General features: G+C 57.2%; 52 protein-coding genes and 1 pseudogene (2 of these 53 cut by a window edge). 17 read left to right on the forward strand and 36 right to left on the reverse strand.

Translation table 11 applies throughout. From position 1 onward, the window contains the following. Positions 1–1,931 carry the 5' portion of a PEGA domain-containing protein gene (locus ROO76_23540; protein MDT8071141.1) on the reverse strand. Its footprint begins 274 nt before the window's first position, so only the first 1,931 of its 2,205 coding nucleotides appear in the window; its start codon is at positions 1,929–1,931; the stop codon falls past the left edge of the window. Between the two features lie 275 nt (positions 1,932–2,206). Between ROO76_23540 and ROO76_23545 the strand changes: the two genes are divergently transcribed. Then, positions 2,207–2,674 carry a DUF3225 domain-containing protein gene (locus ROO76_23545; protein ID MDT8071142.1) on the forward strand — a complete coding sequence of 156 codons (468 nt, stop codon included), beginning with the start codon at positions 2,207–2,209 and terminating at the stop codon, positions 2,672–2,674. Here the strand turns inward: ROO76_23545 and ROO76_23550 are convergent, their stop codons facing one another. The 6 genes and pseudogenes from ROO76_23550 to ROO76_23575 form a co-directional block, all read right to left on the reverse strand. Next, a complete protein-coding gene (locus ROO76_23550) occupies positions 2,675–4,552 on the reverse strand; it encodes an IPT/TIG domain-containing protein (protein ID MDT8071143.1) in 1,878 nt (625 codons plus the stop codon). 310 nt (positions 4,553–4,862) lie between these two features. After that, positions 4,863–5,165 carry a TusE/DsrC/DsvC family sulfur relay protein gene (locus tag ROO76_23555; GenBank protein ID MDT8071144.1) on the reverse strand — a complete coding sequence of 101 codons (303 nt, stop codon included), beginning with the start codon at positions 5,163–5,165 and terminating at the stop codon, positions 4,863–4,865. A 91-nt stretch (positions 5,166–5,256) separates the two neighbouring features. Continuing rightward, positions 5,257–6,465 carry an aminotransferase class V-fold PLP-dependent enzyme gene (locus ROO76_23560; protein ID MDT8071145.1) on the reverse strand — a complete coding sequence of 403 codons (1,209 nt, stop codon included), beginning with the start codon at positions 6,463–6,465 and terminating at the stop codon, positions 5,257–5,259. A 109-nt stretch (positions 6,466–6,574) separates the two neighbouring features. Further along, positions 6,575–7,099 carry an Lrp/AsnC family transcriptional regulator gene (locus tag ROO76_23565; GenBank protein MDT8071146.1) on the reverse strand — a complete coding sequence of 175 codons (525 nt, stop codon included), beginning with the start codon at positions 7,097–7,099 and terminating at the stop codon, positions 6,575–6,577. A 45-nt stretch (positions 7,100–7,144) separates the two neighbouring features. Beyond that, positions 7,145–7,438, reverse strand: a pseudogene (locus tag ROO76_23570) (prolyl oligopeptidase family serine peptidase). A 75-nt stretch (positions 7,439–7,513) separates the two neighbouring features. After that, on the reverse strand, positions 7,514–7,786 hold the full coding sequence (locus ROO76_23575; GenBank protein MDT8071147.1) for a hypothetical protein: 273 nt from the start codon (positions 7,784–7,786) through the stop codon (positions 7,514–7,516). Positions 7,787–7,835: 49 nt separating this feature from the next. Here ROO76_23575 and ROO76_23580 point away from each other — a divergent pair, with 49 nt between their 5' ends. The 3 genes from ROO76_23580 to ROO76_23590 are packed head-to-tail and all read left to right on the forward strand — an operon-like array spanning position 7,836 to position 11,207. Continuing rightward, the gene (locus ROO76_23580) at positions 7,836–8,876 is read left to right on the forward strand and encodes a C4-type zinc ribbon domain-containing protein (protein MDT8071148.1); all 1,041 of its coding nucleotides are present in this window, start codon (positions 7,836–7,838) and stop codon (positions 8,874–8,876) included. Positions 8,877–8,886: 10 nt separating this feature from the next. Beyond that, on the forward strand, positions 8,887–9,993 hold the full coding sequence (locus tag ROO76_23585) for a tetratricopeptide repeat protein (GenBank protein MDT8071149.1): 1,107 nt from the start codon (positions 8,887–8,889) through the stop codon (positions 9,991–9,993). A 29-nt stretch (positions 9,994–10,022) separates the two neighbouring features. Next, a complete protein-coding gene (locus tag ROO76_23590; GenBank protein MDT8071150.1) occupies positions 10,023–11,207 on the forward strand; it encodes a class I SAM-dependent rRNA methyltransferase in 1,185 nt (394 codons plus the stop codon). A 92-nt stretch (positions 11,208–11,299) separates the two neighbouring features. Here ROO76_23590 and ROO76_23595 read toward each other — a convergent pair whose 3' ends face one another. The 8 genes from ROO76_23595 to ROO76_23630 form a co-directional block, all read right to left on the reverse strand. Continuing rightward, a complete protein-coding gene (locus ROO76_23595; protein MDT8071151.1) occupies positions 11,300–12,268 on the reverse strand; it encodes a sigma-54 dependent transcriptional regulator in 969 nt (322 codons plus the stop codon). Between the two features lie 3 nt (positions 12,269–12,271). Next, positions 12,272–12,784, reverse strand: coding sequence for a ribosome silencing factor (gene rsfS, locus ROO76_23600; GenBank protein ID MDT8071152.1), 513 nt, complete (start codon positions 12,782–12,784; stop codon positions 12,272–12,274). Positions 12,785–12,864: 80 nt separating this feature from the next. After that, positions 12,865–13,653 (reverse strand): nicotinate-nucleotide adenylyltransferase, encoded by a 789-nt coding sequence (gene nadD, locus ROO76_23605; protein MDT8071153.1) that lies wholly within the window; start codon positions 13,651–13,653, stop codon positions 12,865–12,867. 49 nt (positions 13,654–13,702) lie between these two features. Next, on the reverse strand, positions 13,703–14,956 hold the full coding sequence (gene obgE, locus ROO76_23610; GenBank protein MDT8071154.1) for a GTPase ObgE: 1,254 nt from the start codon (positions 14,954–14,956) through the stop codon (positions 13,703–13,705). 179 nt (positions 14,957–15,135) lie between these two features. Further along, a complete protein-coding gene (gene rpmA, locus ROO76_23615) occupies positions 15,136–15,405 on the reverse strand; it encodes a 50S ribosomal protein L27 (GenBank protein ID MDT8071155.1) in 270 nt (89 codons plus the stop codon). Positions 15,406–15,499: 94 nt separating this feature from the next. Beyond that, on the reverse strand, positions 15,500–15,997 hold the full coding sequence (gene rplU / locus ROO76_23620) for a 50S ribosomal protein L21 (protein MDT8071156.1): 498 nt from the start codon (positions 15,995–15,997) through the stop codon (positions 15,500–15,502). Between the two features lie 476 nt (positions 15,998–16,473). Then, positions 16,474–17,031, reverse strand: a complete 558-nt coding sequence (locus tag ROO76_23625; GenBank protein ID MDT8071157.1) for a hypothetical protein — start codon at positions 17,029–17,031, stop codon at positions 16,474–16,476. Positions 17,032–17,146: 115 nt separating this feature from the next. Beyond that, positions 17,147–18,703 carry a glutamine synthetase family protein gene (locus ROO76_23630; protein ID MDT8071158.1) on the reverse strand — a complete coding sequence of 519 codons (1,557 nt, stop codon included), beginning with the start codon at positions 18,701–18,703 and terminating at the stop codon, positions 17,147–17,149. Between the two features lie 183 nt (positions 18,704–18,886). Here ROO76_23630 and ROO76_23635 point away from each other — a divergent pair, with 183 nt between their 5' ends. The 3 genes from ROO76_23635 to ROO76_23645 all read left to right on the forward strand — a co-directional run bounded on the left by ROO76_23635 (position 18,887) and on the right by ROO76_23645 (position 21,811). Continuing rightward, positions 18,887–20,437, forward strand: a complete 1,551-nt coding sequence (locus ROO76_23635; GenBank protein ID MDT8071159.1) for a M50 family metallopeptidase — start codon at positions 18,887–18,889, stop codon at positions 20,435–20,437. Between the two features lie 191 nt (positions 20,438–20,628). Continuing rightward, complete coding sequence (gene rpmE / locus ROO76_23640; protein ID MDT8071160.1) at positions 20,629–20,844, forward strand: 50S ribosomal protein L31; 216 nt, start codon at positions 20,629–20,631, stop codon at positions 20,842–20,844. Between the two features lie 559 nt (positions 20,845–21,403). Further along, positions 21,404–21,811, forward strand: a complete 408-nt coding sequence (locus tag ROO76_23645) for a hypothetical protein (protein ID MDT8071161.1) — start codon at positions 21,404–21,406, stop codon at positions 21,809–21,811. Here ROO76_23645 and ROO76_23650 read toward each other — a convergent pair. Both ROO76_23650 and ROO76_23655 read right to left on the reverse strand, forming a co-directional pair. Then, positions 21,808–22,584, reverse strand: a complete 777-nt coding sequence (locus ROO76_23650; protein ID MDT8071162.1) for a hypothetical protein — start codon at positions 22,582–22,584, stop codon at positions 21,808–21,810. The two genes, ROO76_23645 and ROO76_23650, sit on opposite strands and share 4 nt — an antisense overlap. Positions 22,585–22,742: 158 nt before the next feature. Then, a complete protein-coding gene (locus ROO76_23655; GenBank protein MDT8071163.1) occupies positions 22,743–23,663 on the reverse strand; it encodes a hypothetical protein in 921 nt (306 codons plus the stop codon). Between the two features lie 119 nt (positions 23,664–23,782). On the opposite strand from ROO76_23655, the gene ROO76_23660 reads away from it, so the two are divergent. Beyond that, positions 23,783–24,316 carry a polyhydroxyalkanoate synthesis regulator DNA-binding domain-containing protein gene (locus tag ROO76_23660; GenBank protein MDT8071164.1) on the forward strand — a complete coding sequence of 178 codons (534 nt, stop codon included), beginning with the start codon at positions 23,783–23,785 and terminating at the stop codon, positions 24,314–24,316. On the opposite strand, the gene ROO76_23665 is transcribed toward ROO76_23660, so the two are convergent. Genes ROO76_23665 through ROO76_23675 form a run of 3 tightly spaced genes read right to left on the reverse strand, consistent with a single transcriptional unit; the run spans position 24,306 to position 27,877 of the window. Further along, positions 24,306–25,088 carry a hypothetical protein gene (locus tag ROO76_23665; GenBank protein ID MDT8071165.1) on the reverse strand — a complete coding sequence of 261 codons (783 nt, stop codon included), beginning with the start codon at positions 25,086–25,088 and terminating at the stop codon, positions 24,306–24,308. The two genes, ROO76_23660 and ROO76_23665, sit on opposite strands and share 11 nt — an antisense overlap. A gap of 9 nt (positions 25,089–25,097) precedes the next feature. Then, a complete protein-coding gene (locus tag ROO76_23670; GenBank protein MDT8071166.1) occupies positions 25,098–26,675 on the reverse strand; it encodes a wax ester/triacylglycerol synthase family O-acyltransferase in 1,578 nt (525 codons plus the stop codon). An 8-nt stretch (positions 26,676–26,683) separates the two neighbouring features. After that, positions 26,684–27,877: a hydroxymethylglutaryl-CoA reductase gene (locus tag ROO76_23675; GenBank protein MDT8071167.1), complete on the reverse strand. Its 1,194-nt coding sequence runs from the start codon at positions 27,875–27,877 to the stop codon at positions 26,684–26,686. Positions 27,878–28,082: 205 nt separating this feature from the next. Here ROO76_23675 and ROO76_23680 point away from each other — a divergent pair, with 205 nt between their 5' ends. Continuing rightward, complete coding sequence (locus ROO76_23680) at positions 28,083–28,496, forward strand: hypothetical protein (protein MDT8071168.1); 414 nt, start codon at positions 28,083–28,085, stop codon at positions 28,494–28,496. A gap of 7 nt (positions 28,497–28,503) precedes the next feature. On the opposite strand, the gene ROO76_23685 is transcribed toward ROO76_23680, so the two are convergent. After that, the gene (locus ROO76_23685; protein MDT8071169.1) at positions 28,504–29,220 is read right to left on the reverse strand and encodes an acylneuraminate cytidylyltransferase family protein; all 717 of its coding nucleotides are present in this window, start codon (positions 29,218–29,220) and stop codon (positions 28,504–28,506) included. A gap of 92 nt (positions 29,221–29,312) precedes the next feature. On the opposite strand from ROO76_23685, the gene ROO76_23690 reads away from it, so the two are divergent. The 4 genes from ROO76_23690 to ROO76_23705 are packed head-to-tail and all read left to right on the forward strand — an operon-like array spanning position 29,313 to position 34,366. After that, entirely contained in the window at positions 29,313–30,365 is a 1,053-nt protein-coding gene (locus ROO76_23690) for an N-acetylneuraminate synthase family protein (protein MDT8071170.1), read from the forward strand. Next, positions 30,335–31,510 (forward strand): UDP-N-acetylglucosamine 2-epimerase, encoded by a 1,176-nt coding sequence (gene neuC / locus ROO76_23695; protein MDT8071171.1) that lies wholly within the window; start codon positions 30,335–30,337, stop codon positions 31,508–31,510. Before ROO76_23690 ends, neuC begins: the two co-directional genes overlap by 31 nt. Positions 31,511–31,520: 10 nt before the next feature. After that, a complete protein-coding gene (locus tag ROO76_23700; GenBank protein MDT8071172.1) occupies positions 31,521–33,263 on the forward strand; it encodes a hypothetical protein in 1,743 nt (580 codons plus the stop codon). Then, positions 33,260–34,366 carry a glycosyltransferase family 4 protein gene (locus ROO76_23705; protein ID MDT8071173.1) on the forward strand — a complete coding sequence of 369 codons (1,107 nt, stop codon included), beginning with the start codon at positions 33,260–33,262 and terminating at the stop codon, positions 34,364–34,366. The genes ROO76_23700 and ROO76_23705 overlap by 4 nt, the downstream gene beginning before the upstream one ends. A 63-nt stretch (positions 34,367–34,429) precedes the next feature. Here the strand turns inward: ROO76_23705 and ROO76_23710 are convergent, their stop codons facing one another. Genes ROO76_23710 through ROO76_23735 form a run of 6 tightly spaced genes read right to left on the reverse strand, consistent with a single transcriptional unit; the run spans position 34,430 to position 41,140 of the window. Continuing rightward, entirely contained in the window at positions 34,430–35,281 is an 852-nt protein-coding gene (locus ROO76_23710) for an ABC transporter permease subunit (GenBank protein ID MDT8071174.1), read from the reverse strand. After that, a complete protein-coding gene (locus ROO76_23715; protein ID MDT8071175.1) occupies positions 35,278–36,219 on the reverse strand; it encodes an ABC transporter ATP-binding protein in 942 nt (313 codons plus the stop codon). Before ROO76_23715 ends, ROO76_23710 begins: the two co-directional genes overlap by 4 nt. Then, complete coding sequence (locus tag ROO76_23720) at positions 36,216–37,103, reverse strand: hypothetical protein (GenBank protein ID MDT8071176.1); 888 nt, start codon at positions 37,101–37,103, stop codon at positions 36,216–36,218. Before ROO76_23720 ends, ROO76_23715 begins: the two co-directional genes overlap by 4 nt. Further along, complete coding sequence (locus ROO76_23725) at positions 37,090–38,028, reverse strand: ABC transporter ATP-binding protein (protein ID MDT8071177.1); 939 nt, start codon at positions 38,026–38,028, stop codon at positions 37,090–37,092. The genes ROO76_23720 and ROO76_23725 overlap by 14 nt, the downstream gene beginning before the upstream one ends. Positions 38,029–38,036: 8 nt before the next feature. After that, positions 38,037–40,589, reverse strand: a complete 2,553-nt coding sequence (locus ROO76_23730) for a FecR domain-containing protein (protein MDT8071178.1) — start codon at positions 40,587–40,589, stop codon at positions 38,037–38,039. Continuing rightward, the gene (locus ROO76_23735; protein ID MDT8071179.1) at positions 40,586–41,140 is read right to left on the reverse strand and encodes an RNA polymerase sigma factor; all 555 of its coding nucleotides are present in this window, start codon (positions 41,138–41,140) and stop codon (positions 40,586–40,588) included. The genes ROO76_23730 and ROO76_23735 overlap by 4 nt, the downstream gene beginning before the upstream one ends. Before the next feature lie 208 nt (positions 41,141–41,348). On the opposite strand from ROO76_23735, the gene ROO76_23740 reads away from it, so the two are divergent. Beyond that, positions 41,349–42,548 (forward strand): aminotransferase class V-fold PLP-dependent enzyme, encoded by a 1,200-nt coding sequence (locus ROO76_23740; protein ID MDT8071180.1) that lies wholly within the window; start codon positions 41,349–41,351, stop codon positions 42,546–42,548. Positions 42,549–42,628: 80 nt separating this feature from the next. On the opposite strand, the gene ROO76_23745 is transcribed toward ROO76_23740, so the two are convergent. Continuing rightward, the gene (locus ROO76_23745) at positions 42,629–43,975 is read right to left on the reverse strand and encodes an amidohydrolase family protein (protein ID MDT8071181.1); all 1,347 of its coding nucleotides are present in this window, start codon (positions 43,973–43,975) and stop codon (positions 42,629–42,631) included. Positions 43,976–44,144: 169 nt separating this feature from the next. On the opposite strand from ROO76_23745, the gene ROO76_23750 reads away from it, so the two are divergent. Next, positions 44,145–44,918 carry a PRC-barrel domain-containing protein gene (locus ROO76_23750; protein ID MDT8071182.1) on the forward strand — a complete coding sequence of 258 codons (774 nt, stop codon included), beginning with the start codon at positions 44,145–44,147 and terminating at the stop codon, positions 44,916–44,918. 142 nt (positions 44,919–45,060) lie between these two features. Here ROO76_23750 and ligA read toward each other — a convergent pair whose 3' ends face one another. The 6 genes from ligA to mnmE all read right to left on the reverse strand — a co-directional run bounded on the left by ligA (position 45,061) and on the right by mnmE (position 53,056). Then, the gene (gene ligA, locus ROO76_23755; protein MDT8071183.1) at positions 45,061–47,166 is read right to left on the reverse strand and encodes an NAD-dependent DNA ligase LigA; all 2,106 of its coding nucleotides are present in this window, start codon (positions 47,164–47,166) and stop codon (positions 45,061–45,063) included. A gap of 65 nt (positions 47,167–47,231) precedes the next feature. Next, positions 47,232–47,927: an amino acid racemase gene (locus ROO76_23760; protein MDT8071184.1), complete on the reverse strand. Its 696-nt coding sequence runs from the start codon at positions 47,925–47,927 to the stop codon at positions 47,232–47,234. A 78-nt stretch (positions 47,928–48,005) separates the two neighbouring features. Continuing rightward, positions 48,006–49,220 carry an aryl-sulfate sulfotransferase gene (locus ROO76_23765; protein ID MDT8071185.1) on the reverse strand — a complete coding sequence of 405 codons (1,215 nt, stop codon included), beginning with the start codon at positions 49,218–49,220 and terminating at the stop codon, positions 48,006–48,008. Between the two features lie 168 nt (positions 49,221–49,388). Further along, a complete protein-coding gene (locus ROO76_23770) occupies positions 49,389–49,994 on the reverse strand; it encodes a hypothetical protein (protein ID MDT8071186.1) in 606 nt (201 codons plus the stop codon). A gap of 118 nt (positions 49,995–50,112) precedes the next feature. Then, positions 50,113–51,348, reverse strand: a complete 1,236-nt coding sequence (locus tag ROO76_23775; GenBank protein ID MDT8071187.1) for a type II toxin-antitoxin system HipA family toxin — start codon at positions 51,346–51,348, stop codon at positions 50,113–50,115. Positions 51,349–51,655: 307 nt separating this feature from the next. Next, on the reverse strand, positions 51,656–53,056 hold the full coding sequence (gene mnmE, locus ROO76_23780; GenBank protein MDT8071188.1) for a tRNA uridine-5-carboxymethylaminomethyl(34) synthesis GTPase MnmE: 1,401 nt from the start codon (positions 53,054–53,056) through the stop codon (positions 51,656–51,658). 62 nt (positions 53,057–53,118) lie between these two features. Between mnmE and ROO76_23785 the strand changes: the two genes are divergently transcribed. Then, on the forward strand, positions 53,119–53,964 hold the full coding sequence (locus ROO76_23785; protein MDT8071189.1) for an MBL fold metallo-hydrolase: 846 nt from the start codon (positions 53,119–53,121) through the stop codon (positions 53,962–53,964). Between the two features lie 39 nt (positions 53,965–54,003). Here the strand turns inward: ROO76_23785 and ROO76_23790 are convergent, their stop codons facing one another. After that, positions 54,004–54,387 carry a PilZ domain-containing protein gene (locus ROO76_23790; protein ID MDT8071190.1) on the reverse strand — a complete coding sequence of 128 codons (384 nt, stop codon included), beginning with the start codon at positions 54,385–54,387 and terminating at the stop codon, positions 54,004–54,006. A 125-nt stretch (positions 54,388–54,512) separates the two neighbouring features. After that, on the reverse strand, positions 54,513–55,589 hold the full coding sequence (dusB, locus tag ROO76_23795; protein ID MDT8071191.1) for a tRNA dihydrouridine synthase DusB: 1,077 nt from the start codon (positions 55,587–55,589) through the stop codon (positions 54,513–54,515). A 1,333-nt stretch (positions 55,590–56,922) separates the two neighbouring features. On the opposite strand from dusB, the gene ROO76_23800 reads away from it, so the two are divergent. Further along, positions 56,923–57,671: the 5' end (the start) of a TonB-dependent receptor gene (locus tag ROO76_23800; protein ID MDT8071192.1), read on the forward strand. 2,818 nt of this gene lie beyond the right edge of the window; the window shows 749 of its 3,567 coding nt (coding positions 1–749); the start codon lies at positions 56,923–56,925; the stop codon falls past the right edge of the window.

Consider the following 57,671-nt stretch of genomic DNA (forward strand, 5'->3'; position numbering starts at 1 on the left):
GGCTGCGTCGGCTTTGCCGATGCAGGAGCAGCAGCCGTGGTGGCCGGAACGGCCTGCAATTTGCCAGTGATGTTCTGCGTCTGCCCAAGCGCTACAGTTATGTTTTCTGTGGCTTCCTGGAAACCATCTTTGTGCAACTTGATCACATGGTTGCCAGGGGGCAGGCTCAGGGTGGCTGGAGTCTTCTGGCCCGTGGCCTTGCCGTTGAGCGTGATGTCGGCGCCCGCCGGTGTACTGGCAATCTTCACCGTACCGACAGTAGTAGTGAGCTTCGCGTCGACGGTACCTTTCTTTCCTGCAGCGACATCAACCGTGCGCTTCTCGGTGCCGAAGTTCGGCATTGCATAGGTGACGGTGTGCTTGCCTGCCGGCAGCTTGTCCGCGAGGAAGGGTGTCACCCATTCTGGGCGCGTCTGCCCGTCGATATCGACGTGAGCCCCGGCCGGTTCGCTGATGACCTGAAGGTCGCCAGTGGTCAGTTTCGGTTTAATGGGGCGCTTGGGAGCCGCAGCAGCATTTCCTGTCTCAGGTGGGATAGGCGTTGCATTGGCGTCGGTCGGCGGCGGTTCCGGTGTAACATCGGCAGAAGTCGGCGGGGTCGCGTCTGCACTCGTTGACGGAGTCGCGCCCGGCGACAACTGCTCCGCTTGCTTGGCCATGTCAATTGCCTGCTGCGCCTGTTGCATGGCCTGCTGGAACTGCTGCTGTTGGTTCGCTGCGGCGCGTTTGCGCGCATTGTGTCTCGTAATGCCGACAACACCGGCGACGAGTACAAGAAAGGCAAGCGCGCCGATGAGCAGCTTGCCCGGGCCGCGCGATCCGGCGGCCGCGATCTTTGCGGAGGTGGTGGTCGGCTGTTTGGCCGGAGCGGCCGGAGGCACGGGAAGCGGCGCAACGGCTGGCGTTTTGACCGTGCTGCTCGCTGCGGCTGAGCCCGTCGCTTGCGGAACTGGCGTGGGGTGCATCGCGGACCGCTGTCCGGTGGCCTGGGCTTGGGCTGGCGCAGGCGCCGGCGCCCTGGCAATTGTTGGCGAGGGGCCAATCAACGTAGCGTCGCCTTGTTCGATAGCCTCACGATTGAATGCGCCGGTCGCTGCCACAATCGTCGAGTTCGCATCCGTTCCGTAAGATTTGTAATTCTCGAGGTCGCGAATCAGTTCTGCGCCGCTCTGGTAGCGCTCGTAGGGGTCTTTCGCCAGCGTGCGGGTGACAACGGCGCTGAGTCCGGGATGAATCGTGAGATCGAGATCGCGCGGCGGAATCGGGTTCTCGTTAACGATTTTATAGATGATCGTGGTGACGCCCTGGCCCATGAACGGCTTCTCGCCGGTGAGCATTTCGTAAAGCATTACGCCGAGCGAGAACAGGTCGGAGCGGCCATCCAACTGACGGCCCTTGACCTGTTCGGGCGACATGTAATTCGGCGTCCCGAGGACCTGTCCGGTAGAGGTCAGGCTGCCGCTGACCTTGGCAATGCCGAAGTCCATGATCTTCGCCATGCCCTCGGGCGTGATCATGATGTTAGCGGGCTTGATATCGCGATGGACGATGCCTTTATTGTGGGCGAAGTCGAGTCCTGCGCAGATGTTGCGCGTGATGCCTATCACCTGATCGACCGGCAGGACGCGGTGTTCCTGTAGAACCTCAGCGAGGGTTTTGCCCTCGATGAACTCCATCGCAATGTAGAAGAGCCCCTGGTCTTCGCCGGCGTCATAGATAGTGACGATGTTGGGATGATTGAGGACGCCGGCCGAGCGTGCTTCGTTCTTGAAGCGCCGCAGCATTTCTTCCTGCTCAATGCCATGCACATCGAGCCGCATGGTCTTCAAGGCAACGGACCGGCCGATGTTGGGGTCTGTGGCCTTATAGACGAGGCCCATCGCCCCTTTACCTAGTTCGGATTCGACTTGATAGCGCCCGATGTTCTGCAACAGGGACCTCCCGGCGTCCGCTCCCACGGCAGACACTGGTTATTACCGAATGGAATTGCTGGCGCTTGGAGCGGGTTCGCAGAACTATGCTCTCCGCCCAATTGGCGCTGTAGCAAAGTTGTTAGCAGCCCGGAGTGCACTCCGGAGTGTACTCGGCAAAGTACCTTATTGAGACAGGCGAGTCAACGGAACAAGGGCTAGTCGGTAATCCGAAAATTTGCAAAACGGTAACAGGGAAGTAACCGAACCTCAACCTCAGTGATAGTATGCCGACCATGCGAAAGCTGGCTCTTGCACTCATCCTAACCTTCAGTCTCCTTGCCTTTGCGCAGCAGAACCCCGCCGAAAGCTCAGCCTCGGATGCCCAGGACGGTGCTGCAGTCAAGGCCGTCCTCAATGCCCAGATGGAAGCCTGGAACCGCGGCGACCTGGAAGGCTACATGGCCGCCGGATACTGGAAATCGCCGGACCTGACCTTCATCGGCGGCGCCACGGAGATCCGCGGATACGAGGCAGCACTGGAGCGGTATCGTAAGGCCTACCAGGCACCCGGGAAGGAAATGGGTCACCTCGACTTCCCAGAGATACGTGTGGTCATGCTGGGCACTGATGCAGCCCTTGCAACCGGGAAATTCCACCTGAAGATGAAGGACGGGCGCGAGCCCGCAGGGCGCTTCACCGTGATCTTCAGGAAATTTCCTGAAGGATGGCGGATCATCCACGACCACTCGTGCGCACAGTGATTATCGCAACGTCAGCGACACCACGGTCGAACTGTTCAGGTTCCCGCTCACTCCCGTAACTGTGAGCTTGTAAGTGCCTCTGGGTGCCGATGGTGTTGTCGCCACGGTCATCTTCGTCGTGCCCGATGTCGTGATCGATGTCGGCGAGAAACTCGCGCTTGTACCGGAAGGCAGCCCGGAAACACCGAACGTGACTGTGCCCGTGAACCCGCCCTGCGGCGTGACGGCGATCGAGTAAGACGTACTGTTTCCTCGCTTGGTGTTCCTCGACGTCGGGGAGGCCGTTAACGTGAACGACGGTGCGGTGTAGGTGAACGCGCCGCTTGCAGTTGCTCTGGTGCCGTCCGGATTGGCAACTGCGACATCGACGGTTCCGGCCGCGTGCGCCGGCGTTATTGCCGACATGGAAGTCGCGGAAACAGCACTTACGGTTGCGGTGACACCGCCGAATGTTACGGTCGCGCCAGCCTCAAAGCCGCTACCCGAGATTGTGCCTGAGGTTCCCCCTGCGGTGGTTCCTGATGAGGGCGAGACGCCGGTGATGCTTACCGTCGGAGTGGGGGGATAAGCTACGCCATTCGATACCTTATTCAGAATGCCAGCCTTACCGATTGCCTCAACGTAGAACGTCTGTGAACCCGATGCCAGATTCATCGACGACAAGGGAATTGCGTGCGTGCCCGGCGGCACCGTGGCCAGCAATGTGAGGTTCTGGCCGTCCGTAGTGTCGAACACTACGTAATGGTCAATCGTATTCTCGCTGCCGGAACTCGCCGAGAATGTTGGGCTCCAACTAAGGGTCGTGCTGTCGACGGTTGCCGAGAGGCTTAGGCAATTGTCGATGCCCGTTTCCACCTCAGTACCCTCCTCGTAATCGTTCCACGTCACCACCTGCAGGAACGGAAGCTGGTTCACAATGCCGTAGTCGTTGTTGTGCGTCATCTCGGCGAAAGTTTGCAGCCACGTGTTTCCGCACTGCTGCGGCGTGATGCTGACGTTCGGCTTCCAAGGTGCGTTGGTGTTGTCGAATCCTTTCCAGGAAGCTCCCCAGGGTTGCAGTGTCGGATACTTGAGGGCGGTGTCGTAGAAATTATCAAGATAGACAAGGCCGTAGGGATCGTTGCTCCCGTAGTGATTGATCCAGGCGAACGATCCGTCGCTCTGCATATGACTAAAACCACCAGCATTCCGGAAGATGAACCACATGAGCGGACTGCCGCTTGTATAAGACTGGACGTGTGCGCGCAACTGGTTCCAGATGTATGGCCAGTTCGGCGACGGATTGGTGAAGCACTCTTCGCAGATGAAGAAGAACACCACAGGGCGTCCGCCCTGGGAAACCGACATGTTGGTTGCATCCACGCGCAGGTAGGCCGAACTTGGGAAGAAATTGGCATTCATGTAATCGAGGTCGCTATCCAGAACGCCAAGAATGCAGTTGGTCTGGTCGGTGCCGCCGCCATTCATTGGACACGAATGCGTAATGGAGCCCTGGTCTTCGGTGATAGCAAATGACAGTGGGCACGAGGTCCCGATGCAGCGGCTCTCCAAATCGCTTTTTACCAACAAAGTGGTTCCGTTCTCGATCTGCTTATTGGGACCGTACCAGTCGATGATCGGCCCCCGCAGGCCACGCGCCTGCATGTCGCTCATCTGGGCTTTCACCGTCGCCGCGTCGTCGGAGTTGTAGCCGACCTGGATGTGGCCATTGCAACTGGTGCCCGGGCCGGTTGCGGTCGATCCCGGCTGCATACAAAACCAAGGCATGAAGTGCACGTAGAGCGCTGTCGTCGCACTGCTGTATTCGAGAGTGTGCATATCGGCATGACTTACAGGGCCCGGAACAGCGTTATAGGTGCCGCTGGTCGAATCTGACATCCCGGTGAATGCTCCCTGGCAGTAACCGGAAGCGGCGGAGCACGCGGAAGTGTTATTCGAGGTTTCCCCAGTGAGAGTGGTTTGTGCCTGGGTGAGCGAAGAGAGGCAAATGGCGGCGAGAAACATCACTGTGAAACGAAAACGAGCGGACTGCATGGCGAGGGCTTTCTGGTGAGAGTTGCTGCGAGAGTAGTACGCATTGGTCCACGCAGCAACTTGGAGCCCTAGGGAAAATACACGTAGTACAGGTTAGGGCCCAGTTCGTGGAGCGGGCTTCTTTGGTAAAGCCGGGTGCTACCCTCAAATTGTTCTAGACGCAGCCTGACGGGTTGGGCAATCCAGCCACCTTGCAGGCACCCTTGGCGGGACCCGAGGGAAACATGTCGTAAATGTCGCTCAATTTGTAGCCGGTTTCTTTGCAGATGTGGCGAACCATCGGGGCAATTTCGTTTTCTTTCCAGTAGCCACGAATGTAGTCGATGATCTTCCAGTGGCCTTCGCTCAATTCCGTCAGCCCTTGCGCGTTCGCGAGATCGAGCGCAACAGCGCGATCCCAGATCTCCGGGCTCTGCAAAAATCCGTCCTTATCGACTTCGTACTTCCGATTGTTCACTTCGAACACCAGTAAGTCCTTTCTTCAGTTGATGACTGTCCTTCTCAGTCGATCGTTCCCCCCCGGACATGAGCACGGCGATCGTCTGAGTTTACGCGTGTACGGGGGTCGTTGCACGCTTCGCGTTGCGCTGCTTCGCCCACGCCGCAATCTGCCGCATGCCTTCTATCGCGGCGTCGATATCGGCATCGGTGTTGAATGCACCGATCGAGAATCGCACGGAACCGTGGACATCCAGGGTTCCGTGCTGCTGGTGAACCAGTGGTGCGCAGTGCAGGCCGGTGCGCGTCGCGACTTCATGATCGACGTCGAGCATGGTGCCGACGTCGCCTGCTTCGAGCCCCTCGACGTTGATGCTGATGGTCGAGAGGTGGTTTTCGAGGTTGTCGCAGCAGTAGAGCCTCACACCTTCGATTGTCTTGAGGTTCTCTACCAGTTTCCGCGCGAGTTTGATCTCGCGGGCATGAATGTTTTCGACGCCGTTCTGGTCGAGCCAGTCCTGCCCAGCCCAAAGAGCGGCGACGCCCACCATGTTCGGAGTCCCAAACTCCATGCGCCATGGATACTCTTCGAGGTGATATGGGTAAGCCGAGCGCACGCCCGTACCGCCGGCCCGCGTCTGGCCGATGTCGACGTGCTTGCGCACGCACATACCACCGATGCCTGTACAGCCCATCAGCGCCTTGTGCCCGGTGAACGACAGCACGTCGATGTTCATCGCCTGCATATCGATCGGAATCACGCCTGCTGTCTGCGCGGTATCGACAGCAAACGTGATGCCGCGCTCGCGGCAGATCTTACCGATCTCGGCGACCGGTTGCACGGTGCCGAGGACGTTTGACCCATGATTTACAACGACCAATTTCGTGTTTGGACGAATCGCTTTGGCTATTGCATCGGGCTCGACGAAGCCCGCGCCGTTGAACGGAACGAATGTCGCCTCGATCCCGCGGTCGCGGACAAGGTGGTTTACCGGGCGAATGACCGCATTGTGCTCCAAGTTCGTGGTGACAACGTGATCGCCTTCCGCAAGCGACCCGAAGATGATCAGATTCAGCGCGTCGGTGCCGTTGTAGCCGAAGCAAAGACGCTCGGGACAATCCTGATCGCCGTTGAAGAACTTTGTCAGCCGCTTGCGAAGCCGATCAAGCAGGGAGCCGGCTTCGATGGCCATATCGAAACCACTGCGCCCCGGGTTCACACCCGTCTCGCGGTAGAACTTCAGCATGTAGTCGTAAACGCACTCCGGCTTCGGCCAGGCGGTAGCGGCATTATCAAGATAATGAAGGTTGTTTTGCATCGGCGCCTCGCAAGAAATGGTACGAAGAAGCGTCCCCGCGAGTACATGCGAAGCAGAAGGTATTTTCATTAATGGGATTTAAGATTTGACGGAATTTTCGTGAAACGGCTTAACGATTTCTGGCGTGTGCCTTTCCACGCTTCTTCCGCGACTTTGCGGACGGCTCGGCAGGTTTCTCTTCACGCGGGCGCACCGGCCCCCAAACGATCGCCGACGAAAGGATCATCGAAGTCGTAGTCGCGACGTAGGGCATCAGCGAATCGATGGCCGACTCGAGATGGTTCATATCGGTGACGGCCATCTTCAGCACGAACGACTCCGCACCGGTAACCCGATGGCACTCGAGAACCTCAGGGCACGTCTTCGCCAGTTCGACAAAGTGCTGCAACTTATCGCCGGCAACATTCACGCGAATGAAGGCCGAGATGTTGTAGCCGCACGCCTTGGGATCGACCTCGGCCCGGTAGCCGCGAATGATCCCTGCATCTTCCATGTTGCGAACCCGTTCGGCGACCGCAGGCGTCGAAAGGCCAACCCTCCGGCCCAACTCGGCGAAAGGAAGACGCGCGTTCTCCTGTAACTCCTGGAGAATGTGCCACCCGATGTGGTCGAGCAAATGAGAGGCGGATCGCATACGCCTAGTTTGAGGGATGAGCTAACGGCAGGTCTAGTGCGGGAATCACAAATGGCAAGAACCACGGCCACGGAATACAATCTCATATGCGGCGACGTTTTCCTGCGGCAGGCCCATGTAGCGCTCGGTGTAGGTGGAGTCGTACAGGTGCCAGTCGGTGACGGGCGCGACGGAAACCCCGGCTTTGAATCGGTTACCGTGCGTCATGGCGTTCAAGGTCATGGTGCCGCCGAAACTCCATCCGCACCAGCCGAGTCGACTGGCGTCGAGTTGCGGAAACATTTGCAGCGCCTGGTCGAGCGACGTTAACTGGTCCTTCAATCCGATTTCGCCGAGATTGTGGAAGACGGCGAACTTTCGTCTGCGATTGCCTTGGTGGCAATGTACGGGTGGGGAGCAGGCGCGCCGAAAGTCTTATCTCTGCAGATACAGCAAATAGATTCGCGCCATCTGGGCCAATGCGATGAGGATGCCGAGCAGGAAGAAAATTGTGCGTGAGGTTTCGGCGGAGAAACCAGTAGGTAGGTTGACGCCGCCGCGACGTGCGAGCGCAGTGAGCAACCGGTCCTGTTCGAGGACGAAGTCGGCGACTGGGCGGTGAAGTGCCGCCAGTGTCAGCCCCATCATCAATTTTGCCAACTCAATCAGCACGGTTAAAAGGTAACTTTTCCTCCCGGGGAGACTCAATCCGGCGAATCTCCTAGCCCCAGCGTGTTAGAATTTTCATAGTCTCACCATGCATTCCGACCTTGCCCAACTCATGGATTTACAGCAGGTTGAGAACGAAATTGCGCGTCTCGCCGCTGAAGTGGCCGCCCTGCCAAAACATCTACACGCTATTGAAGCCAAGCTGAATTCCGCCAAGGACCGCGTCGAGAAGGCCAAAGCCGCCATAAAGGCGGACGAAATGGCCAAGCGCAAGTACGAATCGGAGATCCAGGGCCAGCACGAAAAAATTCGCAAGTTCCGCGAACAATCCTCTTCGGTCAAGACTAACGATCAATACCGCGCACTGATGAACGAGATTTCCTTTGCCGAACAGGAGATTCGCAGCCTGGAGGATAAGATCCTCGACTGCATGGAAGACGCGGAAAACAAGGAGCGCCAGGTCAAAACCGCGGAAACGGAGTTGAAGGCCGAAGCTGCCGAGATCGAGAGGGAAAAGGCCGAAGCCCGTGCCCTTACAGAAAAAGATGAAAAAAGGCTCTCCGAGTTGCGCGTGCAGCAGTCGTCAATTCGCGCAGCAGTCGGCGAAGACAGCTTGCGCCAGTACGACCGCGTCTCCAGGCACCGTGGCACCGGTATCGCCGAAGCTCGTGACCAGCGTTGTCTCGGATGTCAGATCATGCTGCGGCCCCAGGTCTTTGCCGAGGTTCGCAAGGGCGAGCGCGTCATCACGTGTGACTCCTGCAGTCGCCTGCTGTACTACATTCCTTCGGAAGAACCGGAGACGGCTTTCCGATCCAATGTCACCGTTGAGCGCACATGGATGTTCCTGCCGCACGTTGGCGAACGCGGCGTGTTTGCCGTGTTCGTGAACAACAAGGGCAACGCCTCCATGCGCACTTTTGACATCGAAACCGGGCGTTTCCTCGAAAAGCATTCTGAAAAAGGGAAGACCTACACCCAGGCTTTCGGCCACCAGATGGAGCACGGCCGGGAATTGTTCGTCGACGAGGCCGGACTCGAAGACGAAAAAGAGCAGCTTCCGCCGGAGGCGCTGCAAGACCTGCGCCGCCAGATTCCGCACTCGCAGTCCTCGCCGGCCGCAGAATAGGTGGCGCACCATGAAACGGCTCTGTCGTTTTTTTCCGTTGTTGTTGCTGTTCGCGCCTCTCGCATTCGCCCAAGGCTATCAGCAGACGGTTCAATTCAAGGTCATGCTGGTCTGGGCCAATGGGCATAATTTCAGCGACAAACAGGACGTAGAGGGAATGCCTGGAGTGCAAGGCAACAATCGCGATTCCGCTGGCCAGCCCATCAGAGGGAATGCCGTTTCCAACATGGCAATCCGCATCGCGGTGCTGAACGACATGGGGCAGACCATAGCGGAAACATCCCCCAGCAGCGAAGGCTACGCCACCTTCACCGTTGTTGGCTCCGTTCGGAACGCGCAGGGACTGACACAGGACGTGAGCTATCGGGTTCGTGTTTACGGCGCCAGTATTGAAGAAGAAAACGTTGAGAACGTAGTACCTGCCGAAGGCGACCGGATCTTGACGGTCCGGATCCATCGCAAGGGAGAGAACAACGCGAAGGCGCCCGGCGGGATCGTTTCGACGACATCCCTGAAGATTCCCAAAAAAGCTGAAAAGGAAGTAGACCGGGGCAGCAAGGACTTCGATGACAAGAAGTACCAGGAGGCGCGGGACCATTTCCAGAAGGCGATCGATATCTACCCCAGCTACGACGAGGCTTACAACGGTTTGGGCGCAACACTGGTCGAGATGGGAGATATCGGTGGTGCCCAGAAGGCTTTCGAAACATCGATCCAGGTGAATGACAAGTACGCGCCCGGCTATCGCAACCTCGCGCAGATCGCCGCGAGCAACAAAGATTTCGCCAAAGCGGCGAGCCTGCTCGAGCGATCGCTCGCCTTGGAACCGATGAATGTCGAGGCACTCTCACGCCTTGCGCAGTTCGATTACATCCTCGGAAAGGACACCGCGGTTCCCGAACTCGTTCGCAGGATGCACAGCCTTCCGCATCCCGGCCAGGCACTGGCGCACTTTGCCGCCGCCGCCTCGCTGGAGCGGATGATGAAGCCGGACGAAGCGATCGGCGAGTATACGCTTTTCATCAAAGAAGCTTCTCCGGAGAACACGCTGATATCGGCAGCCAAAGCCGCCATTGCGCGCTGCCGTGAGAAACTCAACGAACCGACCACCCAGTGACACGCAAGAGTGAAAATCCAATCGTAACCGTGAACGCACGCGGCGCCGCTCGCCTGCGGGGAGGCCACCCCTGGGTTTACCGCTCCGATGTCGCATCCGCCGACGGAATCCCACCGGGAAGTATCGTGACAGTAGTTGACTCGCGCTCACGCGCTCTCGCGACCGCGCTCTACAGCACCGCCTCGCAAATCGCAGTGCGCGCGATATCGCCTGAGGTCGTTTCGGCGCGCGAGTGGAATTCGCTACTTCGCAGGCGCATCTCGGAAGCCGCCGCGTTCCGCAGCAGGGTAGTACGCGACTCTGACGCCTACCGCGTCGTCTTCAGCGAGGCCGATTTTCTCCCCGGCCTCATGGTCGACAAATACGGCGACTATCTTTCGCTCCAGGTGCTGACCCAGGCAATGGACACGCGCGACGCCCGCAACACAATCGTCGGCACGCTGGTCTCGGAATTGTCGCCAATCGCTATCTTCGAACGTGTGGAGCCGCGTATTCGCGAACTCGAGCAGATGGAGCCACGAACGGATTCTTTGATCTGGTCGCGGCTCAGCGGGGAAGTTCCGCCGAAAACCACGTTCACGATGAACGGCCTGAAATTCCTGTTCGACACCGAGTCAGGACAAAAGACCGGCGCGTTCCTCGACCAGCGCGAGAACTACGTCGCCGCAGAACGTTACGCATCCGGCCGCGTGCTCGACTGCTTCACCTACCAGGGGGGATTCGCGCTGCATCTGAACCGTGCCTGCGAGCAGGTGACAGCCGTGGATATGTCGCGGGCGGCGCTGGAAGCGGCGGAACAGAATTGGAAGATGAACGAGGCGGCGTTCAGTGGGCGCGAGATCGAGTGGATCGAGGCCAATGCCTTCGATTTATTGCGCGATTATGCCGATCACGGCGAAAAATACGACATCATCGTTCTCGATCCGCCGGCGTTTGCGAAGGCGAAATCCGCCGCCGCGAAAGCCTTGGGCGGCTATAAGGAATTGAACCTCCGGGCACTCAAGATGCTCCGAGCAGGCGGCAAATTAGTCACTTGCTCGTGCTCGTATCACGTGAGTGAGGGTGATTTTCTCGAGATGCTGGCTTCGGCGGCCGCCGATGCGCGCCGATCGGTGCGAGTGCACGAAGTGCGCCGGCAGTCGCAGGACCACCCCGTCCTGCTCAACGTGCCCGAGACGCATTACTTGAAATGCGTGATCTGCGAGGCTCTATGAAGGTGCTGATCGTTCTGGGCTTGGTCGGCCTGGTGCTGATAGTCTGGCTGCGAATCAATCGGGACAAATGGAAGCCGGAAGAGTGACCACATTCAATCCAGCCTGTATTTCTTCCTCTTCTCCAGTAAAGTCTTTCGGGTAATCCCCAGAATCTCGGCTGCCTTCGACTTCTTGCCGCGGGCGTAATCGAGAATCTCCGCGATGTATGAGCGTTCGAGATCCTCGAGCGTGGGTTTTCGAGTGGATAACGAGGTTTGCCTCACGTGTGCGGGAAGATCTTCGAGCGCAATCTCTCGTGTTGTTCCGAGTACCACTGCGCGCTCGATGATGTTCCGCAACTCGCGTACGTTTCCCGGGTAGGAATAGGATTGCAGCGCCCGCCGCCCATCCGCGCTTATCGTCATCGTGCCCCGCCGGTGCACATCGCACAACTGCATTACGAACATTTGCGCCAGCGGAGTGATGTCGCGCGGCCGTTCACGCAGGGGCGAGACAACCAGCGGCACGACATTCAATCGGTAAAAGAGGTCTTCGCGGAACGAATGCTGCGCAACGGCACGTTCGAGATCTACATTCGTGAGCGCGATGATGCGAGCTTCGAGCTTCACCGGTTTCGTTCCGCCGAGCCGATCGAATGTACGTTCCTCGAGCACGCGCAGCAGTTTTGCCTGCATCGCGGGCGTGAGCGTGCCGATCTCGTCGAGGACGATTGTCCCGCGCCCGGCCAGTTCCATGCGTCCGCGCTTGCGATGAGCCGCCCCGGTAAACGCGCCGCGCTCGTAGCCGAACAGTTCGCTTTCCAGGAGTTCGTGCGGAAGGGAAGCACAATCGATCTTGACGAGGGGTTCGTCACGAGTCGCGCTCAGAAAATGGATTATGGAAGCAAGATGATCTTTTCCGCTGCCGCTTTCGCCACGAATCAGAACCGTTGAGGCTGTTTTAGCAACCTTGGTGGCTTGGTCAAGAAGGCGTTTAGAGGCAGGGTCTTCGGCGACGTAGCGGTCGAGCACGCTGGGATGGTGTTCCTGATCGCGCGCGGAACCTGTCGCCTCTTCTGCCATGGCCTATTTCTTCTTGCCGCGAGCTTTGATTGGTCGCCGCGCCACAGTCTTTCGCGCGCTCTTCCTGGCTGTTTTGCGAGCTGGCGTCTTCGTCACGCGTCGCGCCGGTTTCGTGGATGCCGTTCGCGCAGTTGCTCTCGCCGGCTTCTTCTTCCCGAACACCTCGGCCGACTCAAGCTTTTTCGCCGACTTCCACAGCCGCTCCAGATCGTAAAACTTTCGCGCGCTCTCGTTGAAAATGTGAACAACAAAATCCACGTAGTCGAGCAGGATCCAATCGCCGCGATCATAACCCTCACGATGGTTTGGCTCGAAGCCGGCTTTGGACAAGCGTTCATCCACCTCGTCGGCAATGGCCTGCACCTGTCGTGGGTTCGCTCCGCTGCACACCACGAAGAAATCGGTGAAAGCGCTGGACTCCTTCGGCAGTTCCAGCACGCTGATGTTTTCCGCTTTCTTCGCCTCGGCCGCTGCCAGCACCAACGCGACTTGCTCTCTGATCTCGTTCTTCTTCATCCGGTTCGTTCCTTGATCTTCAGGTTCTTCCCAATGTGCTTCGTGCCCCATATCTGCCGTTCTCAGCAGATGTGGGTCGCCTACTCCCGCCTTTTTCCACCCACGATCTGCAGTCCCGCGCGATGCTTCTTTGCCTCGCGCTCCTGCCTCGCCTTCTCTCTGTCGGAAACATCTGGCAGCGTCTCCGCGCCTTTCTTGTACAGCCCTTCCTTGCGAATGTACTCGGCGACGGCATCTCCAACCATCGACTCCAGTTTCTTTCCCGATTCCGCCGCCGCGCGAATCTTCGTCGCGGAAACCGGCTCGCTTACATCGTCCAACAGATGGATCGTCGTTTCCGGCAGCACCATCGATCCATGAGCGTTCGCCGAACGAAATATTCTCGTGACCTCATCCCGCGGACGCATCGAGTCCGGCAGCGCCTTCGCAACATCCGCCAGCGAATACCCAGGGCGGCTCGCCACGATGAACTCGCATTCGTGTAGCAACTCTACCGGGCTACGCCACTTGGCAATGTCGAGAAAGGCGTCGATTCCAATCAGGAAAAACAATTGGTCGCTCTTCTTTAGCGTCTGCTTAAATCGCTTCACTGTGTCGATCGAGTAGCTCGCCAGCTTGCCCTCCGCCTGGATGACCTCGGGCGCCTCCAGCAGCGACGGGATAAATCTCTTCTCTCCCGCTACCGCCAGCGCAATCATCGCCAGTCGGTGATAGTAGGGCGTGACCGCCGTCTTGGCCTTGAGCGGCTGAATATCGGCAGGCACGAAATAAATCTTGCCGAGCTTGAATCGCTCGGCAGCCGCGCGCGCCACCGCAAGATGTCCACGATGAATCGGGTCGAAGGTGCCGCCAAATAAAGCCAGGTTCATTCAGTTCTCAATCCCGGTTCTCAGTTTGCTCTACATCGAAGTGCGAGGTCTAGTCTCTTGCGCGTTTCGGCCGAGTCGTTTTCTTGGCTGCTTTCTTTGCCGGCTTCTGAGCGATTCTCTTGCTAGTAACCGCCCTCGATTTCGCCGCCTTGCCGCTTTTCGATTTTGCTTTTCTACCCAAAGACTCTGTGCCTCTGCGTCTCCGTGGTGAGTCGATCCTGTGCAATCGTTCGCGTTGTTTCTTTTCAACCCCGGGCAGTCGCAGATCTGCCTTTTCTCCACTGACCTCGGCTGCTCGAACCTGCTCGACATACCGCGCCATCGCCCACTGCAATTCCTTAATGCCCTGCCCAGTAACCGCGGAGATTTCAAAGAACGGCATCCGTTTCCGCGCGGCGTACTTTTTGACCTTCGCCAGTTTCTCCGGGTTGGCGACATCGGCCTTGCTGGCGACGACGATCATCGGTTTCAATTCGAGATCGGCGCCGAAGTTCGCCAACTCGCCCATAATGACCTCGAAATCCTTCACCGGGTCGAGCCGCCCGCTCGCATCCGAAACATCCACCAGGTGCGCCAGCAATCGCGTGCGCTCCACGTGGCGCAGGAACCGCGTTCCCAATCCCGCACCTTCGCTCGCCCCCTCAATCAATCCGGGGATATCGGCAACAACATAACTGACCACGTTCGGCAACTCACCGAGCGCAACTACGCCAAGATTCGGCTGCAATGTCGTAAATGGATAATCGGCAATCTTCGGCCGCGCCGCCGAAATCCGCGAAATCAGCGTGGATTTTCCAACATTCGGATACCCGACCAGTCCAACATCGGCGAGCAGCTTCAGCTCCAGCCGCAAATGGCGTTCTTCACCGGGTCGGCCCAACTCGTGCTCGCGAGGAGCCTGGTGTGTCGACGTCGCAAAATGCTGGTTCCCGCGTCCGCCCCGTCCGCCTCGCGCAATCACCAGACGATCATCGGCGGTCTGAAAGTCATGGACGAGATCGCCGGTGTCCTCGTCGTAAACCAGCGTCCCGACGGGAACCTTCAGAATCACATCTTCGCCTTCGGCTCCGGTTCGATTCGAGCCCTCCCCGTGACGTCCGCGCTGCGCCTTGTACTCGGGATTGAAACGGAAGTGCACCAGAGTGTTGTGCTTCTCGCTGGCTTCCATGATGACATCACCGCCGTGACCGCCATCACCGCCCGACGGGCCCCCGCGCGGAACGAACTTCTCCCGCCGAAAGGCCATGCAGCCATTGCCGCCATCACCGGCTACCACCCGAATTTTCGCTTCGTCAACGAACATGGGAGTCGAAGGTCTGAAGTCAAAAGTCGAAAGCTAAGAAGCCTCAGTCTTTCGACTGTCTGCAAAGCAAAAGGCCCCGCTCGCCACGAGGCCTGCTGTGAAGCCGTATCCCGCTCCTGGTGGAACCGCGCCCCACCCCGTCGTAGTTAACAGATGTAGGTCTTGCCGATCCGTGTCGCTTACGCCTTGGCGGTTTCGAGCGGCTCGATCACGACGAACTTGCCCATGCGTCCGCGATCGACAAACTTGATCTTGCCGTCGACCTTAGCGAATAAGGTGTCGTCTTTTCCGCGGCCAACGTTGAGGCCCGGCTTGATGCGCGTGCCGCGCTGCCGAACGATGATGCTGCCTCCGGGAACAACCTGTCCGCCGAACGCTTTTACGCCCAACCGCTGCGCATTCGAGTCGCGGCCGTTTTTCGATGAACCTAAACCTTTTTTATGTGCCATGACAAAATCCTCTAATTTCTTTACGAACCACTAACCACCGTCATCCCGAGCGGAGCCGCGCGTTGTCTGCGCGGCGTAGTCGAGGGACCCGCGGCTACTTCTTCTTGCTCGAACCCTTCTTCGCTGCAGCCTTCTTTGTGGGAGCCTTCTTCGCAGCAGTCTTCTTGGCAGCCGTCTTCTTCTTCGGCGCAGCCTGCTTAGTCTCGTGCTCTGCCTTGGGTTCAGCCTCTTCCGCCTTCTTGGCCTTCACCTTCTTTTCCGGCAACGCCGGAGCGTCAAAGGTCTGTCCGTCGAACGCAATCTGCGAGATGCGGACCTCGGCGAATCCCTGCCGATGCCCCTGCAGCTTCTTGTACTGCTTCTTGCGTTTGAACTTGAAGACCAGGATCTTGTCGGCGCGACCTTCGCCAATCACCTGTCCAACCACGCGCGCGTCCGACGGATTCGAAATCTGACCGTCGCCGCCGCTCACGGCCAGCACGTCAAAGCTGACGTCGCCACTTGCAATATGCGATTCCGAGCGCTCCACACGGACGACGTCTCCGGGGCTCACGCGATACTGTTTCCCACCGGCGCGGATGACCGCGTACATAGCAATGCCTCCAAACCTTCGCTCCCCAGACATACTACGGGCGAGGAGCCCTAAAGGAATTCAATCTGTGCGCTTGCACTTCCCCGGAAAACGGAACACACATTCACGCTGGGACCGACGGTCACCACAGGGGTTCCCTAGACGGGACGTAGCAGTACAGGCAAACCATTGAATTTTACGGGAAAAGTGGCAGGAAGGTCAAACCGCAGTCGATCAACGCCTGAATTGACCGAGCAGCACCGATAGCGCGAACCCGACGAGCATGACCCCGGCGACGCGGAGTATCGCGGTCATGATTTTGGTGTTCAGAGTCGCATTTCCGGAGTCGGCGGTGGATTGATGTTCGCATGTCGTTCACGGAGGCCCGTGGTCCAAGCGTTGTATCGAACTGAGAGGGGCCGAGCCCAAATGACGAGCACCAACCCCATCGCAGTACGGCTAGCGCGATGTCCAGTCTCAGTACCAAATCACCTCCTTTATCTGGGCCACAACCACCCAAATACACCCGCCGCGAGCAGCGAATAAATCAACCCGTCGATGACCTCTTTGATCGTCATTCCCCACGGCTGGCCCTTCCATATTCCGTTCGCTAGCGGTCCAATGCCGAGAGCCATGAACGCGGTCGCGCCGACTATGCGGAACACCACCAGGTATTGAACACCGGCCGACAAAGTATGCGCGGCGATATATGCAGCGAAGAACGCGACGATCAGGCAATACACGAACCATAGTCCCAGGTACTTCCCCATGTTGATCTTCCCGGGCTGGAAGATCGTCATGTGCCCGACTGGTCCCTGCTTATACTTCTCCACCATCTCAGGCTTGTTCATCTCCTGGTGTGTGCAGTGCGGAAAAATGTACAGCCCGCGCTTGAGATTCGCCGAGCGCAACACGGCCACCACCCTGTCCTCGTCGGGAAGCCTCGAGTAGTCGTTCTTGTGATACGGCAGCACCATGTGCAGGATCGAGCTGGCGATGAAGATCACCACCGCCGAAAGCAGTATCGGAAGCCAGAGCGCGGAAAGAGTGGCCATGGAGAGAGACTCCTTCGTGGATGTGAAAGCGAGTTGGGGGAGAGTAGCTTGGGGCGAGGCTTTGGTCAAGAGGAGGGTACTGGGTTCTGGGCGAGTCCCCAGTACCCAGCACCCATCAGTGCCGATGCAGATCCTTGTGCATGATCTTCCTCGTCTCGTGCAGGCGGTCGTCCGCAGGGAGATCGATCAGGTACCGGTTCATATCTTCATCACGCTCCTGCTTTAGCAGATTGCCGACGTAATCGATCATGCAATCCGGGAACACTCCCTCGCGGGTATAGAGATCTTTCTTCTGCGCCAGCACGCGGGCTGATTCCACGCAGCTCTTCGGCAGCGGCGGCAATGACGCGACCAGTCTTTGATCGTGGAAGATGTTGCCTTGCACGTAGAACTTGTCGGCGATTTCAAGCGCCTCGTCGTGCGACATTCCCCATTGTGCCGCCATTGCGATCCCAGCCAGCAGCAGGTGAACGATGGCTGATCCGTCGGGCGAGCGTAGTTCTACCGTCTGCCGCCCCTCGCGATCTTCGAAGATGGCCTTCTGCTGCGGGTTGAGCGTTCCGGCCAAATGTTTCAGGTCGCGCCAGCCCAGCGGCACGCGAATCATCGCCGAGCGGTTCATATCGCTCCAGCAGATCCGCGTCGGCGCCTCCTGGTTAGGCACCAGCCGCAGGTACGCCGAACTCACTGTATTGCCGAACGCCGTCAGGGTATCCGCATACGTGCAGAGCCCCCCGATAACGCGTTTCGCCGTCTCGCTCAACCGACCGGCATCGGTCATAAGGTTCTTGCCGTTCTTCCGCACGTCCATATGGACGTGGAACCCATTCCCGGCAACTCCCTCTTCGATCTTCGGTGCGAACGTCGCCACGCATCCGTGCTTGTAAGCCACGTTCCGAATTAGCCACCGCGCCAGCACCAGGTGATCGCCGGCATCTTCAATCGGCGTCGGCAGGAACTCGATCTCCAACTGCTCGGCGCTCTTGCCTTTGATCTCGTCGAGGTTCGAGCGGACGCTGTCGATGTAGCCGACCTCGGCGTGCGCGTACTTTACCGCCCCGGTGATCTGCGAGATGTAGCGCATCATCTCGTTCAGGATCAGGCCGCTCTTTATATAGGGCGACGCGGAGTGATATCCGCGCTGGCGGTCCGGCGGAAACAGCGCCGTCGGCCAGTCGCTCAGCAGGAAGAACTCCAGTTCGCCCAGCGCGAACAGGTCGCAGCCGATGGTCTTACGAAACAGCGCCGCGGCATTGTTCAGAATTGTGTCCGGCGCAAAAGGCGCAAGCTGGCCTTCTCGCGTGACGTAACGACAAGTCAAATCCAGCGACGCATCGTCGAACGGGTTCAGGAACGCCGTCTTATATAGAGGCACGACATAGAGATCGCTGAGCGCGGTCTCGACCATGCCCTGAAACAGCGACGACCCGTCCACGCGCTCGCCGTCGGCCAGCACGCGCTCGGCCTGGAAGCGATTCGCCACCGGGATCTTCAGTTCCTTGTACTTGCCGTCCAGCGCCGTGTAATGGAACGTGATGCGCTCGATCTGGCGCTCCTGGATGACGCGGATCAGGTCTTCGCGCGTGAACTCCTCGCGCGGCTTGTCGACAATAAGAGAAATAGGGTTGGTCAGCGCATAGGGCGCGGCAACCGCCTCGGCAACCGTGGACATAGTTCGAACTCCACTTTCCACGCTACCGAGACCCGCAACCGTCTGTCACGGTCATCCGTCACAACGCGGCAGGTACAAGGTGCAAGCCCCAAGGTGCGAGATCGAGGCGCCCTGCAAACAAATATGGACTCGGCTTTTCGACGGAACTAAACTTTGGCTCCCCGGGAAAGGTGCTCTGGCAGGATGCACGCACTGCGGAAGAATCTGTGCTGGCTGTTCGGATTTTCGTCGTTAGTCTGTCTGCAACTCGTCGTTGAAAACATTTGGCTTATCCTCCAGCCGCGCTCCTCTTCGCCGCTTCACGGCAACCTTGTTGTGGCGGTCTTGTACACTCCCGTCACAGCTGTGTTCGCTGTGGCGTGGTGGACTGTCTGGAGAGACAAGCCATCAGGGCGGCATTGGGGAATTACCGCGAGTTTGATTGTCGTTCTAATGTCGGTATGGCCGTTCATTTTCTTCTTGCGATCCTTCCCGCCCTCGGCGTTGCGTCTATTTGGGATTCTGTTGCTATTTGGAGTTGTTGGTCTCATCGCCTTCTGGCGGAGGTACGACCTGGTATCCAGTTCTGGTGCAAAGGCGAACCCGCCAGTTGCCGGGGATGGAACATCGAGGGCAATTTCTCTGCTTACCGAGCTCTTAGCAGTCTGCGCTGGCCTCGGAATCTTTTACTGGTGGGACAAGTGGCTCCACCTGAAAGGAGTTCCACCAAGCACAACATATGTTCCAGGTATCGTAATCTTCGCACTGATCCTCCTGGTAATTGTGGCTTTGCACGAACTGGGACACACCTTAGCGGGCATTGCGCTTGGCATGAAATTGCGCGCCTTTCTCGTCGGGCCTTTGCAATGGCGGATTCGCAATGGCAGATGGGCTTTTGATTTTAAACTCGCGGAACTTCTACCGACGGGCGGCGGAACCGGTATGGCCCCCGCGACGGCTGATTTCTCTGTAAGAGACAACCTGTTGATGATCACAGCAGGCCCCTTTGTCACATTGGTGACTGGATCCTTGGCGTTGTGGCTCGCGATCTCGGAACCGGGCGACTCTCCGCTCCAATTGCATGGAGTACTCGCACTTTTCGCGGGCTGGAGCCTCCTTCTGGCGGCAATAAACGTGATTCCTTTTCAAACAGTCGAGAGTTACTCCGACGGCGCAGCTATTTATCAGCTCCTTATAGGTGGCCCCATGGCGGATTATCACCGCACCATGGCAATCATCGGATCAAGCCTAGTCACGCCCATGCGAGCAAGAGACTTCGATATCGCAGCAATTCAGCGGGCGTCGAACTTGATTACGCAGGGAGTCCGCGGAATGCTTCTGCGGCTTTATGCGTATATGTATTTCCTCGATCAAGGAAAGAATGCCGAGGCTCTATCTGCATTACAAGATGCCGAAGCCGTGTACAACAACTGTGCGTCAGCAGTCTCCGGCGAATTGCACGCAGAGTTCGTGTTCGCAAATGCCTATCTTCGACGCGACCCAGTTGCAGCCCGCGAATGGTGGAACCGAATGGCGGCCAGGAAACCTACTCACTTCAAAGTGGATTACTGGAAAGCCTTCAGCGCCTTACGGTGGATTGAAGGCGACCTGAAGGAAGCCAACGAAGCGTGGGAGAAGTCAAACACGTATGCGCAAGAACTTCCGAACACTGGAGCTTACGAGTTTGATCGACACTGTTGCAGTCTGTTGCGCCGGGTCATCGATGAGGCCGCCGTCAAGAGTACATCGGCATAAGGAATTGGGGCTGTGGGCAAGAAATCCGCGTCCATCCGCCCACAATCCGCGACCGTTGGTTCGAAACTTCGAATCAGGCATCTAACCACGAGAAGATTTTCCAAAAATCAATCACACGAACCCCGGATTTTGCGGTTTTCCGGCCATTCCTGTTAGAATCAATGTTTTGCAACAGAGGATTTGAGACTGCTATGAAGGCTGCTATTCACCCAACTTACGACGAAGTACGCGTCCTGTGCGCGTGCGGACACTCTTTCACCACTCGTTCCACCCATAAGGGCGACATCCACGTGGAAATCTGCTCCAACTGCCACCCGTTCTTTACCGGCAAACAGAAAATGCTGGATACTGCGGGCCGCATCGAGCGCTTCCGCCGCAAATACGCCAAGAGCGACGCGAAGAAGTAACTCCGCACAATCCAAGATTGACGGTGCCCCATTCTGGCTTTTATGGCCAGGGTGGGGCTTTTCACGATTCGAGAACACGCGTTCGAATCTTTCCAACCCTCATCTATTCTTGTCTGGCCTCTTCAGGCACATTGGGAATTGAGAACTGATGGGGCCGTTGTCTTTGTCCAATCCCTGCCCAATCCCGGGACTGTCTTGAGCGGGCGCTCCGCAATCCAGTTGCAAGCGACATATCGCGCCTCGAAGCGGATTCGTGACTTGCGTCACGGCAACAACCCCAACTTCGCTGCAAACTTTCCAACATCAGGGGAGCGTTTCCAATTGTTGCCAGCCAGGTTCAAGGATCGGGAGCGAAATTACGGTGAGGCCGACAATGAAACAGCAACATTCAGTAAGAGCATTGCCAACTCACAAGCTTCTGATGACTTACATGTGAGTGAAATCGCTTCGCAAGAACGGTGCCGCCGTAGAAGCCATTCCTCAGCGAGGCCACAGCAATCTCCGGCAGAGAGCGTGCCTAATTCCGTCACCACGCCAGTATTGATTTGGAGGACACGATATGCCGCAGCGATGCGAAGACGCTTTTAGCAGTATCGAGGGTGCGCAGGAGTTTCTTGCACTGTTAGCGGAAGCAATTGCAGAAACCAGGCGCGATGTCGATGCGGACATTCAGGATCATGGAACCAACGGTTCAAGAAGAATCGATGTCCTGAAGATCGCTTCGTATGACCTGGAAGCTTTGGAACATCATATCTACCGCAGTAAGAGGCTCTTGAATGACCTCCGTATGGTCCGACGATTGCTCATGCAGGAACGGGGAGTCGCCGGTACTGAACTGCCTGACCCACCAGCCCCGATTCCGCTGGTTCGTATGGAACTGCCCATTCCACGGCCGCACGTGTTGGAGAAACGCCGAGCCCGACCGAGCGTGGGCGGACGAGAAAAGTCAGTTGCAGTTGCCAGTTAAGTGTTTTGCTGAGCTTTGGCGAGACGATCGCCTATCACCCCATATACGGACGCGTTGAACGCAAGACCGATATGTGTACCGGGGACCTCGACATCGATCTTGGGATCGCCGGTCACACAGCACTTCCAGTCCACCACCCCGTCATCCCGCGTATAGATCGCTGTCTGGCGCACCGACTTTGACAGGCGCGTGCGCAGTGAGCACACGAAATCGCACGTACACCTTGACGTGTAGCAGTCGGGAAGAACCGCCGTTCCATACTCTTCCAGGATTTGGCTCCGCACAAATCCGGCAGCGCGCAGGATCGAATGGTGGGCGACAGTGCCCCTGAAAGGAGAGGCAATGGTTGTCACAGAAGCTATGTCGCGGGGCCGTTGGCGAGCGACCGAACGCGCCATGATGCCTCCCAGGCTGTGCCCCACAAGGTGAACCTTGCCGTGGGTTTCCTTCAAAGCCTTGTCGATCGTTGCCCACAGCTTGTACTTGATCAACAGGTTGGGGCACTCGGCATTCAGCCCGATCCCCGATAGATAGGACCTGTAACCAATGCGTGTGAGCCAGCCGTTCAGGTGCTGGAGGTATTCGTCAGTTCCCAAAAACCCTGGTATGACGACGACCCCCGAGCCGTCACCCCGTGGAACTCCAAACCCGTAATAGGTCGGGGAGGCATGGAGCAGAAGGAGTTCAGCTCCAAAAAAAGCTTCTTTCCAGATGGAAATATTCGCAGGACCCGACTCCCGGATACTGACAGTCTGCGTTCGACTATGGGCCATAGATTATTGGCTACCAACTAGCTGTTGGATGAGATAACCCCTATTCCAGTTGTCGCAAAGTGTTGGAATGCTGCCATAGCGGCTCCTGTTTCCGCAACCAAGAAAAATGCCGCGGACTTAACATCCGCGGCGGGGTCATGATTGTCTGGGCGCCATCATCAGGCGGTCGCGGCCATTGACCTTGCTCGGCGTGGTTTTCGCCGGCCCACCTTCGCGCGATGAACTTCGACGACCTTCCCTCGGGGTTGCTTTGCTTTCATCATCGAATCGATAAGTGCCTTCTCGGCGTCGACGAAGCTCTTTACGCCTTCGCCTGTAAGCTTTGCGATCGGCAGGCGCATCGGTATAGCAACCTCAGTCGCATTCTTTGCTACTTTGAGGTTCGTCTTCATCTGCTGCGCGGCAACGTCGAGCAGCTTCTTTTGCGCCTCAACCAGCGTGTTTACAGATTCGCGTGCCAAGGTGCTGATTTCTGTCCTGGCAGCCGGTTTCATCGTGCGCTCACCCTTGCTTGATGCCTTCGTGGTTTCTTCTGAGATGACGTCGAGCAGCTTCTTCTGTGTGCGGACAAAGTTCTCCATGCCTTCGCGAGCCAACTCAATCAAACGACCACCGTCGTAACGTTTTCCGTTCTTGGCATCATTCAGGAATCCCTGCGTCTGCTTGCTGGCGATCGTAAGGAACTCCTGCTGCATGGTCACGAAGTTTTCGGTGCTGCGACGGACCACGTCCACCATGGCAACGGCCGCGCGTGAATTATGGACCCGCTCCCTGACGCCGTTCATGAACAGTTCGTTCTCTTTATCGGCGAGGTCGAGCAGGACTCTCTGCGCCTCGACGAAGTTTGCCGTCCCTTCCACTGCAAGCTCATTCAATATTGCGTTCGGCGAGTGCTCCGGATGAGATATGCTCTCGCGCATTGCCTTCATCGTGCTGGCGTTCTGCCGCATTGCTACATCGATCAGGATCCGCTGGGTTGCGAAGAAACTCTCCATCGCCTGCTGTACCCAGCCCGATAACAGAGATACAAAAGACGAGGGTCGCGGCTCCACCCCTTCCCGTTTCACTTCCGCTTTCATAAAAGCCTCCTCACTCTATGCTGCACCGCAGCAATCAAGAAAAGCATAGGCTTGATCAGAGTGATATGTCAACATAGGTAAGCGCAATATTGCGTCGCAGCATCCGGGGAGAATCGGGAATGTCAGCTCCACATATCATCAAGAAATACGAAAACCGCCGGCTTTATGACACGTCGCGAAGTCGCTACGTGAACTTGGAGGAAATCGCCACCCTCATTCGCAAGGGCTACGAGGTCCGTGTGGTGGACGCAAAAACCGGGGAAGACCTGACCCGTCCTACCCTGATGCAGATCATTGTCGAGGACAACAAAGAGGGATCGGCCGGACTCCCACTGGAACTGATGCGCCAGCTGATCGTCGCATCCGATCAGGTTGGACGGGATTTCCTGTCGTGGTATCTCAAGTCGGCCTTTGACGCCTACGGAAAAGTACAGCAGTCGTTCCGTAGCGGCCTCTCTGATCTGCAGGCGGCGGCGACATCCCCTATCGACTCCATCCGCCAGTTGCTCCGTATGCCGCAGGACGCAAAAGACGACAAAGGTGAAGTTTCTGAACTGAAGAAGAGGCTGGAGGAATTAGAGGCCCGCCTCCAAAAGCGAGCGCGACCTCGGTCAACCGGCGAGCGCACGAAGAAACGTAAAGCTAAGCGATAGCGCTCCTTTCGCGTCGTCCAGTAGAAGCGCTGGCGAGTCGTTCTGCGATAACACGGTAAACCGCCGGGTTGAACGCCAAGCCGCTGTGGGTTCCGGAAACCTCGACATCCACGCTTGGGTCTCCGGTTCTGCAACTCGTCCATTCCACCAGGCCGTCATCTCGAGTGTAGACAGCAGTCAGCGGTAGTTTCGATGGAAATGGCTGACGCAATGACTTCATGAATGCGCAGGGGCATTCCGCGGTGAGGCATTGTGGCCTCACACGCTCGGCCCGGTTGGCAATCAGGTACTTCCGGACAACTTCCGCGCTCTGAAAAATCCTTTTGCGAACGACTGTTTGCCGGACGGGAGATCCCAGCGTGATAACCGAAGCTATATCGTTTCGCTGCGTTGCGATCGAACGCGCGATCGCCCCGCCAAGACTGTGCCCGATCAGGTGGACTTTTCGCCCAGTCACTCTGGCAGCATCGGTAATGACCGGTTCCACGATCTCTGAAATCAGGAGATTGGGGCAGCTCGCATTGAAGCCGATTCCGGAATACGTCGGAGAATATCCCAACCGCTTCAGCCATGCATACATCACGATCAGGTACGTATCGCCGTGTAGAAATCCGGGTATCAGGACAACTGCCGATCCGTCTCCTGGCGGCACCCCTGCTCCGTAATACACGGGTGAACCCAGCAACAGCACCAGTTCTACCGCATACAGCGATTCATGCCACTCCGGGTTGAGGGCTTCGCCGCGGTAACTATTCTCCTTCTTTTGCGACATAGTAATCTCTTATGCCGCTGTTGACGTCACTCCCGCGGCTGCAGCTCTTGCCATCGGCTTTGGCTTCGAGCCAATCCGATCGGTCTGCGCTTCGAGCGGAGTGGCCGCGACACGCCGAGACTTTGTGTTGCGTGAGCGCTGCCTGCGGACTCCTGCTGCGCGGAGCAACTCCGCGACGCTCTCATCAACGAACTTCGGCAGCTTTTCCAGGTCCGGTGCGGCCTTTGCATCCCCGGTAAATCCGAAGTACACCATTCCGTTATACGAAAGCACTGCGCAGTTGATGCCCATCTCCCCGCCGATGGGAACATAGGGATAAGCCTTGAGCATTTCATGTCCGAGCAGATAAAGCGGCTGTCTCGGTCCGGGCACATTGGTACAAATCGTATTGCAGACACTGATGGGTAGCTCACTGATGATGGGCGCGAGCATAGCCTGCAGGACGGTCGGAATCGTACCGAGGAGCGTACCGGCAAACGACACGAACTCAGCTATGCGCGCTGTCTTTACGAATTCCATCCGCTGATGAATGGCGCTGAGCAGTTTCTTGGGAGTACGAATTCCCAGTGGAGCGGAAAATGGCGCGAATGTAATGTGATTTCCTAATCCGTCCGACTGATGTCTGCGCGTGCTCATCGGCACGACGATACGAATAGAGCGGCCGCGTGGATTCACCCCATGCAATTCGCTGTAACGCCGGAATGCCGCGGTGAGGACAGTGAGGATGGCATCGTTGACCGAGGCGCCGCACTTGCTGCGCAAAGCCTTTAAATATTCCAAACGAGTCTCGGTCCATTCGAAGCGCTGGGGCCCACGGCAGAGTACGTTGAAGGGCAACCGCTGAGGCACTTCCGCCAATTCGGCCGCAACGCGCACGATCTGGTCTTGCCCGGGCTTGCGTAAGTTGTTCGCAGCCTCAGCTTCGGCGGCGCCATTCTCTGAGATCCCCATGGCGCGCTGGAACATCGTGAGTACTCCGCTCCCGGCCTGCAGCAACCGCTCCAACGTCGAGAACCAGGACTGGATTGCGGAATTGACCGTATCCGTCCCATTGCCGTTAACGGCAGGGCGGGGCACACGAACTTTAGGGCGCGTAAAAACCGGTGCCGTTGGAGATGTATCCATCAAAACGTTGATCAGTCCCATGCCTGAAATGCCATCAGCCAGGCAGTGGTGTACACGTGCGATCATTGCCGTGCGGTTACCCTTAAGGCCGCGGATCAGGGTCAGGTCCCATAACGGATGCTTTCGGTCCATATTGGGGCTGAGCACATTCGCCGTAACGTCTTTGAGTTCCGCAACCGTCCCACGCCTCAGCCGAATCTCGTGGATGTGCCGCTCCAACCGGAAGTCAGTCGCAAACTCCCAATATGGCATGCCTACGTTCAGCGGCGGGACAACCACTCGTTGCATGTAGCGAGGGATCTGGCTGAGCTTCGAGGCGACCAGGTTGCGAAGATACGCGGCGGAGATTTCGCCGTCGAAAACTGCCAGCGAGGCAATATTAAGGGGAGCACCGTTGCGTTCGAGATAAAGAAACAGCGAGTCGCCAAACGATAAATATTCGCACTCGTGAGTCATGGGCATGTACCCTCTTACCTTCGGTTGCGCCCGAGTCGTTCGTGGGAGGAAACCCAGTCACCGTGAAGGATGGCAGCGACCAGCGAAATCTCGCCGGCGAGCACGACCGCGGCACAGATTTCCGCAAATTTGTTTACCTTGCCGTCACCGTAGCAACCCATCATCTCCAAACACTGTCTCTGGGTCGCCAATCCCGTGCCGCCGCCGAATGTGCCGACGATCAGCGAGGGAAGCGTAATAGACCAGTAAAAATCACCGTTTTCGAGAGCCTGCGTATACGTGAGCGATGAGTGTGATTCCGCTATGTTGGCGACGTCCTGGCCGGTCGCAATGAAAAGCGCAGCCAGTCCGTTTGCGGCGTGCGCACCAGTGCTGGATGATCCGGCTAAAAAAGCGCCCGAGATCTGAACCTCGCGAATCTTGCAGATCTCTTCGGTCTCGATGTGGAGGTACCGCCTGAGCAACTGTCCAGGAATAACGGCTTCCGCTACCACTCGTTTGCCACGCGTAAGCAGCATATTCAAATGCGAGTGCTTTTTGTCGGTGTCTATGTTTCCGCTGAGATAGTAAGAGGTGCGGAATGGACAGTTATCGCGAATCCATTCACAGGCCGCCTGCGTCGCCTTGCCTGTCATATTCTGACCAGCCGCATCTCCAGTCGTGTAATTGAAGCGCAGGTAGCGTACAGGCCCAACCGCGAACTGCTCGATCCTGATCAGTTTCCCGACTCGAGTCGTCGCTTCTGCCTCACGCTTGATATGCTCATAGTGCTCTTCGACCCATCGCCCGAAAGATCTTGCCAGGCGCGCGTTTCCAAGCAGGAAGGCGGGCGCGCGCTGCATCGCATCATCCACTACAGTCGTTCGGACACCCCCGGACTCGCTGAGCACCCGCATGCCGCGGTTGTAGCTTGAGACCACCGTGCCCTCGGTGGTCGCCAGGGGGATGAAGAACTCGCCTTCGGCATACTCACCGTGAATTTGAAGTGGCCCGGCTACTCCTATCGGCACTTGTGCTACACCAATGAAGTTTTCGATATTTCCAGGGAGAATTGCGGGATCGAAAGAGTAGTGCGCGAGGTGAGTGAGATCGACGCCAGTGCTTTCCAGGATGAATCCACGTCGCATCGCGGCCATTTCATGTGTGTAATCGTTGACCCGGGAGCGCGGAATAGTGATCCTCGGTTCGTCTTGGAGATCGGTGGCCATTGGGGAACCCTCCGAAGATGTGGTTCGCAACAAATCCATCGGCCCAGAGCAGCCTGTGGAGTCGCATGCGGGCACACAAGCTCCAAGAGCAGGGCCTGCCGAGAACAGAAGACAATCCGGTAAAAGCGTAGTACGTTTCACACGATGCGAAGCAGATTTATTTGCGTGATCTGCGTCACGTTTCGCATTTTGGCGCGAGGCCATGATGAAAAAACTTACACAGGTCGAACAGGCGCGTGCACTGATGGCCGAAGCTCTTGACTGGTCCGTCATGAGGTGGTTGAGCGAGAAGAAGCGAGTCCGGAAAGCCGCCGACCAAGCAAATGACTTGTTGAATGATGCCGAAGCGGAGATTCGCAAAAAGTGGAGTCCGGAATTCAGATCCATCTACGAAGAATCAGGATTCGCGTCTCCCGAAATGAAGCGCCTCGCCAGCAGAATTCGGCGCGAGCATGATGCCGCAACCCGGTTCAGAGTCGAGGCCGAAAAAACCTTCGATGCGGCAGAGAAGAGACTGAGCACGGCCATGGCCCGCGAAGGATGCCGGCAAGCCATCGAAGGGTGGGACCATCACCTCGAAGCCATTCGTCTGGCGGAAACCGCACTTGAAGCTGACTAGCAGTTGATCACGCTTGCGCAGGGTTGCGACTTGCGAGCAGTGTTTCTACTCTTTCCCACTGCTCCGTCGTATCCAGATCGCAGGATTCGTCTTGCGGAGATACGATTCCGGCCATCTTCTCCCCATACAACGAATTCGTCGTAAGCAATACCTGCGTGCTTACGACAAACACATTGCCATCGCGATGGAACGCTGTTGGAAGAAGTTGACGAGAGGTGATCGGCTCTCTTTCTCCGGTACTGATCTTCAGGAAATTCTGTTCATTCGGGAAATAGACCCAGTGCGGGTTGAACTCTGTGGGTACCGGGCGCACGGAGACGACACTGTCCGCGCCGGAGTCCCAGAGGGCCGCGACGCAACGACGAATTGTTTCCGCACTCCTCAGTGGGCTGGTCGGCTGCAGCAGGCATATGGCTTCGAACTCACGCCGCTCAGCTGCGAGCGTAATAACCGCATGCCGAACGACGTCGAGCATCGGCGTTTCGTCGCGAGCGAGTTCAACGGGGCGCATGAAGGGGACTTCCAGGCCGCACTTTCCGCCAATTTCAGCAATCTCCGAATCATCGGTACTGAGCACGAGACTCGTGAGGCACCCAGCCTCGCGAGCCGCTCTGGCGGTGTACTCGAGCAAGTACAGGGAACCGAGTTTGCGAGCATTCTTCCGCGGAATTCCCTTGGAACCACCGCGTGCGGGGACCAGCCCCAGTACTCGTCTGGATACCATTCAGGGAGAAGCTAACATATTCCCTATCCCTTGCAACAGATTCGCCGAAGTTCTGTGGTATACAAAGCGTGGGAAGTTACTCAAGACACACCATGATCAGCATACTTGGGCGAAAAATTGGGCCTACAGAACGCCCCTTTGTCATCGCGGAAATCGGTATCAATCACGAAGGCAGCGTCACAAAGGCCGAACAGACGGTTGACGCTGCTGCGCGGGCCGGATGCGAGTGTGTGAAGTTCCAGGCGCACGTGATCGAAGACGAAATGATCCCGAACGAAGTGATTCCGGGCAATGCAAAGGAGAGCATTTGGGAGATCATGAGGCGTTGCGCCCTCACGGAAGACGAGGACGCGAGATTGAAGAAGCGCGCCGAAGATGCGGGCATGATCTACCTCTCAACCCCGTTCTCCCGGGCCGCCGCCGACAGGCTGGAAAGATTGGGAGTCGCGGCTTACAAGATCGGCTCTGGCGAATGCAACAATTATCCCTTGATTAAGCACATCGCCGCGTTTGGGAAGCCGGTCATCCTCAGTACGGGCATGAATGACCTTGGCTCAATTGACCCGGCGGTGGCGCTCCTCCGGCAATACTCCATACCGTTTGCGCTCTTGCACTGTACCTCGATGTATCCGACGCCTTATAAGAAGATGCGGCTGGGAGCTTTGCACGATCTGAAGGAGAGATTTCCGGACGCGGTGCTGGGACTAAGCGATCACTCATTAGGTAATTACACTTGCTACGCAGCGGTTGCACTAGGGGCTTCCATCGTTGAGAAACATTTCACTGCCGACAAGAAGTGGCCTGGGCCCGACGTGCCGATTTCGATCGACGAAGAAGAACTTCGAGAATTAGTAGAAGGAACGGCGGCAGTTCATGCTGCACTCGGTGGCAAGAAGACGATCCTGCCAGAAGAGCAGCCGACCATCGATTTCGCCTATGCATGCGTTGTCACTCTAAGGGATATTGCTGCAGGAGAGGTCCTCTCGCCGGACAACATCTGGGTGAAGCGTCCCGGAACCGGGGAGATCAAGGCGAGAGACTATCAGTCGTTACTGGGAGTGCGAGTGAAGTCTTCGGTAAAAAAGAACAGCCAATTAAAGTGGAGCGATCTGGAATGCGGAGCTTCGGCAAAAGCCGAAAGATAACTTTCCTCACGGCGACCCGCGCCGATTTCGGCAAGCTAAAACCGCTGATTGCGAAGGTGGCCGGCACTTCTCGCTACGATTACGATATCTTCGCCACCGGCATGCACATGTTGTCGCGGTACGGATCTACTCTGGGGGAGATATATAAGAGCGGTTTTAAGAACGTTTACCCCTACACGAACCAGGATGGCTCGGTAACCTCGCAGATGGACCTTGTGTTAGCCAATACAGTTCACGGACTAGGGCTACACATACGGGAGCAGAGACCTGATCTGCTGGTGGTGCATGGTGATCGGGTCGAAGCCCTCGCAGGTGCGATCGTAGGTGTGCTGAACAATATCCACGTCGCCCATATAGAAGGTGGCGAACTTTCGGGAACGGTTGATGAGGTGCTCCGGCACGCCGTAACAAAGCTGTCACACGTTCATTTCGTTGCAAATCAACAGGCGGCGGCTCGTCTTCAGCAGTTAGGTGAGCGACCCTCCTCGATCTTCGTTATCGGATCGCCGGACATCGACGTAATGTTTTCCGAAAACCTGCCCAAGCTCGAAGACGTCAAGGAAAGATATGCGATTGGGTTCGACGAGTACGCCATTTTCATTTATCACCCCGTGACAACGGAGCATGACAGCTTACGAACCAATATCCGAGAAACGATTGCAGCGTTGCTCGAGAGCGGAAAGAACTTTGTCGTAATTCAGCCAAACAATGATTACGGGGCTGACATCATCCAGGAAGAGATCTCACCACTCGCAAGTAATCCGCGGTTCCGGTTGTTGCCATCAATGCGGTTTGAGTACTTTCTGTGCCTCTTGAAGCACTCGCGGTTCATGGCGGGGAATTCCAGCGCAGGAATAAGGGAAGCACCGGGGTATGGTGTTCCGACATTGAACATCGGCAGCAGGCAGTCGAATCGGTGGCATCATGTTTCCATCGTGAATGTTCCGGAGAACCGCACCGCCATTCTCGACGGATTGAAGCGGCTTCCCACGAAAGTCTCCCCTGTGGCCCACTTCGGCGACGGACGTTCGGCAGATCGCTTCCTCGCAATTCTTGACGAGCCATTGATCTGGGAAACTCCCACTCAGAAGTTGTTCCAGGATATGCCCGCTGCGGCGTTCTCCACGTCCGCTGAGAGAGCATAGGAGCCAGAGAGTGGATTTGTCTCGGATTGTCCTGTTGGGCCGTCGCGCCAAGGCAGAAACAATAGATACCAATTGTGGACTATTGTTTGAGGCCGCGGACGATAGCTCTCTCGTCCCAAAATGCGCCGGCGAAACGATTCCCTGCAAAGAACTCCTGGGATCGCGAGAATGGGCGGAGGACCGCTCGGCAGAACTGCTCTCGAAGTTGGTGGCCAATTCTCCTGAACATAAAAACATCAGGGTGCTCGAACTTTTCGAAGAGCAGATGATGCATGAACTTGTCGGCATCTTCCAGGCCCTTCGGATCGATTCTTTTCTCCGGGATTCCGGTGTCGTTTCCTGCGAACTGCGTGGCGAGAGGAACTGGTTTGATCGACTGTTAGCCGTGCGCGAGATCTCTGGCACGAAATATAGATTGGAATACAGAGACGGCGGCTCAGCGTCAGGTCGGACACTGAGACGGGAGTACGCTGGCTTCCGCCGGACGAACTGGCTTCAAATAGGAAAGCTCGCCGCGAGGCGCATCTCTCCGGTGTACGCGTCCTGGATTGAGGCACGCTTAAACAAGTCTGAACGCGTAGTTCCGGGTGGAATGTGGTTCTTCGGTGCGGCTTACAACACAACGGCCATCGGAGTGGCATACTCGAGTGCGCTGCCTGGTCTGCAACATGTGTATGCCGATCCGCAGGAAAGCGGGAGAAACTTAAGGGAATGCGGACTGCTCGGCGTGCCACTGTTCCGATTCGCCTCATGGAACAAGTTGCCCCGCAGGAGTGAACTTCGCGCGATTTCCGACTCGATCGTCTCCCGACTCAAAGCCGTCCCACTCTCTGGGCCTGGACAGCAGGTCAGGGACCTCTATCTTCGATCACCACGATTCAGCTACCTCTTGGATCGGCTACTTCCGTGGGGAGCGCTTCTCATCTGCGCCGGCGAACGGATGCTTGAAGAAGTTCGACCCGAACTCATTGTCGTCGGCAATGCCGCGTTCGAACGTGCCTTGCTTTTGCTCGCCCTTCAGCACGGGATTCCGACGGTGATGCTGCAGCACGGAGTGATCCATCCTTATTATCGAGTGCTCGACCAGCCGGTAGATCACTTCCTGGCACGGGGCGAGTTCTTTCGAGACTGCGTCGGTCCAATGCTCAAGGCGAAGACAGAAGTTCTGGATATTCCAGAGTCCAAAATTCCCAAGGAAGAGATTTCTACTGGCAAGGACTTGGTTTTCGTGACGAGTCCGGTTGAGGTGGAGGCCCGGTATGACGCCCGAGAAGTTCCTGAAATTCTCTTGATCCTATTAAAGGAAGCGTCTTCTTCGAAAAGGAAACTTGTCATTCGGGTCCATCCGACCGAAAACGTTTCCCTCTATGAGCGGATGGTCGAGGAACGACTCCCGAGTCTCGAGAATCGGCCGCAGGTTTCTTATTCACAGCGAAGTCCGATCGACGATGTGATAAAAGATGCAGCGGTTGTGGTCATGTTTCACTCGACATTGTTTATGAAGTGCCTCGCTGCTGGTGTACCAATGGTCTCTCCGGGGTGGCACGATTTTCCCTTCAAGACTCGATACGCTGAAGAAGGCGTGTTCAATTTTGCGGAAGACATGGAAGATCTTCGAAGCCTGGTGCAACAGGGTGTACAAGGAAAGCTGCAGTGTCCGAGGCAGAAGTTGGGGTGCTTTGTGCGTCCGACTCAGACAGACGAAGTCGCTCGATTTTTCAATTCTATTCGTGAGATCGGACGCACCCGGTGAACAAGATCAAGCGTGTGCTGGTGCCGCGGTTTACGGACGCCGTCAACGTCAATGCGCAGAATCTGAATGCGAAGTCACTATTGACGCGCTTCCGAGATGAGGCTGCACGTTGGTCGGCGGTGCATTATTACTCTCCACAAGAGGAGGTCGTGCGGGCTCCCCAGGTTGAGCTGACGCCATTGCTGCCGAAACAGTTGTGGAAGCCACATCTTGCGTCGTGGTACCAGCGCGGGGCAGACGCGATCTTCTATCCGGGACCAACCTGGGCCGATGAATGGGGACTGCGAATTCGCACGATGACAGGTCGGAAAGTACCGCTCATCTCAACGCTCGAAGGGCTTGTCGGGACACCCGAACGCGAACGCCAATTGCGCAAGTGGGCGGGGCATCCGGTTTATTGCCAGGCGGTCAGCGAATTTCAACTGCGTCGACTGGATTACATTTATCAGCTCTCGGACCACATCATCGCGATCAGTCCATTCCTTGCTCGCATGGGAAGCAAGCTCTACGGAGACAAGTTCTCAGTCCAGATGCTCGGAGTCGATGGAACAGTCTTCCGTCACGCGTCGCGAAGCAAGAGGGATCGCCCGCTCGTTATCAACGTGGCAAACTTGCGGTCGCACAAACGACCCGAGGCTTTTCTTGAACTTGCCTCTCGTTGTCCAGCAGCTGACTTCGTTTGGTATGGCGACGGCGATAAGCGTGCCGCTCTATTACAGCAGGCCGAGGCACGCCGACTCGCAAACCTCCGGTTTCCCGGAACGAGAACTCCTGTTGAACTAGCGGACGAATTTCGCTCGGCGACACTCTTAGCGATGCCTTCGCGGGCTGAAGGAGTTCCAAAGGTGACGCAGGAGGCGGCGGCGTGCGGACTTCCAATTGTGATCTTTGGCTATTATGAAAGCCCAACGGTCATTGATGGTCAGAACGGATTTGTTGTCTGGACCGATGAAGAGTTCTTTCAGCGTATAGAAACACTTCTTTCGGATCCCAAACTAGCCGCGAACATGGGAGCGCGCAGTGCGGAGATGGCACGCGCCTGGAACTGGGATACGCTGGCCCCCGAATGGGAAAGACAGATCCTACAGCAAATTTCCCACTGAATCGTTGTTTCTTATGCGACTCTCCGAACCGTCCTAAATCGTTCCTAGTTTGAAATTGCCAAGCTACTCCGCGGTGTAGCTGATCTCCAACGTCCTCACCCGCCAGCAGCAGAGCGCCAGCACGGCTGCGGTCAGCGACAGAACGCCAGCGGTGGAGATCCATGCCGGGACCGGCTCGACATTTACTGTGAGCAATGCGAACAGGCCCTCCCCGGGAATCGTCACCGGCAACATGGGCCGGAGATAGTAGGTAACGCTGAATTTCTGGAGAAATGCAGGCAGGATTGAACTGATGAATTCCCAGCCCATCAGCAGCAACGCCGCGGGCGTGGGATTCTTCATCAGCATGCTGAACAGCAGGAAGATCGCTCCATAGGCGAGGCAGGCAAGGACGGTGATTCCGAGATACGCGTAAATATACGTCTTTCCCGGTCCTTCAGAGATAAATGCTTCTCCCGCCGCACCGTGTGGCAGATAGATGAAGAAGAACGACAGCAGCACTGCGCTGCCGAATAAAAGAATGGATCGGATCGCGCCGGCAACGAATTTGCCGATCAACATTACTTCCCGGCGTACCGGCGACAGCAAGTAATAGTGCAGGCTTCGCTCGACCATCTCTCCGCGGATGAGCCGGGTGAAGATTCCGAGGCATCCGAAAAACATTGCGAGGCGCAGATAGTAGAACTGGAAGATAGCGGCCAGGACCTGTGTGTCCTCGTCCATCCTGGAATGCTTGTCCACGAGCGCGTGCAGCATAATGATCGCCGTCGGCCCGAAGGCCAGGAAATAGACCCAGAACGAGCGCCACGTGAACAGGTTGCGACGGCTCTCCAGAGCGACAACGCTGCGCACCTGCCGGAACCAGAGGCGCCACGGCAAACCGTAAAACCGCTGCGATATCGAACTTGTGCTCACGCCGTTCCTCCGTTCGAGCCAATCAGGTATTCGTAGATCGCGTTCGCGTCGTCATCGCTGGGAGAAATGGCGTCGATGCGAACCGCGCCTTCGCTCACGATCTTGTTGATGACCAGGTAGAAGTCGTCCACATCCGAAGTCCGAACGAGTACGCCACCGCCATCCGGATGCAGTTTCGCCTCGACGCAATGGTTCATCTCGAAGATGTGCGAAGCCAGCCGCGCCGGGTTATCGCAACGCACCAGTACCTGCATCGGCTTTTCGCGCACCTCTTGCCGGACCTCGTGGATATTTCCAACCGCGACGACGTAGCCGCCGGTCATCAGCACCACCCGGTCGGAGATACGATCCACCTCTTCGAGAATATGGCTTGAGATCACAACGTGCATTCCCTTGGAACCCAGTTCGCGGAACAGCGCCAGCGATTCTGCTCGCGCCATCGGGTCGAGTCCGTTCAACGGCTCGTCCAGCACGAGCACCGAAGGATGATGCGCGATCGATTGTGCCAGCCTGATCTTTTGCCGCATACCCTTGCTGTACCCGGCGATCTTTCGATGCGCCGCTTCGGTAAGGTTCACGCGGTCCAAGGCTTCTAAGGTGAGTTTCGCGGCCTGATCGCGGGTCATGCCGTGCAGTGTCAAGGCGTCAAAAATGAAGTTATAGCCGGTAATTCCACGCGGGAAGGAATCGAACTGTGTGCAGTAACCGACCGCGCGGAAAAAGTCAAAGGCATCGAGCGGATTCATTCCCATAACACCGATCGAACCGCGGGTTGGACGGATCAGACCGGTCATAAGGTTCATCAGGGTGGTCTTCCCGGAGCCGTTCGGCCCGACCAGGCTCGTGATTCCCGGCGGCAACGATAGCGAGATGCGGTTCACGCCCAGCACTTCGCCGTAAAATTTGGAGACGTCGTTGAATACGATCTGGTCGTTCATCCGCGCACCACTTCCCGCGCCCGAATACGGGCATTCAGCGCCATAACGCACAACCACATCATCACGGCAAGAGAGATTAACAGCGCGATACTCGGAAGCTCATTCCTTACAAAGAAGCTGGGAACCTGTACCGCCAGCAACCGCCTCCACAGGGTGCTCATCATCAGCGGAATGTTGATAGCGTTCCCCCAGTTCGTTCGCATCACGGCGTCAAAGACTGTGCCCATTCCCGCGGGAACGAAGATCGCGGCGAAGATCATCCCGGTCGCTACGATGCGCCACTTCACCCAGGATGCGACTGCCAGCGCCAGCAGTGCGAGAAAGCTGATCCAAAGAACGCACCCGGCGAACATCCCGAGCAGGATCCGAATGTGGCCGGCGCCCCAGGGGACAGCGGAAATATAGGACTGGAACAGGAAAAGCACGGTGGTCGGAATCACGGTCACTGCAGCAAGAAATGCCCACAATACGCTAACTTTAGCGAGCACGTATTCCACCCTGGAAATAGGATGGCTGAGGATGATCGGCAGTGCGTCATTCGCTAAATCGCCGGAGATGACCTTCGGGCCGATCCAGGCAGTGAGAACTAACGCCGGCCAGCACTGAGCCTGCAGGATTCCGTAAAAGAACCGCTCATTAATCGCGATTGGTGGCTGGGTGGGTCCGTGCCCGGCAGAGAGCAACATGCGTACCACATCATTATTCATGATGTAGATAATCGCCAGCGAGATGAACGCGGGGACGAAGCAGAGGAGGAATATCATGCTCGTGATTCGAGAACTCCACAACTCTGCCGTCGCGTAGCGAACCAGGGTTCCGAATCGCGTATTCCGATTGGTTAGCGGACCTTCGTATCTTCGATACGAGCGTTTAAACACCGACATGCGCCACCCCCAGCCTGCTTTCCATCGCGTTCAGGAAGATATCTTCGAGTGAGTCGCGCCGGTAATTCATGCGACGTATCTGCACACCCTGCTGCGCCGCAATGGTATAGAGATCGCGGATTTCGACGGTCTCCGGCATAACCAGCTTCCAGCGTCCACCGGGAAAGAACGCGCATTCGCAACCGAGCTGGCGGATCGCCGCACCGAAAGATTCGCTGGCGTGGACGGTTTCGAGTTCGATGAATCGCCGATTCGCCCGACGCTCCTCCTCAAGATTGCAGATGGAGGCCACGGCGCCATCCTTCAGAATCAGGACCTCGTCGCACGTCTCATCGATGTCGCGAAGCAGATGCGAGGAAATCAGCAGTTTCACCTCGCCGGCATCGCGAACATCTTGTATCAGGTGAATCATTCTTTGGCGAGCGACCGGATCGAGCCCATTTGTCGGCTCGTCTAGAATGACCAGCTTGGGACCATGAACGATCGCCTGCGCCAACTTCACCAGTTGCTTCATGCCCAGCGAATACGTGCTGATCTTGCGATAGCGAACTTCGCCAAGTCCCACATAGAACATCGCCTCATGCGCCCGTTCGAGCGCATGTGACGCCGGCACTCCGGCAAGCTCGGCCATGTAGCGAACGAAGTGGATGCCGCTGTAATTCCCGATGAAAGAGTCGTTCTCCGGCATATACCCTATGCCGGCGCGAATCTCGCGGCTCTGGGTTTTGACATTGAGGCCAAAGACGTGCGCCGTCCCAAAGGACGGCGCATGGAAGCCCAACAACGCATTGATGAGAGTCGACTTGCCGGAACCATTTGGCCCCAGGAGCCCTATTGATTTTCCGGCAAGATCGCCGTTCAGGCGTTTCAGAATGACCCTGCCGCCAAGCCGAACTTCGAGATTTCGCAGCTCAATAACTGCCATGCCTACTATTACGGCTTGGACCCATGCTTAGTTCCACGTTCCAACAGGCTTGCCATTGTAAGCCAGTCAAACCCAAGCAGCCGGCTGTTCGTAGAGGCTTCGATCTGGTTCTGCTCACCGCGGACGCAAATCACGCTCGGCTTTGAATCCGCCGCCAGTTCCTGCAGAGCCTTTGCTTGTTCTCCCGTGAGCCGCGAAAGCAGCGGCTGCAGGATAGGGCTGAGGTTCTGATAAGCAACAGCCGAGTAATTTGCGTTCTGGTCTTTCGGCAAAAGTCCTTTGAACTGAACCGAGCGGGCCAGAGATTCGCCAGAAGCCTGTGTACGTAGTGCGTTCATCAGAACAGCCCGATCCGGACCGAAGATCATGTAACCGGAGGCAAACGTGAAATACATCGGCTTCGCTCCAGTCTTCCGGCTCTGAACCGTGTAATAGAGTTGACCACCAACATTCTCGGACGTTAGCTCGATACCCGGTTTGCCCTTCTGCGTGGCCTCCTGGTTAATCGCCTTCACGACTTTGTCGATCGAAGTCATCAGACCGGTCGGATCATGCACTTCGACAATCAATTTCCACGACGGCGTGGGCAGTACCGGACCGTCGAGGGCGAAAGCGCCATCCCCGCCAAAGTGAGCCACCAGGTCTTCCTTGATCCGCAAGTTCAGTTTGGCCTGAGCTTCGGCCATTTCCGAATCCCTTTTCGCAGGATTGTCGGACGCCATGGCGAGAATGTCGTTCCACATGAGCGCGGGCTCTTTGATGAGGAATGACACAGCAATAGCGGCATTCGGGGATACGAAATCGAGAGAGCCCATCGGCCCCGGATTGGCCAGCCAGGACGCGATCCCCTTGCGCTCGCCGGCGAAATCCAACACCATGCGGTTATCGGGAACTCCGTTCAGCTCACGATGTTCGAGGATGAGATATCGCATGCCGGCGAACCCGGTGCGCTCGAAATCGCGATCCCTGCGATGCCTGCCTTTGTGCTGTTCATCCTGCAACATGATCTTGTGCAGGTCCGCCGCGAGCAAAAAGCCGGCTCCCCGGTCGTACGCCTTCTGGATCGTCTGCCCAAATTCAGTGCTTCCAAGGCCATCGTTTCCGGAATTGAGCTGGGCGTTGACCCGTTCCAGCGTGGCTCGATCCGCCCCAAAGATGACTTCATTCGGCCTGACGACAGCAATCAATGAATGGGCCTTCTCCGCCACGGAGTTTATCTGTTGCTCCGAAATGACCTGCACCTTCATGTCGTCGGAGGCAAACTGGGTGGAGAGGAACTGCGAGAGATCGCTCCGGTGCAGGGTCGCGACGGCGGCCACGCTGGTGTCCTTTCCGCCCAGCCCAACGATGTCGATTTCATCGCCCAGATAATTGCTCAACCCTCGGAGCTTCGAGATCAGCAGATCCATTTTGGCTTCCGAATTCGCGTCTCCATGAGTCCACCACTGTCGCAATTCCGGACTCTGCTGGATCTGCTCCTTCATGATCCGATGTGCATCCTCGAGCGCCTGCCCGGCATTCGGCAGACTGACGAAGAAGATCGCATCCGCAGGCATGCGCGCCGCAAGCGAGCTGTTGAAACGCGGAGCGGGCAGGGGTACTTCGGCCAGCCGTCGCTGCAACTTCGAGAACTGTGCCAGTAATTCAAGGTGTTTCTCGCGGTCTTTGCTCCAGGAGATATCCTCTGCCACGGGTATTGGAGACATGTTGTCTCCGGTAGAGACCTGGTCGCCCGCATGGAGAATGTTTTGTGACCCGTCGTGCGTTACATCAACCGTGCCCTCGATCACCGACACACGCGAGCCCTTCAGGCCGGAATCGACCGAGAATACAGTCCCCGTAACCGCAACCCGGCAATCTGGAGTTTTTACGTAGAGATGACCTGAACTGCGCTTGGCGGCCTGCACCAGCACTGAACCGCGGTCGAGATTGATGCTGGCGTCTTTTCCGCGAGCCGTAACGGAGAATTCACTGCGCTCGCGCACTTCGACGATGGAGTCGTCCGCCAGTCGAACAAATGCGTGCCCGCCCGCGGCGGTTCGCAGCAGACTTCCCTGGTAGAGTTGTGCTCCGGCGATTATCGGCCGGACGCCGTTTTCAGTCACGAGATACGCGGAGCCATCCACAGACTGAACCGTCGCTCGCGCTCCCGCGGGAACTGCGAAGTAGGCGTTATGAATAAAGAGAGCGGCAATCACCACAACGGCAGCCGCGGCTGCAACCCACAACCGATTCCACCGATGAGCCGGCACCGCTGCGGTTGTGGGGACCCAATTGGCAGCGGACGCGCGAGCGTCGATGCTCGACCTGCATTCCATGCATTCGCGCAGATGGGCTTCGACGACGAGCGCGCGGGCAGTAGGCAATTGGCCCGCCTTCAACGCCGGAAGCAGCCGACGCACATCTTCGCAACCTTTGATTATTTCCGGTTCATCCGTAACGTCTTCGTTGGTGAGCTTTTGGAACAGCCGCCCAGTAGCGCCGCGAAGCTCTTCCGGAGAGGGTTCGTCAGCCCTCATCGCCTTGACCGCTTCATCCAAATCCGTATCTCTGTGCGTCATCGTGTGCCTCGCATTTCTTTGCTGAGCCGGCTTCGTGCCTGATGGAGCGTAACAGCCACCACCGCTCTTGAGGTGCCAACCAGGGCAGCAATTTCCTGGTTGGTCAGGTCTTCAATGAATCGAAGCACGAAGATTTCAGCAGAACGAGGACTAAGGGAAGCCAGGGCCTTGCGAAGTTGATCGCGCAATTCACCGCGCGAGAGTTGCCGCTCCGGAGAGCTTTCCGGCTCGGAACTTGCGACGTGAATAGCGGATTCCAGGCTGACCTCGCGGCACCTTTGGCGGCTGCGAATGAGATCGAGCGCGCCGTTGATTGCAGCCCGGTAGAGATAACTCCCCGCTGCCTCAACATTGCACTCGCCGGATTTCAGCAACCGCGCAAATACCGACTGTGCCACATCTTCGGCGTCCGCCATGTTGCCTGTGATCCGGTACACGGCGCGAAGAATACGCTGGTGATGAGCCCAGAACATCTGCTCCAGCCGAAGTTGTGATTCATGCTCCAAGGTCGTATTGCCGATGGCGGCCATGCGGCTCCCTTTGTCTCTCATACCGATGACGCTTCCGGAAGGCAGAAATTAACGCGCACAACAGAAAATACGCCAACCCAATCGGAAACGTTCCAACTGGGAGAAAAAAGGTCAGAAGTTCGAGATAGGGGGTCTTGTTGGAGCCAACCATAACGAAATTGCTGTCAATGAGTTAGAGAAGCCGGATTTGTCTCTTCACAGCATCCCGGCGTAGCATCCAGATATGCCGATGCCAGCCTCCTCATCGCAGGAGCGGCGGCACCAGGAGCAGCGGATGATCACCTCGCCAACCACCGTCAACGCGGAGAAGCTTTCGATCAAGCCCCCAAAGCGATTCCTCTATGGCCCCGGACCGTCGCAGGTTCATCCGCGGGTCTACGAAGCACTCTCGAAGCAGATTGTCGGCCATATGGATCCTTATTTCTTTGAAGTTTCGCAGGGGATTCAGAGCATGCTGCGCAACGTGTTTGGGACGGCGAACGACATCACGCTAGCAATCTCGGCGACCGGCAGTGGCGGCATGGAGACCGCGGTTTCGAACTTTGTCGAGCCCGGGATGAAAGTCGGACTCTTCTCCGCCGGTTTTTTTGCCGACCGGATCGGCGAGATGGCGAAGCGGCATGGCGGCAATGTTGTACGTTTCGAGAAGCCTTGGGGCGAAATCGCCTCCGATGATGAGGCGCGCGACTTCATCCGGCGCGAGCGGCCCTCCGTCGTTGCTTTCGTGCAGGCGGAAACCTCCACCGGAGCCTTCCAACCCAGTCGCTCGATCTGCGAAGCCGCACACGAGGTCGCTGCCATCGTCATCGCCGACTGCGTTACATCGCTCGGCGCCATGCCGGTTGAGTTGGACAAGAACGGAATCGACGTCGCTTACAGTTGTACGCAAAAAGGTTTGAGCTGCCCGCCCGGACTATCACCGGTGAGCTTGTCCCCCCGGGCGGTCGAACGTATTAAAGCCCGAACGCAGCCGAATCGAAGCTGGTATTTCGATTTGGCGTTGCTGCTGGAGTACTACGAAGGCGCGCACCGTTATCATCACACCGCGTCCGCAACTCTCTTCTACGCATTGCACGAAGCGCTTTCGCTAATCGAGGAAGAAGGGGTGGAGAACCGATTTAGCCGCCATCACGCGGCCAATCGCGAGTTCGTAAAAGGCATCGAGAGTCTCGGCCTGCGGATGCACGTGCCCGAACAGCATCGCATTTGGAATCTCAGCACGCCGCGCGTACCTGCCGGGGTCGACGACGCGAAAGTACGCAGCTATCTGCTGTCAAAACACGGAATCGAAATCATGGGGGGCTTTGGTCCGCTCGCCGGCAAGGTCTTCCGCATCGGCATTATGGGACCGCTCGCCACGACCGAAGGCGTCAATTTCTTCCTAGGAGCTTTCGAGGAAGCACTCCACCAAGCCGAATATAAGCCGTAGATAGAAGCGGTAAGAGAGGGCTCCATGAGCAGGGAGCCCTCGGCCGAACCACTCGTTTTCAAGTTATATGTGGAGCGTGGTTATTTTTTGAACACCACGCCGCCTTTCATCACGAAGCTGATCTTCTGCATCACCGAAATATCGGTGAGCGGATTTCCCTGTACGGCGATGATATCGGCGTTCTTGCCCGGCTCAACAGTTCCGATGTCGTTCTGCATGTCCATCAATTCCGCACCTCTGATTGTTATCGTATGGAGCGCCTGTGCCGGCGTCATACCCCATTTCACCATGGTTACCAGTTGCCGGGCGGGACTCATGTCCCACTCGAATGCGCCGACATCGGTCCCGAACGCTATCTTCACGTTCGCCTGCAGCGCGCGCTTGAATGTGTCCTCCTCGATCTTTAGCCCCGGCGACTCCTGTGGCTGGGTACCCGCGCGCTCGGCTCGCCATTCGGCGTCATATTCGGCGACATAGGGCGTGGGCACGAACCATATCCCTTTCGCGACCATCGTCTTCATATCCTCAGGCGCAATGTAGTTGCCGTGCTCGATGGTATCGACGCCCGCTTCCACCGCATCATGCACGCCCATCAGTCCAGTGGCGTGCGCCGCGACCCGGTGATGCTCGCGGTGGGCCTCGTCGACGATCGCGCGCAATTCGTCCATCGTAAAAGTCGGGATCGTTTCCAGGACGTTGTCGTGAATCCTGCCGCTACGGTCGGCGTAGAGCTTGACCCAATCGGTGCCATGCGAGAGCTGTTCCCGCACTGCCTTGCGCGCTCCTTCCACTCCGTCCACAGTCTGAACGCCAATTGGCACCTTCACATCCCATGCGTAGGCAGGTTGCAGCGGATAAGAACCGGTTACGTCCATCGCGCGTCCCACCACTTGCATGCGCGGTCCCCAGATCAATCCGCGGTTGATCGCATTGCGCACGTCAACGTCAGCGTAGCCTGCACCCTCGGTTTCCAGGTCGCGAATCGTAGTGAATCCCCAATCCAGCGCAGCATGCGCTGCGGTTGTCGCCTCGATCGCACGGTATGCTATCGATTGCTTCAGCAGTTGTGCATCGTACTGGCCGGGCTTGCGGTCGCCCTGGAGGAAGACGTGGGTGTGTGACTCCACCATGCCAGGGAGACACGTCAGCTTTGTCAGGTCGATGACTTGTGCGCCTGCCGGGGGTGAAAACTTTCCGGCGCGCGTGATCCGATCGTGCTCCACAACGATGGTCATATTGGGCTCGAGTTGGTCAGACCTGCCGTCGAATAGCGCCCCGCAACGGATGTAGACCGGACCGGCCGACGGCGTCGGCACCAGCTTCACCGGTCGCGGAGCATTGGCCGCCTCGTCCGCAATGTTCTGGGTAAGCGCAACTCCGGACAACACCACCAGGAAACAAAGATGAATTACGAGCCGTTTCATCATGGCTGCAACTCCTGAAAAGTATTTGGCGGGAATTCTATCGTGCTCGGGTAAAAACCGATAATTCTTGCTCTAACGACAACGAGCGCGGGCGCCCGGCCGCTCTGCTTTCACGGGCGCTTTTCCACGCATCTCACCATTTTAGCCTTCACTTTCGACAAGGAGCAGCAACATGCCTCATCTCGGAACATTGCGCGAGTACAAATTCCAGGGAGACACCGACGACATTCGTGGCGCCAAAGTTCATGGCCCCGACAACGAAGTTCTCGGCGATATCGACGATGTCATCTTCGATCACGACACCGGACAGATTCGCTACGCGGTGATCGATACCGGCGGCTGGTTGACCAGCAAGAAATTCCTCGTGCCTGCCGATCGCATCCAGCAATTCAAGATCAACAGCGACGATTTTTACGTGGATCTCACGAAAGAACAGATCCGAACGTTCCCAGAATACGACGGAAGTCTGCACGACAGTCCGGACCAGTGGCGAGACTACGAAGATCGTTATCGAGATACTTGGACCACGGAAGGCGGCATCCTGCATCGCGAGATCGGCCCCAACACGATCACACCGAACCCCGACGAACTTCCGCCGGTCCGTGGCGATGTCAGCGGCGACTTCACGCCCGAGCGCCTCGCCTCGACGTTCTCAGACCCCGCGCCGCAAGCCGGCAAACTTCGAATGCGTCCGTCGGGAACCGCGTCCCGCGCCGAGGACACGCGCAAGCCGGGAACGTCGCAGGGAACCGAACGCGCCGGATGGGAAGAAGATAAGGCGATGGAGCGCGAGGTGAACCAGGAACTTGCCGAATCATCGAGCAATGATGTCGTAGCAGCGGAGAACCAGCGGTGGCGTGCTTTTGAAGATAATCTCCGGCGCAACCGTGTCGACATCACTGCCAGTTGCCGGTCTTGCGGCCCGGCCAAGGATCGCGCCGCATAAACGGCAATTGAAGGAGCAACGGTCCCCATCCTGGCTGTTGGCTGGGGTGGGGGTTGTTCTGTGGATCTGATGCTAATTTCGTGCACCCGTCCGCCGCGTCTGCTGGAGACGAGCGGTATATCCATGAGCCACCAACTGTCGATCACGGCTTCCCTAACATCTTCTCCATCTCCGACTCATCAATTACCTTCACGCCCAGTTCTTTCGCCTTGTCCAGCTTCGACCCCGCCTCTTCCCCGGCCACAACGTAGTTCGTCTTTTTACTCACTGACCCGCTGACCTTCGCGCCCGCATCTTCCAACAGCTTCTTCGCCTCATCCCGCGAATACTTGGCCAGAGTCCCCGTCAAGACGAAGGTCATTCCCGCCAATTTTGTTCCACGCTCTTTTTTCGTGCCCTTCATCTGCAGCCCGGCTTTTCTCAGACGCTCGATCAACTGCAAATTCTTAGGCTCATCAAAGAACTCCCGTATCGCCGCCGAAACGCGCGGCCCAACCTCTTCCACTTGCTGCAACTCCGCGATGCTCTCTTCTTCCGGCTTCGTCGCCACCTCAATCAACGCGTCCATCGATCCAAAGTGTTCCGCCAGGAACTGCGCCGTCCGCTCGCCGACGAACCGGATCCCCAGGCCATAAATCACCCGTTCCAGCGGCAACTTCTTCGAGTTCTCGATCTCGTCCAACACATTCTGTGCCGACTTCTTCCCCATGCGCTCCAGCGTAAGCAGCTTGGCTTCGTCGAGGTCGTAGATATCCGCAACCGTTTTCACCAGTCCTTTATCCGCAAGTTGATTCACAAGCACATCGCCGAGCCCTTCGATATTCATCACGCCGCGTGACGCAAAGTGCAGGACACTCTCGCGCAGCTTTGCCGGACAGTTCGCGTTCACGCACCGGTGATCCGCCTCGCCTTCGGCGCGCACGACGTGTCCGCCGCATACCGGACACCGCTTCGGCATCTCGAATTCCTTGTGCCCACGCGGCTTCGACTCGTCGACCTTCACTACCTTCGGGATCACGTCCCCACCGCGCTCCACCATCACCCAGTCGCCGATCTTCACTCCCAGTCGATCAATCTCGTCCTGGTTATGCAGCGTCGCGCGCGTCACCGTCGTCCCGCCGATACTCACCGGCGCAAGCCACGCCACGGGTGTCAGCTTGCCCGTGCGCCCCACCTGCGGCACGATGTCATCCACCCGCGTTACCGCCGACCGCGCCGCGTATTTGTACGCAATCGCCCATCGCGGAGCCTTCCCCGTGAATCCCAACCGTCGCCACAAGTCCGTCCGATTGACCTTCACCACAATCCCGTCAATCTCGTACGGCAGATTGTCCCGTTGCGCCTCAAACTTAGTGATGAACTCCCATACTTCGTCCACCGATTTCAGCAGCCGACGATTCGGATTGACCTTGAAGCCGACCTTCGCCATCGCCTCCAGCGAATCCCATTGCCGATCGAAAATCACTTTTCCATCCGCGAGCAGAAAATACGCATAGAAATCCAGCCTCCGCTGTGCGGTGATATTCGGCTCCAGCACACGTACCGCGCCCGCCGCCGCGTTCCGAGGGTTGGCGAACTTTGACTGACCGGCACGCTCGCGATCCTCATTCATGCGCTCGAACGACTTGGTCGGCATGATCACTTCGCCGCGTACCTCGAACTCCGCCGGCAACCCCACCTTCTCCCGCGCCTTTGCTCCAATTGATAGCGGAACACTCCGCACCGTCCGCAGGTTCAGCGTAACGTCCTCTCCCGTCGATCCATCTCCCCGCGTCACCGCCTGCACAAACCGGGTTCCGCCGTCCCTTCCGTGCCCCACGTCTGCCGCTTTTAGCAGACGTGGGTCTTTTCCCGACGTTGGATCTTCCGTGTACCTCAGCGCCATCGATAACCCATCCAGCTTCAACTCGCACACGAACTCGACGTTCTTCGTCCCGCTCAACTCCTCGACGCGCCTGGCCCAATCCCGCAATTCCTCATCGTTGTAAGCGTTATCCAGCGAGAGCATCGGCGACGAATGCGGCACCTTGACGAAGCCCTCGCGCGGCTTGCCACCCACGCGTTGCGTCGGAGAGTCCAGCGTAACCAGCGCCGGATGCGCCGCCTCGAGCGCCTTCAACTCGTTCACCAGTCGATCGTATTCGGCGTCCGAAACCTCCGGATCGTCGAGCACGTAATACCGGTGCTCGTGATACCGAATCTCATCTCTCAACTTCTCTATCTGTGCGGAAACGTCCTTCGCGGGCATGGGGAAAAGGGTACAAGGTGCAAGGCGCTGCTACAAGTTGGGGTCGGGTTAAAAACCCATGCGATCTAGGCAAGGATAGCTTCAACTGCGGCGCGAACATGGATCTGGGTTGTATCAAGCAGGGGTATACCCGACGCGGAATCCGCTCTTAGAATTAGAGGCAATTCAGTACCCGCCAGAACCACCGCCTCAACGTCGTCACGCCGCTTCAGCGTGGCAATGATTTCCAGCAACCACTCCCTGGTCTCCGGTAAGAACGTTCCGCGCAAAAGTTCGCCAAGATACTTCTCGTGAATGTAAGCCCGCTCCTCGGGCGACGGCGGCACAAGCCCAATGCCGCTGCGTTCGAATACTTCCGGGTAGAATCGCCCGCCCATAGTGAATCCGGTACCGAGCAGTCCGACCTTCTTCAGCCCGCGCCGTTGAACCTCACTACACGTTGCTTCAACGATGCTGATGATGGGAAGCGACGAGTGCTGTCGCACACCATCGAAAACAATGTGCGGAGTATTCGCGGCCATTAGTCCGAAATCCGCACCCGCTGCCGCCAGTCTCCGGAAGCCCTCGGCCAGGTATTCGGTGAGCCGCTTCCAATCCTCGGTTTCAACCAGGCGAATCCCCTCATCGACGTCGAGGCTGTCAATGATGATGTGCGGATAGCCGGCGTTATGGGTCCGCTCGCGAAAGAGCGTGATGATCGAGCGATAGTAATCAACCGTCGATTCGGGCCCGAGCCCGCCGACGATGCCGAGGGTGTTCATCTGGATTCGTTACAGATTGTAGTGCGCCACACGAAGCGGGCCAAGACCACTCGGGACAAAGTGCGGCAGTGTTCAACCCTACTGCAACCCCAGCACTGATCCCGGCACGTGTATCGCCCGATACACGATGTGGTTCACCTGCATCTCCAGCACCGTCTGTGGATTCGCATCCATTGTGACTTCCCGGATGATCGCTTTGTTATCGCTTACGCGCCCCGCATCGAACCAGACGTCGCCATTGTCCAGCACTTGCATATTGCCCACGGCAGAACTGAAGAATTCGAGTTTGTCACGCCATAGTACCGTCGCGGTGCGGTTCGCCTCATCAATCTGGAAGATCGGCACAGTGCTGTAGCACGCCGGCTGTCCGCTGTCGCCGCATCTTGCGCCATTGCTGTCCATGATTCGGCTGTTACCGTTGTCGAACATACCAAGCTGGAACACGCCCGTTGTATTCGAGCTGAGGAAAATCGGCGCATGCTGACCGTAGAACCAATCTACTGGGCCGCCATTCGTCAGCGTGAAATCGCCCTGGTAGCCGAGTTTCCACAGGATCGCACCATTGCCGGCTCCGTTCTCATAATCAATCTTGATAAGCCACGATTGCGCGCGCGAGGAGAAAATCAGGTTTCCGTCATCCTTGGAGTAAATCACCGCGTTCCCGTGAATCCAGTCCGGAAGCTTGAAATAAGGATGCCGGCTCGTATCCAGATGATCGAAAGTGTCCCAAACCCAAACCGGCTTATGGTTCTCATCGAGGTCGATGAGCACCGAGCCCTCCAGTTGCTGGCCGCCCACGTCCTTCACGTCGCTCGAGAGCACAATCACATGGCCGTTCGGCAATCCGATCGCGTCGTGACTCATTTGCCCAAGCTTTATGTTGTAGCCTGCGGCCGTCAGCTCATCCTCTAACTGCTGGTTCGTCAATTGCCAGATCAGTTTTCCGGAAACGTCGATTTCCGAGACGGTATTGAACTGCGCACAGTCAGAGCATGGAGCAATGCCGGGGCCGGTTGCCGACTCAATAATGAGATCGCCATTCGGCAAGGGCTGGATCGGAATCGGGTGGTAAGAATTCGAATGGGTGTCAAAGTTGTACTTCCACACGACTTTGCCGTTCAGGTCCGTCGCGATCGCCGGCGTCGAACCCTCGGCCGACATCAGCACATACCCACTAGCAGGGGTCAAAGTGCTGGATCTGGTGGTCGTGATTTGAATATCTGGATTCGCGCAACCGATGCAAACCACCGCCAACAACGCGGCGAGCGCAAATGACACCATATTTAATTTCATGCTCGATCCACTCTGGTCCTAAAGTTCGAGGTAAATTGCGACAAGCAGGTTTTCTGAAAAGAACAAAAAAGTAAGCCCTTTGTCAGTTTCGCGATCCCCGGTCATTGTAACTGTGATCGCGTCCTCTTCTGTGTAAAAGCCGTGAAGATTGGCGGAGATGAAAATTTGCTAATTGTACTTCAGGCGAGCGTTCCGCATCCTTTCGGGCAGGCTCTGAAAGAGAAGAATAATGGGGGACAAGACTAACCACGCAGCGATGCTCGGTGCCCACATCATTGCAGCAATCAGTGGGTGTCGAATTGTCCTGCTCCCCAGAGGTTTGTGCCATGGCATCTTTGAAGAAAATCCTGCTCGACGTCGCACGGCTGAGAGGGAGGTGAATGATGGAAATGGATAGGTTTCAGGAGCGGGATTACAAATGTTGCGCCGGCGATTCATCCAACTAATCGCCATTGATACCAGCCCGAACGGAATGAAGACTTCGAGCAGTTCAAGATTCAAGCCGACTCTTACCGACAGCCCTAGCACAAGGAGTAGGCAAATTCCAGGGAGAAACTGGCCGGTGTGCCACCGAAATTCATTTCGCCCCCCCCGTTCCAGTTCTGCATCCGATGACAGTAGCACCAAAACGCGATTGAAGTAGTTCCAAGTCTCTTTCGTTGCGACGACCTTGTGATCCTTTAGGTCGTCATAGCAGCCCCACAGGTCAGCCGCAATCAATTCCACTGTTTCGTCGTTCGGAAAGCGCCGAAAAGAATCGAGGCGCTCGTCCAACTGGAACGCTGTGACCTCCTCTTTCATATACGAACGCAGAATGCTCGCAAGTTGCTCTCGTGCTTCTCTGTCCACCATGTCTCATTCTGTCCGGGTTCGCGAAGCTGACTTGGGCATTCTAACTTTTTTCAAACCGCAATGACATTCGCCCCTGCTCCCACTGTGCCAGTATTCCATGTGCGACGGAGGCGAACTCTGGATGCTCCGTGCTGTGGTTCTCGACGTCTCTCGTGGTGTCTGACAGTGCCTGACCAACGCGTTCAAGGATTTCGACCAACGCACGTCTTGTTCCGAGTGATCGCCCTTCTCCGAAGCGGATGAGGTCTTTCGCAGTCGGCCATTGATTCGTGCCGTTCAAGGTCAAAGCCATGCGATCTTGCGGCAAATAGACAGACGTAGTTACGAGGTCATAGACAGGAGCTAGATGAGCCTCTCCCATGACATCGTCGTAAACGATTCCGAAATTCTTCAAGTGTGCGTCACCATTGCGAATGGCACAGTTCAATGCAATGAGTGTGAAGAGTTGGAGGCTCTCCTCCAATACCTTGGGTGAAATGGCAAATTGCTGGAACCTCTTCATCACGTTTGTTTCGTAACTGCCGCGATATTTCTCGTCCGTTCGACGAGCATTGAGCACGCAGAAATCTTCGAAGCCGCAATACGTTCCGTCCGGGCGCAAGTCGAAGCGCTCCATGACCAGCGCACTTCCGTCTTCAGCAAGCCTGTGTGATGGCACGGTTAAGCCGCAACGCTCCGCGGCTTTCAGGCAGAAGAATTCATTAGCCGCGAGTTGCGGAAACTCCGCTGGATCCCAGAATTTCACGATATGTGTCGCGCCTCTGAAGGACGGCGATAACGTCCGCTTCATGTCTTGATTCACGGCGAATGTTCCCTCATCGCGAACCAGAAACTTCGGCTGCACACCGCTGATTCCGGAATACGTCGCAAACTTTTCGAGCAGATAGCGATAAAGCTCACCACCCCTGCGGCTCGAAAGAATCTCATCGACCGACTGGAAAGGAACCCCCTCATCGAGTTGGTCATCCATTCCGGTAAAGCGTACGCGCCCAAGCTGAGAGCGACCGACAATACTCAGCAAGTCGAGATCATCGAATGTGCCTGTGGCTTTCGCGAACGCCAACCGCAAGCGCTCGCGCAACGCGCCTTCCGGCAAGTTCATTTCAAAAATCGGAGCCACGCCCAGTGGTGTATTCCAGGACTCCAGACGAACAGGCATGGTCACAGAGACAGCACGCTCCGAGTCTGCGCCTGGTTCATAGACGAATGTACTTCCGCGCTGTCCGTTTCGATCCAGGACGCCTGCTGTGCGATTTTCCGTCCACACTCTAATCATTCTCAGAGTCCTCTTTCAGAAGATCGTCGAGTGTGGGCCTTTGAGGCGAAACAGCCTGGAGCTGAAATTCCAACCCAAGAACAGAGAGAATCCGGGCAAGCCGTGAATACCCAATCTCCGCTGCGCGCCCGTTCTCGAGTAGATCAATGGTCGGTCGGCTGACGCCCGCTCTGGTAGCAAGCTCGAGCTGGGTGAGCCTGCTCTCTTTGCGGCCAGAGGCGATGCGCTTACCAATCTCTTTCAGCCCAATCATACATAACATATTATTCAAACATACATTTATAAGTCAAGTTAAATAATATATTAGTCATTTTCCAATGCAGAATGTGGAAAAAATTCGGTTCAAGATATCGTCTGCGGTAGTCGCTCCCGTGATCTCGTCCAGAGGCCGCAACGTATTGTAGAGATCGAGAAGGATCATTTCATGCGGTGTTTTTGCGGATACCGCCTTGCTCGCCGCGTCTAGTCCCGCCAGCGCCTTCTGAACAAGGTCCTGCTGGCGAACGTTCGTCAAGAAACCAGATTCGATCTGCGTGCCATCGCCACCAATCTTCTGCAGGATCAGTTCGCGTAGCCTCGGAATGCCTTCACCAGAAGTTGCCGATGTGCAGACTGCTGCCAGCGCACTGATCTCGCCGGAGCCAGCGGTCGCGAGGTCAATCTTGTTTCCAACCGCAATTGCCGGGCGCTGTCCGAGATCGCGCAAAAGCTCGCGATCCGTCTCCTCCAACGGCTGGGAAGCATCCAGCACGACCAGCACGAGATCGGCATCGGCAAGCGCCTCCATCGACTTCCGGATCCCGATGCTCTCGGCTTCGTCCAGCGCCTGCCGAATCCCCGCAGTATCGATCAGCCGTACCGGAAGTCCGCCGATCGCGACTGTTTCAGTAACCAGGTCACGCGTTGTGCCCGGCGTCGCCGTGACAATGGCACGTTCGCGCTCAACCAGTCGGTTGAACAGGCTGGACTTTCCAACATTTGGCCTACCGACAATTGCCAGCGTGAGCCCTTCGTGTACAACCTTGCCGTAATCGAAGCTCGCGAGCAGTTGTTCCAGCGGCTCACGGACTATGGCGATGCGCGCGAGGATCTGCTCTCCCGGAATCACCGAGACGTCGTCTTCGGCAAAATCGATTCCCGCTTCCATCACCGCGATTAGCTCGATCAGCTTGTCCTTCGTCGGTTGCAGGCGGTGCGATACCGCTCCCTCCAACTGTTGCGCCGCGACCTTCGCCTGGTACAGCGTTTGCGACTCGATCAGGTCGCGAACCGCTTCCGCCTGCGTGAGATCGATTCGGCCGTTGAGGAATGCTCTCATCGTGAACTCGCCGGGTTCGGCCAATCGCGCGCCGCGCTTCAATGCGAGCTCGACGACGTGGCGCAAAACGACCGGCGCTCCGTGGCAGGAGATCTCGACGATATCGTCGGTCGTATAGGAATGCGGCTTGGCAAAATACGTCGCGACTATTTCGTCAACGCGATCTCCGGTTTCCGGTTCTATCAACTCCCCGAAGTGTGCCCGCCCAGCCTCAAGTTGCTTGCCGCCGGCGAGACGCACCAGTCCCGAAGCCATCGCCTTCGACTCGGATCCGGCGATGCGCACCACTCCAATCCCTCCCCGTCCCGGCGGAGTGGCGATCGCGACGATGGTGTCGTCCAGTTGCACGCAGCCATTGTAAAGCGCGCGTCGGCGAAGGCGCTTGCGCATCTATAATCATTGGTTCTGCGAACGCTTTGCGATCTACGATTCACGATCCACAAACTACTCTTATGCTTCGAATTACTCTTGGCGACTTCGAACTCACTCTGATAAACGATGGCGGCTATTACCTCGACGGCGGCGCGATGTTCGGCGTCGTGCCGAAGGTGCTGTGGGAGAAGAAGTTCGCGCCCGACGAGATGAATCGCCTCCACATGGAGCTCAACACGCTCGTAGTTCGGACCGGCGAGCGAACGGTGCTGATCGAGACCGGAATCGGCAACAAGCTCAGCGAGAAGCTGCAGCGAATCTACGGCAATCGCGCCCAGATGCTGACCCAACTCGAAGAGGCGAAGATCGCGCCCGACGAAGTCGATATCGTCATCAATACGCATCTTCATTTCGATCACTGCGGCTGGAACACGTACTACAAAGATGGACGCGCGGTCGCGACCTTTCCGAGGGCGAAGTACTACGTACAGCGCGGCGAGTGGGAACACGCGCAGGAGCAGCACGAACGCGATCGCGTCAGCTATATCAGCGACAACTACAATCCACTGATCGAGTCCGGCCAGATGGAGTTGATCTCCGGCGATCGCGAGATCTGTCCGGGAATCTCTGTCCGCGTGCTTCCCGGACACACGCACCATCACCAGTCAGTCATCCTGCGCAGCGGTGGCAAGAGTGCATGCTACATCGGCGATCTGATTCCAACCGCATCGCATCTTCCTCCGACTTGGGTAATGGGATACGACCTTGATCCGATCGGGTGCATCGACAACCGCCACAAGTTCTACGACGAAGCGGTTCCGCAGCAGTGGCTCTGCATCTTCACCCACGAGCCGCGAACGCCGATGATCTATGTCACGCAGGACGAGAAGGGCGCATTCGTGGCGAATCCAACCCAGGGCTCGTAGAGCGATTCAGTTATCGTCCAAAGTCCACGCAATCCGCGGTCAGGCTCGGACCATCGCTTCGCACATCCGCGTGATTTCCTGCTTCTGCGCGTCGGTGAGGTCGAGGAACTCGAGACCGTAGCGATGTCCGTCGCTGTTGCGGACCACAGCGTGAAGGCGCAGCGGAAGGCGCGACTGCGGGAGTGTGAACTCGACTTCGAGGGGGTCGTCCTTGCGGAAGTCGAGGGGGACGAACATTGCCATTCCGCCTTCGCTCACGTCCTGTCCGCGTGCCAACGCCGACTGGTTCAGTCCGTTGCGGCGATAGATGACTTTCAATCGAAGGTCGAGTTTGTAGCGCGGAGTTCTGCGCTGATGCTCACCGGGAGTTTCCACCAGCATATCTTCGGCAATTCCGCCGAAATCCCGCGTGACGGAGATCACTTAAGTGCGTGCTGAAGGAAAGAGCCAATTCACCACAGAGACACAGAGGCACAAAGGTTTGAAATCCAAAGCCCAAAATATAGGCTTTTATGATTCACCTTCTCTGTGGCGCTGTGCCTCGGTGGTTAGAGGACTTTGGACACTACCACCGGCTCCGGTGCTGCACTTGCGAGGCGCTCTTCGAAGAAGCGCTCGACTTCGCTCAGGATGGTGTGCTCGTCCCTGGCGTCGTAGATGACCTTGCGCAGGTGGCTTCCGTTCTGGACGCCGTGGGTGAACCAGGAGGCGAACTGCTTCATCTTTCCTGGAGCGTCCTTGTAGCCTTCCTGGATCAGCATGGAGAAGTAGCGGCGGATCATGGCATAGCGGTCGGCCTCGGTTGGGACATCGTAGGTTCCGGTCGCGGTGTACTGCTCGATCTGGCGGAAGATCCAGGGATTCGAGGCTGCCATTCGGCCGATCATTACGGCATTGCAACCGGTGTGCGCGACCATCGCCGCGGCGTCCTCGGGTGAGCGGACGTCGCCGTTACCGACGACGGGGATCGAGACAGCCTGCCTGAGGTCGCGAATCCAGTCCCAGTTGGCGTTTCCGCTGTAACCTTGCTCGCGGGTGCGCGCGTGCATGGCGATGGCGTTCAGTCCGCAGCGCTCGGCGAGTTTCGCGAGTTCGATGTAGACGAGTTCCTTGTCGTTCCATCCGGCGCGGAACTTCACCGTGAAGGGAATCGTCACCGCGGCGCGAACGGTTTCGAAGATTTTTCCAATGAGCGGGAGATCTCGGAGCAGCCCGGAGCCCCCGTTGCACTTCACGACCTTCTTGGCGGGACAGCCGAGGTTGAGGTCAACCAGGTCGAAGCCGAGGTCCTGGATCATCGCGGCGGCGTCGCGCAGGGTGTCGGGGTTGGAGCCGAACAGTTGCGCGGCGATGGGGTGCTCGTCCTCGTAGAAGTGGAGGTAACGTTTGGCCTTCTTGTCCTTCGAGCGCAGGACGCCGTCGGCGGAGGTGAACTCGGTCATCATGAGTCCGCAGCCACCCATCTCGCGGATGAAGCGGCGGAAGACGGTGTCGGTGACTCCGGCCATTGGGGCGAGCACGGTAGCGGGACGGATGGTCAGGCCGCCAACGGTGTAGCCGGCGGGGACGCGCGCGCCTTCCGGCGCGGTACGTTCCATCGGATTGTCCCAGTGCTTATGACCCATAACTCATCGTGCGATCGAGCCATCGTGTCATCGGACTGCAACGGCTGCAATGACTCAATCGGAGCAAATACCTCACGTGCAAACCGCTGATTCCAGGGATAATCCGGTGGAATATCCCCCACCCCCCATTTTGGCGAATATCTGTTTTCAAACACTTACGGAAATTTTCGTCGTAAAACTGTGAAAACAAAGGGCGAAATACCGATAAATAGGTGCCGGGTACCAGGTGCCGGGTGCCGGGCCGCGGTCACCGGGGAAGTAGCAGTCGCAAATCGAAAGTCGAAAGTTAGAGACCACGACAGAAACGCCTGCACCAGAGTCTCGACCTCGGTCGCGCACCTCCCGCCAGCGAAGGCTCCCAACTTCCTCCCTATTTTCAGAATAGCAAATTGGGGTGGGGTGGTGTGACATCGGGGGCGAGACTTTATTACGAACGGAATCAGGAATTTGCGGCGGAATCCAGATTTGCGGGGGCTTGACAAGAATTTTCTCAAAGCGAGAAAGGCGGGGGCCTAACGCGGATGATGCTGAGGACGCGGAGGTAAGCATCTCTACGGGCGCGAACTCGACGGAAGAACCTATGATGATGCGCCATCGCTGAGCCCCAACCCGATCCCGATTGATTCGAAGCGATTGCACCTGATCGATGCCGCGGAAGCAGAAGCCGCGAGTTTCGTCTCAGTTTCGGCCCTTGCGGGAGATTAGGGCAAGCGAGAATCCTCCTCAGAAAAATGAGGCGAGCTTTCGCTCGCCGTGCCAAGCGATCACCTCCGGAACAGAGTTCGTGGGGACCCGGACTGAGGGCGGCTGGGCCTGCATCGAGGGGCACGTGCTCGGTTGCAGAAAAAGTCCTACCTGGCAAAATGCGCAATCGGGGCACGATGGGGGAGCGATCCAGAGTCGCTGATTATGAAATAGTAAATACGAACCCAGTCATAACGTAAATCTAATATTCAGAGTGACAGCGGTTTTGCAGCCCCGGTTCTCGTCTTCTACTAACATTTGTAAACATCTGTAAACGTAAGCACTTAGGTTGTACACCTTACGTCGCGAAAGCGGGCCGAACGGGCACGTATTGGCGCGCCTCTTCGGTGGCGGTCCTACGACTTTTCGGATACCACTCCAGAGTTGCACGATAGTGTTACTCTTAAGTAACTAGTTTTCAAGAAGTTGTCGACGAGTTCTTTGGCCAACTTCGTGCCATTCTTCACCCCAAGAATTGGCAGTGTGGGGATCAAGACCGGGCAGCCACACTCCCTTCTCTCCGTTCGCGTCGGCTGTCCGCGCAGCTCTCGTTGCGATCACATCACGGCCTGAAACCTGGAGGAAAGGAATGACCTCTAGACACTCCCTCGTGTTTAGGCGCTTTTCACTCTTTGCGTGCCTGCTTGTTACCGTTTTCCTGCTCGTTCCAAGTTCTTTGTTCGGACAGGCGACGATCCAGGCGGGCTCAATCTCAGGAACCATTACAGATCCTTCCGGCGCGGTAGTACCGAGCGCCACAGTCACCATCACGAACGTTGATACGGGCCAGAAGAAGACGCTGACCACGACATCTTCGGGCGCGTATAACTCAGGTCCGCTGTCTCCAGGCAACTACAAGGTGCGCGCGGAGAAGTCGGGTTTCGCGACGTCGGAGCTGAACACGGTCGTTTCCATCGGAAACATTGCCTCCGGAAATCTGAAAATGGGGGTTGCCGGATCGAACCAGACGGTGGAAGTACAAGCCGGCGTGGCGCAGGTGAACACGGAACAGGCTACGGTGCAGGGAGTGCTCACGAGCCGGCAGATCGAAAACCTGCCGATGAATGGACGCAACTTCCTGGCATCCGCGCAGCTTGAACCGGGGGTGCAGATACAGGACGCCAGCAACTTCGACCCCACGAAAACCGGTTACTTGGGCGTTTCGGTAGGTGGACGACAGGGGCGCACGACACGCATCGAGGTCGACGGACTCGATATCAGCGATGAGACGGTGGGCAGCACGACTTATAACCCGCCGGCGGAATCGGTACAGGAATTCCAGATCAGCCAGTCGTCGCTGGACTTTTCGACGGAGCTGACATCTTCGGGCGCGGTGAA

The sequence above is a fragment of the Terriglobia bacterium genome, assembly GCA_032252755.1.
GTDB lineage: Bacteria > Acidobacteriota > Terriglobia > Terriglobales > Acidobacteriaceae > JAVUPY01.

Bases quoted from the DNA above. Each gene is read 5' to 3' on its own strand.
- ROO76_23720 (MDT8071176.1), bottom strand. From the start codon at position 37,103: ATGTCGGTGTTTAAACGCTCGTATCGAAGATACGAAGGTCCGCTAACC.
- ROO76_23775 (MDT8071187.1), bottom strand. From the start codon at position 51,348: ATGATTAGAGTGTGGACGGAAAATCGCACAGCAGGCGTCCTGGATCGA.
- ROO76_23680 (MDT8071168.1), top strand. From the start codon at position 28,083: ATGAAAAAACTTACACAGGTCGAACAGGCGCGTGCACTGATGGCCGAA.
- ligA (MDT8071183.1), bottom strand. From the start codon at position 47,166: ATGCCCGCGAAGGACGTTTCCGCACAGATAGAGAAGTTGAGAGATGAG.
- ROO76_23735 (MDT8071179.1), bottom strand. From the start codon at position 41,140: ATGAGAGACAAAGGGAGCCGCATGGCCGCCATCGGCAATACGACCTTG.
- ROO76_23665 (MDT8071165.1), bottom strand. From the start codon at position 25,088: ATGTCGCAAAAGAAGGAGAATAGTTACCGCGGCGAAGCCCTCAACCCG.
- neuC (MDT8071171.1), top strand. From the start codon at position 30,335: ATGCGGAGCTTCGGCAAAAGCCGAAAGATAACTTTCCTCACGGCGACC.
- rpmE (MDT8071160.1), top strand. From the start codon at position 20,629: ATGAAGGCTGCTATTCACCCAACTTACGACGAAGTACGCGTCCTGTGC.
- ROO76_23690 (MDT8071170.1), top strand. From the start codon at position 29,313: ATGATCAGCATACTTGGGCGAAAAATTGGGCCTACAGAACGCCCCTTT.
- ROO76_23730 (MDT8071178.1), bottom strand. From the start codon at position 40,589: ATGACGCACAGAGATACGGATTTGGATGAAGCGGTCAAGGCGATGAGG.
- ROO76_23785 (MDT8071189.1), top strand. From the start codon at position 53,119: ATGCTTCGAATTACTCTTGGCGACTTCGAACTCACTCTGATAAACGAT.
- ROO76_23685 (MDT8071169.1), bottom strand. From the start codon at position 29,220: ATGGTATCCAGACGAGTACTGGGGCTGGTCCCCGCACGCGGTGGTTCC.
- ROO76_23765 (MDT8071185.1), bottom strand. From the start codon at position 49,220: ATGAAATTAAATATGGTGTCATTTGCGCTCGCCGCGTTGTTGGCGGTG.
- ROO76_23550 (MDT8071143.1), bottom strand. From the start codon at position 4,552: ATGTCAGATTCGACCAGCGGCACCTATAACGCTGTTCCGGGCCCTGTA.
- obgE (MDT8071154.1), bottom strand. From the start codon at position 14,956: ATGTTCGTTGACGAAGCGAAAATTCGGGTGGTAGCCGGTGATGGCGGC.
- rpmA (MDT8071155.1), bottom strand. From the start codon at position 15,405: ATGGCACATAAAAAAGGTTTAGGTTCATCGAAAAACGGCCGCGACTCG.
- nadD (MDT8071153.1), bottom strand. From the start codon at position 13,653: ATGAACCTGGCTTTATTTGGCGGCACCTTCGACCCGATTCATCGTGGA.
- rsfS (MDT8071152.1), bottom strand. From the start codon at position 12,784: ATGAAGAAGAACGAGATCAGAGAGCAAGTCGCGTTGGTGCTGGCAGCG.
- ROO76_23750 (MDT8071182.1), top strand. From the start codon at position 44,145: ATGCCTCATCTCGGAACATTGCGCGAGTACAAATTCCAGGGAGACACC.
- ROO76_23545 (MDT8071142.1), top strand. From the start codon at position 2,207: ATGCGAAAGCTGGCTCTTGCACTCATCCTAACCTTCAGTCTCCTTGCC.
- ROO76_23745 (MDT8071181.1), bottom strand. From the start codon at position 43,975: ATGATGAAACGGCTCGTAATTCATCTTTGTTTCCTGGTGGTGTTGTCC.
- ROO76_23645 (MDT8071161.1), top strand. From the start codon at position 21,404: ATGCCGCAGCGATGCGAAGACGCTTTTAGCAGTATCGAGGGTGCGCAG.
- ROO76_23585 (MDT8071149.1), top strand. From the start codon at position 8,887: ATGAAACGGCTCTGTCGTTTTTTTCCGTTGTTGTTGCTGTTCGCGCCT.
- ROO76_23760 (MDT8071184.1), bottom strand. From the start codon at position 47,927: ATGAACACCCTCGGCATCGTCGGCGGGCTCGGGCCCGAATCGACGGTT.
- ROO76_23670 (MDT8071166.1), bottom strand. From the start codon at position 26,675: ATGCCCATGACTCACGAGTGCGAATATTTATCGTTTGGCGACTCGCTG.
- mnmE (MDT8071188.1), bottom strand. From the start codon at position 53,056: ATGCGCAAGCGCCTTCGCCGACGCGCGCTTTACAATGGCTGCGTGCAA.
- ROO76_23630 (MDT8071158.1), bottom strand. From the start codon at position 18,703: ATGTCCACGGTTGCCGAGGCGGTTGCCGCGCCCTATGCGCTGACCAAC.
- ROO76_23675 (MDT8071167.1), bottom strand. From the start codon at position 27,877: ATGGCCACCGATCTCCAAGACGAACCGAGGATCACTATTCCGCGCTCC.
- rplU (MDT8071156.1), bottom strand. From the start codon at position 15,997: ATGTACGCGGTCATCCGCGCCGGTGGGAAACAGTATCGCGTGAGCCCC.
- ROO76_23660 (MDT8071164.1), top strand. From the start codon at position 23,783: ATGTCAGCTCCACATATCATCAAGAAATACGAAAACCGCCGGCTTTAT.
- dusB (MDT8071191.1), bottom strand. From the start codon at position 55,589: ATGGGTCATAAGCACTGGGACAATCCGATGGAACGTACCGCGCCGGAA.
- ROO76_23580 (MDT8071148.1), top strand. From the start codon at position 7,836: ATGCATTCCGACCTTGCCCAACTCATGGATTTACAGCAGGTTGAGAAC.
- ROO76_23565 (MDT8071146.1), bottom strand. From the start codon at position 7,099: ATGCGATCCGCCTCTCATTTGCTCGACCACATCGGGTGGCACATTCTC.
- ROO76_23715 (MDT8071175.1), bottom strand. From the start codon at position 36,219: ATGAACGACCAGATCGTATTCAACGACGTCTCCAAATTTTACGGCGAA.
- ROO76_23740 (MDT8071180.1), top strand. From the start codon at position 41,349: ATGCCAGCCTCCTCATCGCAGGAGCGGCGGCACCAGGAGCAGCGGATG.
- ROO76_23725 (MDT8071177.1), bottom strand. From the start codon at position 38,028: ATGGCAGTTATTGAGCTGCGAAATCTCGAAGTTCGGCTTGGCGGCAGG.
- ROO76_23625 (MDT8071157.1), bottom strand. From the start codon at position 17,031: ATGGCCACTCTTTCCGCGCTCTGGCTTCCGATACTGCTTTCGGCGGTG.
- ROO76_23650 (MDT8071162.1), bottom strand. From the start codon at position 22,584: ATGGCCCATAGTCGAACGCAGACTGTCAGTATCCGGGAGTCGGGTCCT.
- ROO76_23595 (MDT8071151.1), bottom strand. From the start codon at position 12,268: ATGGCAGAAGAGGCGACAGGTTCCGCGCGCGATCAGGAACACCATCCC.
- ROO76_23560 (MDT8071145.1), bottom strand. From the start codon at position 6,465: ATGCAAAACAACCTTCATTATCTTGATAATGCCGCTACCGCCTGGCCG.
- ROO76_23635 (MDT8071159.1), top strand. From the start codon at position 18,887: ATGCACGCACTGCGGAAGAATCTGTGCTGGCTGTTCGGATTTTCGTCG.
- ROO76_23655 (MDT8071163.1), bottom strand. From the start codon at position 23,663: ATGAAAGCGGAAGTGAAACGGGAAGGGGTGGAGCCGCGACCCTCGTCT.